The sequence below is a fragment of the Acinetobacter sp. CWB-G5 genome (assembly GCF_019209785.1).
Taxonomy (GTDB): Bacteria; Pseudomonadota; Gammaproteobacteria; order Pseudomonadales; family Moraxellaceae; genus Acinetobacter; species Acinetobacter johnsonii.
Genome location: NZ_JAHUTF010000005.1, coordinates 57672 through 115342, shown reverse-complemented (window position 1 = coordinate 115342; position 57671 = coordinate 57672). Strand labels below are relative to the sequence as shown.

Below are 57671 nucleotides of genomic sequence, written 5' to 3'. Positions count from 1 at the left end.
GCTTTTCATCAGGCGCATCCAGAGTTGGCAGAACGCATTGAAAAATTTGCCATGTTTAGGGCCGAATTTGAAAAAATTTGTTTAAACCGAGTGCGTCTATTTACTACCAGTTATAACGATGAAGCAGAACGTCCTGTCCCTGTATTTTTAGATCCAATTGCCAATCCTGTCAGCCCTGAAACCTTAAAACGATGGTCAGAGCAGGTATTCAAGTCAACTGACGATACAACCACAAAGCGTATCGCATCATAAAATACTCAAAAATTAGCAGGCTACCATATGAAAACACTTTCACAGCAACTTCCCGATTTCTACGAATACTATGAGAATGAGACGCAATTTTACTTGCGCCAAGTACAGTATCCGCAGGACTTAGCACTGTTACATAAATGGATGCATGAGCCTCATGTTATTCCACAGTGGCAGCTGAATAAGTCTGAAATTGATCTCGCGGTGTATTTTGAAAAAATGCTGGCCGATGACCATCACCGTTTGTTGATCGTTGGGGTGGATGGACAGGATGTGGGTTATACCGAAATCTATGAAGGTAAGCGTGACCGTCTAGGACGCTATTACGATGGTGATGATTTAGACCTTGGTTGGCACTTACTGTTCGGTGAAAAGTCGGCTTTTGGCAAAGGCTACTTGCGTCCAGTAATGCGGCTATTAGGTTTTTATATTTTTGAAAATGCACCTTCCGACAAAATTGTCGGGGAGCCTGACCATACGGTTAAACCCTATGCAGCAGTGGTCGAAGAAATGTGCTATGAGGCGCAGCGCTTGATCCCGATGCCTGAAAAAACGGCCATTTTGTATTACTGCTTTAAACAAAAATTCTATGAAAAATTTGGAGGGTATTTAACTGATTCAAATGCATTTATGCAAAACCATAACCCACTCAATAGGACTGAGGAACTTACATGAGCTATAGCTCAGAACATATACAAATCATGGACATGCGCTTTTCAGCGCATGTCACTGTTGCCGAATTTGAACAATGGCTCAGTCAAGTTGAACGTTTTTTCTTAAAGAAACAGCACTTTGTTTTGGTCATGCAAACCGATGTTGGTACGGAATTTCCTGAGGAATACCGTCAACTGCAAGCGGTTTGGTACAAAAAATACAAACAACTTTTTTTTCAATACTGCTTGGGTCTGGTTCGAATTGCACAAGACCCAACCGATCAACAACGACTGAATACCCCTTCACTGCATGCTGCATGGCGGGTGCCTTACTACGTCACACTTGATCATTCTGATGCACTGCAATGGGCAGTGCAGAGGTGGATATGCAAAACCTAAATACACAAAGAGCAACAAGCCAAATCTCAGTTTTGAGCTTAGCCGTTGTCATTGTTTTATATCTGGCACATGCCTTGCCTTTGTATTTTTACAATGTGGCATTGCCCGCTATTTTACGACATCAGGGGGTAGATTTACGTTGGATTGGAATGCTGTCGCTGCTTTATATTCCATGGGCGTTTAAGTTCTTATGGGCACCACTCATTGACCGACTCTATATCAAAAAGTTAGGTAAACGAAAAACATGGCTGCTCTTTACACAAGTAGCACTGGTACTTGGGGTATTGGCCTTGGCATTCACCCAGTTCTCTTACGGACTGGTGGTGTTTGTTGTGATTGGCTTGTGGATTTCAAGCTTTGCGGCGACCCAAGACATTGCCATAGATGGTTATACCGTAGAAACCTTTTCAGCGTCTGAATATCGTCTAGGCAGTATGGCTCAGAGTATAGGGGTCGCTTTGGGGAGTATGTTGGGGGGCGCAGCAACATTATGGTTATATCAATATTACGGTTGGGAAAGCGCATTGGTGTGTTTAGCACTCATGACCGCTTTAACGATGTTTGCTGTTTTTTTTATTCAAGAAAATACAAACGAACAGACAAATATTGCCAAACAAGCGCCAAGCTTAATCCGTGCGTTCAAACGCCCTGAAATTTTATCTGCCTTGGCACTGATCCTCTGTTATCGCGTGGTAGAAGCACCGGCAATGGCGATGCTCAATCCAATGCTGATTGACCAAAAATGGACGCTTGCCCAAATTGGGGTGTTGATGTCTGTGATTGGCGCAGGTGTGGGGTTGCTTGCTGCTGTGAGTGCTGCATTTTTATTGAAAAAAATTCAGGCTACACAGTTGCTCATTTGGGCGGGGTGGTGTCGAACAGCATTGTATGGGGTGATTGGCGCAGCCATTATTTTGGGCTGGTTAAACCAGTGGCATCTGCTCTTGGGGGGATTTGTCATTGTCATGCTTGCGATTCGCTATGTTGCGATGACTTCGCTATATGCCTATTTCATGCAAAGCAGTTCTAAAGAACAGGCAGGCACTGACTTCACCATTTTGGTGTGTTTTGAGCTACTGGTTTATTTCATCGGGGGAGCCGTATCGGGCTTTTTAGCCAAATCACTTGGCTATGGCAATTTTTATGTGGTGTTGGCGGCTGCGTCTGTAGTCAGTGTATTACTGAGCCAATACATCATTGCACGTCATCAAAAAACTCAACAAAAACTGTTGAATCAAGAAATTTAATAAAAGGAAAAAGAAATGAACCGTTTTATGTTACCTATGCAGTTGACTTGTTTAACACTGGCTGTATGTACACAGTTATATGCTCAAGATAACGTTCTAACAAATTCAGCAAGTCAGACGAGCAGTGTTGAGGCCCAACAAAAAGCAACCACACAACTTGCACCGATTGTCGTGACAGCAACCCGATCCGCAAAGAGTATTGCGGATATTGCGGGGACAGTTTATAGCATTGATCAAGCTGAAATTGAAAAACAGGCTAATGCTGGCAAGAGCATTGCAGATATTTTGGGAACACTGGTTCCATCTCTTACACCGAGTAGCGGAACAACCTCCAACTATGGCATGACCATGCGTGGTCGTGTGGTGCAATATATGATTGATGGTGTGCCACAAATGGGTTCACGTGATGGTTCACGCCAACTAAATAGCATTCAACCGTCTATGATTGAACGTATTGAGGTGGTTTCAGGGGCGACCAGTATTTATGGCTCTGGAGCAACAGGCGGGATTATTAATATTATTACTAAACGTGGTGGTCAAGACCCAATTAGCTTTGAAACTAAAATTGGGGTGACGGCGGGTAATAACTTTAAATCAGATGCTATGGCTTATGAAGCATCACAAAGTGTCTTATTTAATCAAGGTGCATTGCAAGGAGCTTTCGGTGCAAGTTACACCACTCGCGGTGAAATTCAGGATAGCCATGGCAATCGCATAGGACCTGAGGTTGCACAGACAGACCGCCAAGATACGGACACATTAGACCTCAATGGTCGTTTGACGTGGAATATTTCAGATAGTCAAAGCTTAAGTTTTGGTGCGCAATATTTTAAAGATGAACAAGACAGTGAATATGGGGCAGACTATGGTACATACGGTCCTTATAATTTAGCCAATCTTATTTTTAGAACAGCGCCGTCTTTAAAAGCAGTCAAAGGTCTAGAATTATCTGAGCAGCCACAGACTGAAAGATGGGGTGTTAATACTCAATATCAAAATGAGGACATCTTGGGACATGCTTTAAATGCAGAGGCCTATTACCGTAAAGAAAAAGGCCGTTGGTTTCCAACAGTTTCACCACTTGGTAATAGCTCTTTAAATGGTGCATTAGCACAACTTTATCCGAACTATGCAGACCCAAGGTCACCAGATTTTCTAAATGCAATTCGTTATGGCTATGGTGTAGTGCAATCCTCTAATGAAATTGATGTTGCTGGTACACGTTTGATGTTGAGTAAAGACTTTACACTCAATGACCGTATTTTAAACTTGAATTATGGTGTGGATTATGAAAATGAAAAAAACAAAGCGTATGTAACTCGTTATGACTTTGATGATTTCTATAATAGTAATGGTTTAAAGCATACCGCAGTCAAAGATTATAAATTTGGACCTGATTTTGAAAATAATAAACTCGGTTTCTACTTACAAGGTGATTATAACCTGACGGATCGCTTCAACCTGCAAGCGGGTATTCGCCATGAAAGAATTGATAGTGAAGTCTCTGATTCAACACCATATCGAGAAGCTATTCCTGCCGATATTTTGGCAGAATTAGGTTATGACTATGATGCTAAGGCTCTAAAAGGTGGAAAGATTAAGCACGATGCAACTTTATTTAATATCGGTGGTGTTTTCCATTTAACCGATGCTCAGCAAGTCTTTGCGAATTTTTCACAGGGCTTTAGCTTACCAGATGTACAACGTATGCTTCGCGATGTACCAGCCAGTTTTGTAGTAACGAGCAATAATATTGAGCCGATTAAAGTTAACAACTATGAGTTGGGTTGGCGTTTGCAAGGTGAATCAGGTACGAATTTGGGGCTAACAGCTTTTTATAATGATTCAGACAAGGTGGTTAAGTTCAATGGTATTCCAAACTACAACATTGAAGTAATTGATACGGACGAGCGCGTTTACGGTGTTGAAGGAAATATATCCTATCGACTACAACCGAATTGGACAGTGGGTGGAACCATGGCTTATACCCGCGGACAGTTTAAAAATACCGCAGGAAAGTGGCAAGAGCTAGACGCAATTCGTGTTGCACCACTGAAAGGCACGGCATTCTCTGAGTGGCAGTTTAACAACGATATGAGCCTGCGTGTTCAAGCTCTTGCTATCGGTGGTACAGATAAAGCCAAAAAAGATGCGGTAAAGTATGGTTCAACGCTTCCTGCTGAAATCAAAGGTTTCACAACAATGGACGTTATAGCCAATGCCAAAGCAGGTCCAGGTACGGTGGGCTTTGGTGTGTATAACGTATGGAATGCAGACTATAAAACTGTATTTAGTCAGGCTGTCGCACCAACCTATGGTGCCATTTCAAGCTTAGCAGCTCAAGGTCGAACCTATGGTTTGAGCTACACATTAAAATACTAATTGCACAACCAGAGGAGGTAGCTTTCAGCTACCTCTTTGCTTTGTAATCTCGCCTTAAGAAATGGTTTAAATAATAAAATGAATAGCAATAACAAAATCTTTATTGCAGGCAGCCTTGCCAATGGCGCTTGTTTTTCGATGATTTTACCTTTACTGGCACCGTTTATTCGGCAACTGGGGCTGACGGAACTGCAAGGTGGAGCGTTGGTTTCGGCTGGTGCTTTGGTGATGGCCATCTCAGCTATTTATATTTCTAAACAAACTCAAAAATTCAGCATTTATCAATTGTTAAGTATTGGTTTTATCGGTATGGCGATCACTTGGGGCTTATTTGCAGCGGTACTCAGTTATGGGCTGAGTTATGCCATTTCATTTGCTGCTTTGTTTAGTTTACTGATATTGACCCGTGCCAGTACTGGCTTTTTTATGGCGATGCCACAAATTGCGCTGCAAAGTTATGTCATGACGGCTTTTCACAGTGAACAGGAACGTAGCCAGAATATGGCGAAGTTTGGCGCGCTGAACAGTTTAGGCGTGGTGATAGGTCCTTTAGCGACGACATTATTGCTGACATGGAGTATGTTGACACCGTTATGGGGCGCAGTGGCTATTCTAACGAGTATGGCTGCTTGGATTGTACTAGGCTTTCAAGGGAAGCAAGCATCACAGACACAAGAACGGGACGAAACCACGGCTAAATTACAAGACGTGTCTACAGAAAAGCTGCAATGGTCAAAGTTAGGGATTTGGTTATTGTTGGGCTTTAGCTTATATGTCGCTATTGTTACCCTGAATTTAACTGCTGGTTTTTATATCCAAGATCGATTCCATTTCGACACGTATCAGAGTGCAGTGTATTTTTCTCAGTGTTCATTGATTGTGGGGATAGCACTGGTTTTAATGCAATTGGCGATTTCAAAATGGTTTAAGTGGTCGATTAAACAATTGCTTTGGGTCGGTCTTGTGACGATGGTTTTAGGTTTATTACTTTCACTGAGTGCCAGTCAGATTTGGACTTTCCAAGCAGCTTATATTTTTTATGGTATCGCCGTGGCCTGTTTAATTCCAGCTTTTACCACGGGGGCAGCCCAAACCGCACCAGCCACGCTACAAACTAAAATTGCCAGTTTATGCACAGCTACGCAAGCACTGAGTTTCGTTTTTGCACCGTTGTTAAGTACAGGCTTATATCAGTGGAATCAGCATTTACCCTATTATTTTTTATTGGCATTGATGATGGGGCTAATACTGTACTTTAGCTTTAAACACATACAAGCCAACAAGGATCTCAGTAGTGTGGCATGAGATCCTTATCGAGGATGTTTAACCAAGAAGATAAACGACAGCGTGAATTAAAATTGGGCCAAACAGCACCATGAAAATACCAGCTAAAACCATACTGAGACAGGCCGCGACACCTTCTTCTTTATGACGTCTGAAAGCGGTACTGGTACCAAAACCATGTGCGGCACTACCCAATGACGCACCTTGAGCAAATTTAGAATCCAATTTTAGAACAAGCAATACTGTGTTGGCCAAGAGTCCACCAACGATACCCGTAATCACAGTAAATAAAATCACCAGCTCGACTGAGCCTCCGACGGCTTGTGTGACTTCCATGGCAAAAGGGGTAGAGATAGAGCGGCTCATCAAACTATAACTGGTTGCAGCATCGAAATGGAATAAACGTGCCAAGTAAAAAGAGCTGACTACGCCAACCAACATACCCACGATAATGCCCAAAGCAATCGAAAAAGCATGCTGTTGAATGACTTTGCGATATTCATAGATCGGGATGGCAAATGCGACCGTTGCAGGGCCTAACATCCAGACTAACCATTTGCTGTAGTACATATAGTTGTCATACTGAATGTTGAAAAACACCAGACACAAAATAATCAGACAGGGAATAAAAACCGCTGGTGAGAGCAATACATACGGGTATTTTTGATAAAACTTTTTACCCCAAAGATAGGCCAGTACCGTTCCGATAAAACAGATCAAGGCAACGAAATGAATATGCATGATCGTTCCTTAAATTTGACTTTTCAGCTGATGTGACTGCTTGGACTTTTTTTGAAACTTGGCTTCAAGCTTAAAGCCCAAGAAAACACAGTAGGCAGTGCAGGTCATCACGCAAATGGTCCCAAGGACAATAGATAAAACCAGTTGCCAACCTTGGGTAAGAAAAAGATGTTTATATTTAATTAACCCAATAATACAAGGAATAAAAAACAACAACAGTTCAGCTAAAAGTAAATCCGAACCCGATTTAACCCAGTCCAGCTTAAATAGACCCGCTAACAGAGAAATAAGTAAAAGCGTTAGACCCACGACCCCACCTGATATCGGTAAAGACAGGGCGACTTGTATCAGCGTTCCGATATACCAAATCCCAATCAGCAAACCTACTTGAAGAGTAGAACGATAAGGCAATTTGAACGAACGCATTGGAAGACCACAGGGTATAAGTTGTTGGTGTTATTTTAAGTTTGACCCGATCTTGTAATTATGAATAATAAAATAATAATTATGCTTAATTGGAATAATTTTGGATTTTAAAGCGCTAAAAATATTTGTGCAGCTGGTGAAAAGTCACAGTTTTAGTCTTGCTGCGGAGGAACTATCGGTGACTCAACCCACTATTAGTAAATCTTTAAAACAATTAGAAGACGAGATAGGACTGCCTCTATTTCATAAAGGTGAAGCAGGGCGCAAGCGAGAAGTCAAACTGACCTATATGGGAGAACAAGTTTATCTACATGCCGTGCAGATTTTGCAGCAGGAGCAACAGATCTTTGAAGCAGCAGATCAAATTCGTGGGCTGAAACAAGGTGTGCTGAGATTGGGTTTACCACCTTTAGGTTCAGTACTGCTGAGTTCCTTAATCGTTAAATTTCACAAATTGTATCCCAACATTGAATTGAACTTTTTAGAAGTCGGTGCAACAGGCATTGAAGAAGCCATTTTGGCCAAAAAAATTGACGTTGGGATTTTATTGGGCGAGTTAAAACCCAGCATTCAAGGCATTCAAATTATCGATTCACCGTTGTGTTTGCTTTCCAACTACGATTCACAGTGGAGAAAGCGCGATGTGGTGCAGTTTGCTGAACTTCAAGAAGAATCCTTTCTACTATATGCAGACACCTTTACTTTAAATCATGTGATTCTAGATGCGGCGATGGTGGCTGGTTTTGAACCCAAAGTGTTATGCAAAAGTAGTCAGTGGGACTTTATTGCCAAAATGGTCGAGTCAGGTGTCGGTATTGCTTTATTGCCGCAAATTTATTGTGAACAGTTAGATCGCGCAAAATTCAGCGTCAGTCTAGTGGAACAACCCAGCTTGCGTTGGAACTTAAATATGGCATGGAATTCCACCGTAGTGATGAATCCTGCAACTCGTGCATGGTTATCGATCATTGATGAATATAAAGATCAAATTCATTTTTAGAAGTTTCATCTTCAGACACGCTTTATTAAAAAATGAGCTCCATGGTTACGCTTTGATTACTTAATATTACCTAGTGGTTACAAAAAAAACGCCTAAATGCCAATTTATTGATTAATAATTAAACAAAAATGTTTCATAAAATCAGATCAAAGTCTCTGTGCCCGATTTTTGTATAGTCTAAGTGCAAACATAAAAACGGAGGCTAAATGTTTAAATTTAAGAATGATATTGTGCATGGTGCGCTTTTTGACATGGATGGAACAATGTTTGATACCGAACGTTTACGGTTTCAAACCTTGAAACAGGCATCCAAAGAGCTAATTGGGGTCGAGTTTTCAGATGCCTACCTTATGGCATGTTTAGGCTTAAGCGCCCAAAGTGCGGAAGCCTTGGCGCAAAAGCAATATGGGCAGGAAGTTCCCTATGCAGAGATTCGTAAACGGGCAGATGAATTAGAATTAGAAACAGTGCGCCAATATGGTGTGCCGATTAAAAAAGGTTTGGTACAAGTTCTAGAACGCTTACGTAAAGCAGGATTACGTATGGCCGTGGCGACTTCTAGCCGAAGAGCGATTGCTGAAGAGTATTTAATCAATGCCAATGTTTATAAATTTTTTGATGTTTTGGTCTGTGGTGATGAGGTTGAAAAGGGAAAACCACATCCTGAAATTTTCTTAAGTGCAGCACAAAAACTAAACCTTGAACCAGCGCAGTGTTTCATGTTTGAAGACTCTGAAAATGGTATCCGCTCGGCACATGATGCTGGGGGCATCTGTGTACTGTTCAAAGATATTAAAGAACCCAATGCAAGCATGTTGGCACATGCCAATTATTATTTTGAAAATATGTATGACTATCTAACGGAATTAGATATCTACAGCTCACATCTGGAAATGCCCAACTTACAAGAAAGCTTTCCTCAAACTTTAAATCAACTAACTGTGGGGATTCATGGATTTGGCGCCATTGGCGGAGGCTATATTGCACAAATCTTGTCGCATTGGGATGGCTATACGCGTCCTAAAAAAATCTATGCGTCTACACGTAACAGTTTATACCGTTCAGCCGTAAATGCTTTTGGCGCATATTGCATACGTTATGGGCAAGTGTCTTATGATGAGCGTATTGAAAATATGCATATTATCGATGCTGAAGACTTACAGCAGATGCATGCCATGTACGTCGAGTCGAGTTTAATTGCAATTTGTTTAGCTGAAAATGCATTAGCCAGTGAAGCTGCAACCATTGCACAGGGCCTCTATGCACGCTATCTGGCGCAAGATGAGCAAGTTCAAACGCCACTGACGCTGTTAATTATCTTAAATAAAATTGGTGCCAAGCAGTTGGTTCTAGAGCAGGTACGTAAAGCATTGGTAGAGTTAACAGACCATGCTGTTGCTGATTTTATTTTAGAGCAGCACTATTTCTGCGATACGGTCGTGAACCGTATGGTATCTAAGTTGAGCGATAAAAATCTTTATCGTCAACTGTGCATTAAATACAACATTTTTAAGCAATATCAACTTGATGACGAGAGTAATCAAATTGAAGTTGAAGATGTCAGTAAACTGAGTGCAGAACAAGAGCGCCGTGCCAGTGAATATGTAGAAGATTTAAGACAAAATTTCCAACCGAGTCATATTTTACAGCATATGGATTTAATCCTTTTCAATGCTGAAATGGATATGCCGATCTATGTGGAAAACAAAAGTCCCTTACTCAGTAAAATGCGTCAAATGATCTTGGTCGATCAAATTTCAGATATTCAGCTTATTAAAAACCGTTTATGGAATGGTGTACATGCCATGACTGCGTGGTATGCGAGCCTACTCGGGCATCAGACTATTGGTGTAGCGATGGGCGACCCGCGAGTGCAGTATTATGTTGAAAAACTGCTTGCAGAAGTGACGCAAGGTCTGGCGCATTATCTGCCAAAACGCAAAAATGATTTAACGCGTTTAGCCCGAAGTTTTGATCAATCTTGCCAGTATGCCTATAAAGACCCATGTCGTCGGGTTGGGCGTGATCCACTGCGTAAGTTGAGTGCATTTGAACGTGTATTTTCATCGGTCGCATATAATGTCTCGCATGGATTTTCTTTTGAAGCGCTATTAAGTGGTGCGATCTTTGGCTATTTGTATTTGATGGAAGAAGAGGAACAGCCCATAGATCTGTTGTTAGGGCATTTGAAGCAACAACTTCAACAGATGAACCTGTCAAAAGCGCACAAAAAAGCGCTGTATTATGTCATTCAAAAACGTCTCAATGAATATCAAAAAGGTGAGCTGGGAATGGAAGATTTTATGATCCCTGACCAACCTCAAAATATTGAAATGAGCTGTGCTTAGGTCTTCATGACATTCAGATATCTTTGAGCCGACTAAAATGTGAAAACAACATAAGAAAAGCTAGGTAAAAAGAGCTTTTCTTATGGTCTTAAATCTTTTAACGTTAGACCTAAGAGAGACTTGGTTTTTTACAATGAAATGGGATGAGATCGGGGAACAACCGTGTTCAATTGCACGAACGCTGTCGGTGATTGGCGATCGGTGGACGATGTTGATTTTACGAAATGCATTCTTGGGTGCACGCCGTTTTGAAAGTTTTCAACAAAACTTGGGTGTCACTCGTCATGTGCTTTCTGAGCGTTTAAAGCGTTTGGTTGAACATGATATTTTGGAGAAAAGACCCTATACAGATCGTCAAGAGCGCTTTGAATATTGTCTGACTGAAAAAGGTCTGGCTTTATACCCAGTGCTGATGTCCATGGCAACATGGGCCGATCAATGGATGGACGAGGGCTTAGGTCGTCCCGTGCAATTTGTTCATAAAACCTGCGGGCATAGCATTCAGCCACATTTGGTTTGTAACGAATGTGGTGATGCCATACATGCCAAAGACATCAAAGCGATACCGACACAGGTTTATGTCGATGCTTTAGCTGCTCAATCAGACATTAAACAAGCTTAAGTTTATAAACAGTTTGCAGGTTTTGGCACACCAGCCAAACGACTCAGATGGCGCGCTACAAGCCCAGTATTAAACTTTTCTTGCAGTATGGCATTATTGATGTCTGCACTGACTGTTTTCATTAAAAACTTAATTAGCGGACGTGTTGCAGGTGAGTGTCCAAACTGTTGGTAAAACTGACGCACTGCCATGAGGATTTCAAAGTGCCAATCGGTCAATTCAAGCTCTAAAGATTTTGCTAACTCTTTCGCAACCTCTTGATTCCAAATGGTGTAATCAACCAAATGACCATCTTGGTCTAATTCTAAATTCATCTAAACACTCAAAATTATTTCAAACTGATACAACGACTATGGATTAAGCATAGCTCAGCAAACCTAGCATAGCTGATGGTTTCTAGGTTGCTTGGATGGGCAACAGCTATATTTTCAGCATCCTGCTCAAGCACAAATATACAAGGCAACTGCTGAATAAAAGTATGCTCTATATAAAGGGCTGCATCTCCCATTAAAACCACATCATCCCCTGATTGATACAGGTTTTGTAATTTACTCAGCACTTGTTCCGTCGCTGAAAATGGAGACTGCACGAGATAAAGTGTTTTGCTCATAATTGTTTCCTTACCAATACAATACATGGTCAAACTGTTGTATTAAATTGGCATTGAGTTCAACACATTCAATTTCTTGCTCTGTTTGTTGAACAAAGGCAGAAGCTTGATTCTTGGTTTCAATCCAAATTGGGCTTAAGTCATAAAACTCAAAGCTATCAACCATGTTTGAAGCCAGTTTAAACGCATGTTTTAAGGGTTCAAATGATTGAGTATTGTTTAATAAGCTGAGTGCAGCATCTTGCAATAAGACTTTGACTTCACAGCCAAAAGTCGCAAGAACCATCGTTGCAGATAGACTTTCATGTACCTGCAAAGAGTTCAAATTGGCTTGGGTTAAAATAACCAGTACAGATTTCACACAATATACCTTTTAAAAGCAACAAATTCTTGAAAACTTAGCACTTAGAATTGAATTAAGCGCTCTGCAGACTGAACGGCATCGGCTAGTTCCCCTAGGCCTACCAAGTCAAAACCTGTAGCAAGATTATGCTGTGCTAACTGATGACGCTGTGCATTTTCGGCATCGGTAATTCCTCGGGCCAAAGCTGCACTTACACAAACAGGTAGGCGAATGGCGAGTTTTTGCCACTCAGAACATAGATTCCGTTGGTCGTCAGGTACCCATTGCAGGGCATTGGCAACTTGAACAGCATCTTGGTAGAAAAACACTCGAAAGGGTTCATTTTTCGTATGCAGCGCTTGTGCTAAACCTAAAGCATGCCATACATGAATCGAACTGGGTGCGGAGGTAATTAGTAATAAAGTACTCATCAAACTTCACTAGAGGAATGTCCAAATCTTGCTTGGTACATTCGGACTTCATAATAAAAAGGTAGTATACAATGATTTTAGTGACTGGTGGTTTAGGCTTTATAGGCTCTCATATTGCTTTGAGCTTTATGGCGCATGGGCAAGAGGTCATTATTGTAGACAATTTATCCAATGCGAACTTACAAACTCTTGAACGATTAGAATTTATTAGTGGCATGTATGTGCCTTTTGTCAAAATTGATATACGAAATACGCCTGCTTTAAACAAAGTTTTTGAGCAGTATTCCATCGATGCAGTGGTGCATGCAGCAAGTTTCAAATCGCTTGAAGAATCTGTACTCAAGCCTTTGGAATACTATAACGATAATGTCAGTTGTATCATGAGTTTACTGCGTGCCATGCAGCGCACAGGTGTCAGAACTTTGGTTCATCTTTCAAGTCTTGCGGTCTATGGTGAATCCAGCCTACATTTAGAAGAAGATTTAGAACTGAATTACGGCTATCCAAACCCGTATATCAAATCGCAGCAAATGGTTGAAGAAATTATTCGAGATACAGCAAAAACGGATAATGAATGGAAAATTGCAATTTTAAGAATGGGCAATGTTGCTGGTGCATTTGAAAATGCGATGCTCGGAGAACTGTTCCCGCCTTTACCGAAAAATATTATTCCCCTGTTGATGCAAGTCGCTGCAAAACAGCGTGATCACATTGAGCTCAGAAAAAGTGCACAAACCACAGATCATACCGTAGAGCGTAGTTTTTTACATATCCTCGATGCCTGTGATGCGATTGCAGCTTCGTTACAATGGTTAAGCACCCAACAGTTTGCTTGCGAAGCCTTTAATATTGCAGGTCAAAGTGTGTCGATACAGCAGTTGCTTGAAAAAGTTGAAAGCGTGACGCAAAGTGATATTGCTACAGTCGATGTGGTGGATTCGCACATCGTGGAATTAGATCAGGTCGCAGCAGAGTGTAGTAAAGCGAAAAACGTTTTACACTGGCAAGCGAAACGCAGTTTAGAACAAACCCTTGAAGATGGATGGCGATTCTACCGACAAAGTCTAGATGGCCGTTAATTAAATTACTGATAACAATTATCATTTACATATTTTTGCTTAATCATTAAGATAAGGAAAACAAGCGCAAAATAATCATTTTGCAATTCACTTAAAAAGGAAGAGGTTAAAATGCAAACACGTATTGAACATGACACGATGGGCGAAGTTGAAGTACCGAGTGAAGCACTTTGGGGTGCTCAAACTCAGCGTAGTTTGCAAAATTTTAAAATTGGCAGTGAACGTCTACCACGTCCAATGATTCGTGCCATGGGCTTAGTGAAAAAAGCAGCAGCACAGACCAATGCTGAGCTCAACCAAATTCCACAAGAACTGGCGCAATACATCGTCGGTGCTGCGGATGAAGTGATTGCAGGACAGTGGGATAGTCAGTTTCCTTTGGTGGTATGGCAAACTGGTTCAGGTACACAAAGCAACATGAACTGTAATGAAGTGATTGCCAATATCGCCAATCAGAAACTCGGCAATCCCTTAGGTGCACAAAAACCTGTACACCCGAACGATCACGTGAACCGTGCTCAGTCGACCAATGACTCGTTCCCAACGGCGATTCATGTCGCAGCAAGTATTCAGATCAATGAATTACTGATTCCTGCGGTTACCCAGCTTCGAGATACTTTAGAGGCAAAGTCTCAAGCATTTTCAGACATCGTCAAAATTGGCCGAACTCATTTACAAGATGCGACACCCTTAACCTTAGGTCAAGAATTTAGCGGTTATGTTTCCCAGCTCGATCATGGTTTAAAGCGTTTACAACAAGCACTTTCAGGCTTGTATGAGCTGCCTTTAGGTGGAACGGCTGTAGGTACAGGGCTGAATGCTCATCCTGATTATGCAGAAAAATCAGCGGAGCAACTGGCACAGTTGACTGGACTGCCTTTTGTGACTGCACCAAATAAATTTGAAGCATTGGCTGGGCGTGATGCAGCAGTGTTTGCCTCAGGTGCATTAAAAACGCTTGCGGTAAGCTTGAACAAAATTGCCAATGACATTCGCTGGTTGGCAAGTGGCCCACGTTGTGGTTTTGGCGAGTTACGTATTCCTGAAAATGAACCAGGCTCAAGTATTATGCCGGGGAAAGTGAATCCGACTCAAAGTGAAGCGATGACCATGGTGGTGGCGCAAGTATTAGGCAATGACACCACGATTAATGTTGCGGGTGCATCGGGTAACTTTGAACTGAATGTATTCATGCCAGTGATTGCGTTTAATTTGTTGCAGTCGATTCAGCTTTTGGGTGACGCATGTAATAGTTTTAATGATCACTGTGCAGTAGGTATTGAACCAAACCGTGAAAAAATTGACCACTTCTTACATGACTCATTGATGTTAGTTACGGCTTTAAACCCAGTGATTGGCTATGAAAATGCAGCGAAAGTTGCCAAAACAGCCTATAAAGAAGGCAAAACCCTAAAACAAGTGGCTGTGGAGTTGAACTTGGTCACTGCTGAGCAGTTTGATGAAGTGGTACGTCCAGAGCAAATGATTTCCCCAAATGTAAAATAGCCCTTGGTCCAGATGCTCAACTAAAGAGCAAATGAACATCAGCGGTTTTTATCTTTGGGCGAAGTCGGTACAATGGTCGACTAAAGATAAACTGCTGATGAGTTACCATGCTTGATATTTATTTGACAGATGTTCAGAAAAACGTGCAATTTAACGATTATCCGGGTGAACATCCTGTTAAATTTGTTTTAAATTTCAAAAAGATTTTCCCAAGTGTTATGGAGTTATTACTTCCTGTTCTACCTGAAAATGAAAATCTTGAAGAAATGACATGGGAATCAACCACGGCTGACTTTGAACTTTTTAAACTGTTGTTGAGTGGTTGGGGCGTGATTGAATTACGCTTAAACGCGATCAAACAGTTTAAAGATAAAGATTTTGCAGATGCTCTAGTGAAACGTGCACAACAAAAGCGCAAAGACTTTGCAAAAGCACAGCAACAGTTGAAAACAGTTGAACTTGATTATTTATTTATGCATGAGATTCATGCATTGATCGATGCAGAATTGGTTGAACTAGGTGAAAAGTTCTATTTACCTATTCTTCGCGACTTATGGAAAAATAAAATTTCCACTCAAGTCTTAGAAGCCAAATTTTAAGTCATTTAAAAATCCTCCAAATGGAGGATTTTTTATATCGATAGCAAAACTATGTATTTGCGAGCACAAGAAAGTATTTAAACTGCATCTAAAGCACTAAATTTTATTATTTGGTCAAATATTGGAATTAATATTGCTTGATACATTGCGTCATCATTCACAGTATAACCGTAAGGATTTTATAATATGTCAAATCAGTTCATCGACTTAATCACAAAGCGTCGTACCATTTATGCCATTGGTAAAAAGGTCGAGCACAGCCCTGAATTTTTAACTGATTTGATTCAAACTGCCATTAAACAAAGCCCATCATCGTTCAATTCACAGTCATCTCGGGCGGTGATTTTGTTTAATACGCAACATGAAAAGTTCTGGACTTTTGTGGCTGAAAAACTGAAGTCTTATGCTAAGGATGAAGAAAGCGCGACTAAAACAACTGCAAAAATGACCAGTTTTGCAGCAGGTGTGGGAACTGTTTTATTTTTTGAAGATTTAGATGTAATTCAGGGTCTACAAGAGCAATTTCCATCTTATGCTGAAAATTTCCCAGTATGGGCAGAGCATTCAACTGCAATAGCGCAGTTTGCAACTTGGACTGCATTACATACCTTAGGTTTAGGTGCATCTTTACAGCATTACAATCCAATTGTAGATGAAGAAGTCCATGCTGAATGGGATGTTCCTGTCAGTTGGAAACTGCGTGCGCAACTGGTCTTCGGTTCAGTTGAAGGCGAAGCTAAAGAAAGAGGCTTTGTGGATGATGCTGTACGTTTTAAGGTCTTCAAATAATTAATGAAAAAGCCGCTTTATATGGAGCGGCTTTTTCGGCTTAGTTTTTACAGATCGGCTACTTCTTCATTTTTCGGTAGTCACTCGGGCGAATAGGGCGGGTGCCGCGCCATAAACCTTTCTTGTGCTTTTTCGCATGACTTTGTAAAGCATTCATATGTTTCAAATGCTTTTTATCCTTAATATAGTCCTCATAGACCCATGCTGCACCACGTTTGACCATCTCTTCATTCATACTTCTCCGAAAACGGTAGATTTCACCTACACAACGACCGTAACGATCAATGTCTGTAATGCGAACACGAACCACTTTCCGATAAACCATTTTTTTGATTAAGCGTTTGGATTCAGGCCCATAGCTTTGAGTCGACTCAGGCGCATCAATATAGGCAAAGCGTAATTTGGTTTCAGAGCGTCGAAAGTTAAAGCGATAACATGTCAGTGTATCACCATCACTTATAGCCGTAATTCGGCACCAATAGGTTTTACCTTTTTTAAAGGGATGGAGAAATTGGCTGAGAGCATTTTGTATTTTATAAAAAGTAAATACCAATATCAGGCAAAAGGCGAAGCCAATACCGATGAGCCAGCTATTGGACAGATGATCAAACATAGAGGAGAGCAATGGAAAATAAAAATATCAAAAAGACATTGTATGGTAGATACACTATTTAAAATGCTTTAAGTGATCTCAAATGTTTATTTTTCATAACAAAATAGATGTTTAATTAAACAAGTAAACTAGAACAAATTTTTAACGAAATAAAAAAGCCAATAGCCAGTCTATTTGCATAAACTTATAGTTCATTAAGAAATAACCCAAGTGAATTTATGAGATATAAAAATAGCCTAAGCAAAAATTTTATAAATTTCGCTCCTTAAAAAATGATGCCTTTTATTCTCCATTAAATTTTTATGCCAATAAATTCCAATATTCATTTGCGGCAGTTGCACAGGAACATCAAAAATATTGAGTAGAGGGGAAACATGTAAATGGCCCAAAATATTTTGAGGAATCGTTAAAATTGCATTTGGATATCGCTCCAAAATTTGTAGCGCAGTGGAATAGTGCTGACAACGTAAAAAAACCTGCCTAGACAGCTGCTTACGATTTAAATGAACATCTTCAACCAAAACACCAGTACGCCGCGAAGATACACCAATATGCGGTGCAGCCAAATACAATTCAGCATTGATTTGCTGGAGCTGAGTACAAGCCACAAACTGGTCTTTGACCAAGCTCTCAAATTGAATTTTATCGCCAAAATTTTGTTCCAAATCAATCACAAAATCAATTTGTTGAGAAACTAAATCGGCATCTACCGTTTTACGGTCCAGCTTACTACTCATGAACTGAATACTTAGTCCAAGTTTCTGAAAGTGAGCAACTAACTTTGGGAAAACAATCGGTTCGATTTCATCATGAATCGCAATTTTTAGGCTTTGAACCATGTTCGGGTCGAAGCTTTGCTGCTGCATGGAAATACTTTGAATTGCAATTAAAGCATTTTTAATAATTAGGTAATTTTGTTCTGCAAAAGGTGTTGGAAGCATTTGGCTGCCAGAGCGAACAAATAAATCATCCTTTAAATGGCTACGTAGACGCTGCAGGGCATGACTGGCAGCAGACTGCGTAATCGACAAGATTTGAGCTGCTTTAGAAATACTTTTTTGCTCATAAATTGCAATAAAAAGCGGGTATAAATTGATATCGATGCGATGAAAAAGCCCCATATCAATGGGTGACTTACTATGAATACTGTTCATGCTGATCTATAAAATAAAATCATTTTGTTCATATTAGTTTTCAGGTTATGTTGATGTAAAGCGAAAATATCAAAATAGATCGAAGGAAGCAGCCATGTTTGAACTTTCAGCACGTGCTCAAGATTATGTAGAACGTACCAAACAATTTATTCAAAACGAAATTGAGCCGATCGAAACTGACTTTTGGCATGAGGTACATGAACTGAACCAAGGTGGCGACTGGACCAAATGGCAGTGGCCTGCACAACTTGAAACGCTCAAAGCCAAAGCAAAAGCTGCGGGTTTATGGAATATGTTTTTGCCATGTCCTGAATTGGGCCAAGGTCTATCGGTTCAAGAGTATGCTCATATTGCAGAACTCACAGGTCGTAGTCTTCTTGCGCCGACCGTATTTAACTGTAATGCACCAGACAGTGGCAACATGGAAGTATTGTGGCGTTATGGTTCTGAAGCTCAAAAGCAAGAGTGGCTTACGCAGCTTTTAGATGGAAAAATTCGCTCTGTTTTCTGCATGACAGAACCAGCTGTTGCTTCATCTGATGCGACCAATATGCAAGCAACAGCCATGATCGAAGGTGATGAAATTGTGCTAAATGGCCGTAAATGGTGGTCTTCAGGCTTAGGTGACCCCAATGCCAAAATTATTATTTTTATGGCGCATACACCAGATGAAACCAAAGATCGCCACCATCAACACTCGATGGTTTTAGTGCCTGTTGAAACGGCTGGAGTCAAAATAGAACGAATGTTACCAGTCTTTGGTGACTACGATGCACCCCATGGTCACGGCGAAATTAGCTTTAGTAATGTTCGTGTTCCTGTTTCCAACTTTATTGGTGGTGCAGGTCAAGGTTTTGAAATCGCCCAAGGTCGTTTAGGGCCGGGTCGTATTCATCACTGTATGCGCTGCATTGGTGCTGCGGAAAAATCTTTAGAGTTGATGATTGATCGCGGCATGAGTCGTACTGCATTTGGCAAAGAGATTTTAAAATTAGGTGGAAACCTAGAGCGCGTGGCTGATGCACGTGTTGCAATTGATCAAGCACGTTTATTAACCTTGTATGCTGCGTATAAAATGGATACTTTAGGGAATATGGCAGCGTTAACTGAAATCTCTGCCATTAAAGTCGTTGCGCCAAGTGTGCTTGAAAAAGTGGTCGATATGGCGATTCAAATTCACGGCGGAGCAGGTGTGTCGCGTGATACACCTTTGACAGGTTTCTTCGCTCAAGCACGTTCACTGCGTTTGGCCGATGGACCAGATGAAGTCCATAAAGGCATGATTGCAAAACTAGAACTGGCAAAACGCGGCTATAGTACGCGTCGTAAAAAATAATAGAGGAGAAGATCATCTCTTTAATTCATCGTGTTGAAATAAGAATAGATGATCTTCTTAGTCATAAAGAAAAGATTGATAGTTTGGGAAAAAAGAATGTCAGCGATTGATGTAGGTGGAACAGTTCGGGCGGGTGAAGAACTGGATGCTGTAGCCGTAGAAAACTGGCTCAAAGCACAAGGTGTCGATCTACAAGGGCGGGTTGAAGTCACGCAATACTCAGGCGGTGCATCTAACTGGACGTATAGATTGAAATACGACAATGTCGATCTAATTCTACGCCGCCCCCCCAAAGGTACCAAAGCTAAATCTGCACATGACATGGCACGTGAATATCATGTGCAAAAGAATTTAACCCCTTTTTATCCTGTACTTCCCGAAATGGTTGCATTGTGTCAGGACGAATCTGTTCTTGGCTGTGACTTCTACGTGATGAAACGCGTAGAAGGCATTATTCCACGGGCCAACTTACCGAGAGAGTTAGATTTTAAAGAAACCCAAGTTCGTGAGTTATGTATCAATGTGATTGATAAACTGATCGAACTTCATCAAGTCCCATACCAAGGCACAGAACTTGAGAACCTTGGTAAAGGTGATGGTTACTGTCGTCGTCAAGTGGAAGGTTGGGACGCTCGTTTTGAAAAAGCCAAAACCATTAACGTCCCTTCATTTAAATATGTGCGAAAGTGGCTGAAGGATAATATTCCAGCAGACTCAAAAACTTGTGTGATTCATAACGATTGGCGTTTTGATAATGTTATTTTAGATCCGAATCATCCGACACAAATTATTGGTGTCTTGGATTGGGAAATGGCAACGCTTGGTGATCCACTGATGGACTTAGGTTCGGCCTTGGCATATTGGGTTGAAGAGTCGGATAGTGCACTTTTTAAAGCGACACGTCGTCAACCGACAAATCTTAAAGGCATGTTCACACGTAAAGAAGTGGTCGGCTATTATTTAGAAAAAACGGGTTTAGACGTCGAGAATTGGACCTTTTATGAAGTCTTTGGCATTTTCCGTTTAGCCGTGATTGCCCAACAAATTTATTATCGCTATCACCATAAACAGACCAATAACCCAGCTTTCAAAGATTTTTGGATTTTAATTCATGCTCTCCATATTCGCGCACTTAAATTGATTGGTTTACAGAAAATTGAAGCCAATGAAGTCGCTCAAAAGTACATTGTTAAAATGAAGGAAATATTAGGCAAATGACCACTATTTATTTCATTCGCCACGGGCAAGCATCTTTTGGTGCAGAAAGTTATGATCAACTTTCTCCCAATGGTGAACTCCAAGCCAAAATTTTGGGTCAATATTTTGATCAGATCTTAAAAGAAGCGCCTGTGGTGGTGTCAGGCTCCATGCAGCGACATCAGCAAACGGCATGTATTTCTTTGGCTGAATGCTTTCCTGAAGTAGATGTCTTAACAGATTCTGCATGGAATGAGTTCAATCATCAGCAAGTCTTTGCTCATTACGAACCGCGTTTTAATGAGCCACATTTACTAAAAGCCGATGTGGCTAAAGAGTCGAACCCACGTGCATATTTGGCCAAGATATTTGAAGGGGCAATTGAACGATGGACAGGTGGCGACTATCACCATGAGTACGATGAATCATGGCCTGAGTTTAAAAGTCGAATTGAAGTCGCTTTACAAGATTTGTGTGATGAACTGGCTCAAAGCAAACCGCGCTATGCTGTGGTGTTTACTTCAGGCGGTGTAATTTCAGTGGTTGCAGGTAAGCTGTTGGGTTTAAGTCCAAATAAAACCTTTGCGCTTAATTGGGCTATTGCCAACAGCAGCATGACCACATTACGACTGGTGGGCAATGAACCGCAGCTTTTAAGTCTGAATGAACATCATTTTATTAAAGCCGAAAACTCAAACTTACTGACATGGATCTAAGGACAGGATTAAGACATGGCTAAAACAATTTTAATTACAGGGGCAAGTTCTGGCATTGGTGCAGGTATGGCACGCGAATTTGCACAAAAAGGCTATAACTTGGCAATTTGTGCACGACGCTTAGATCGCCTTGAAAGCCTAAAAGAGGAACTTGAGAGCAAGTACGGAATAAAAGTCATCCCTAAAGTTTTAGATGTGACCAATTACGATCAAGTGTTTGAAGTTTTTCGTGCATTTAAACAAGAATTTGGCCATTTAGACCGTGTGATTGTGAATGCTGGAATTGGAGATGGGCGTCGAATTGGCAAAGGCAGTTTTGCGATTAATAAAGCCACGGTTGAAACCAACTTTATTTCAGCTCTAGCGCAGTGTGAAGCTGCAGTCGAAATTTTCCGTGAGCAAAATGCAGGACATTTGGTTGTTATCTCTTCTATGAGTGCAGTCCGCGGTATGCCAAAACATTTGACCGCGTACGGTGCTAGTAAAGCCGGTGTTGCACACTTGGCCGAAGGTATTCGTGCAGAACTGCTCAATACCCCAATCAAAGTCACGACTATTTTTCCTGGCTATATTCGTACAGAAATCAATGAGGGTGCCAAACCACTACCTTTTGAAGTCGATGAAAAAACAGGTTCACGACTGTTGGCCGCAGAAATTGAAAAAGCTCCTGTAAAAGCCTATGTTCCTAAATGGCCATGGCTACCACTAGGTTTAGCAATGAAAATTTTACCGCTGAAATTGGTCAATAAACTGGGTTAATGTTTGAAATAAAAAGGTTGTAAATCAGCCTTTTTTTAACTATGCGAGTGCCTTCTAAACATATGTTGCTATTTCCAGATGATCATTTGAGTGTATTCATGAGTTGGTCATAAAACCGAGGTAGCATTGAAGAAAAAAGGTGATCAAGATGTCCACACAATTCGACTTTGTTTCAGTTAGAAAAAAGCCCAATGTTCATTTTGGTGGGCGCTCAATTAGTCATGTTATTCAATGTGAAGATGGTTCACAAAAGACCCTTGGGGTTATTTTGCCTACAGATCAACCACTGACTTTTGAAACGCATGTCGCGGAGCATATTGAAATTGTTTCAGGTCAATGCCAAGTTAAAATTGGGCTACAGACTGAAATGAGTCTGTATCATGCAGGTGAAAGTTTTGATGTTCCTGCCAACAGTCGCTTTAGTATGATGGCAAGTGAAGTCGTAGATTATATTTGTCACTTAGAAAAATAGCCGAAGACAAAGACTTAAAATGGCTACAACAACATTAATTCTTGATTTCTGAAGAATATTTAAGTCTGTGTATCGGTGCAATTCAACGTATACTATTTTCATCTCTCAGCTAGCTTAGACCCAGTCACTGAATATGCGATTAAAAATTTATACGCTGGCTTTGATTCCAGTCATTCTATTTCAAGGTTATGCCGTCAAAAAAAAATACACCAAGATTGGCTGAACCCGAAGGAGAGCGCATTGGACAAAAAGGCATGGGTAAGTCGCTTTCCTTGCTCATTTTGGGGGATTCAGCTGCGGCTGGTGTTGGTGTAAATGTTCAAGATGATGCTTTGTTGGGGGCAATTTTAAAAGAACTGTCATCTGAGTTTAGTATTCAATTTTATTTACACGCAACGACGGGATTCACCACAGATCAGGTCATTCAGTCCATCCAAACGCTTGAGACACAGCATTTTGATGTCATCATTACTTCTGTGGGCGTAAATGACATTACAAAATTCACTTCGCCGCAGGCTTGGATCGCAAAACAGAAGCAGCTTTATCACATACTCAAACATAAGTTTAGTCCACAACTAACACTTGCATCGGGTGTACCGCCGATGGATCAGTTTCCAGCACTTCCAAACCCACTTGCATGGTTGTTCGGTCAATATGCCAAAGCGATGAATTTAGAATTAGGCCAATTTGTCGCACAGCAAAAACAGATGGAGTGGATAAAGTACGATCTAAAGAAGTTTTTGGCTTTAAACTTAGCTATGGCCAAAGACGGTTTCAACCCCAGCAAAGAAATTTATCAGTATTGGGGTAAACAAGTGGCTGAAAAAATACGCCAATCTTTTTAAAATGCAATAAAGACAAATTTTTTATAGCTTATGACACATTCAGTTGAAATTGAAAAACATCCACTTAAACCTTTCCTGCCAGCTAATGCCAAATTATTGATGCTGGGCAGCTTTCCGCCGCCCAAGACCCGCTGGAAAATGGACTTTTACTATCCAAATTTTCAAAATGATATGTGGAAAATATTTGGCCTGTGTTTTTTCCAAGATAAAAATTATTTTCTCAATATCGAGCAGAAGACATTTAAAGAACAACAGATCCGTACATTTTTAAATGAACGGGGCATTGCGATTTTTGATACGGCCTATGAAGTGATTCGCCAAAAAGGCAATGCTTCAGATAAGTTTTTGCATATTGTTACCCCAACCAATGTACAACATTTACTTGAAAAAATGCCCGAATGTCATAGTATGATGACCACTGGCGATAAAGCCACTGATACGCTCATGCTGTCTATGCCTACAGGTACGTTAAAACCACAAATTGGCATGAAGTCCGAGACACATTTTGCTGGGCGAGACCTGAGGCTTTATCGGATGCCATCTTCTTCTCGTGCCTATCCTTTGGCTTTAGAGAAAAAAGCCGAGGCTTATTACAACTTATTTTCTGAAATAGGTTTACTTTAGGTAACTATTTGGATTATCCACATGACTGAATGTTCCAGCCATTCGTAGATGGTTGGTCTGCTTTAGTCTTCGTACTCAACATAGTCCCAGAGATTAAGCCGCGCTTTAATCTGTTTACGGAGTTGTGGCAGCATAGGAAATAATGTTCCATCAATCCATAGGCTGAGTGCACCTGCCGAAAGTGGCTGTTGCGATTCATCGATCAATTGAGCACCTTTCACCAAAACAAAAGTCTCTTCGCTTGCAGCTGTTTCGATCCCTTTAAACTGAACCAAAAGTTCATGGCCTGTATCTTGGATTAGCCACTCCAATTCAATTTGGATATTTTGATTGGATTTTAAAACGACTTGCCCTTCAACCATGTCATTGTCACTCAAGCAGTCATGCTCAACACGCACTTTACTTAGAAACCATTCTTGTCGAGCAAGATCTTCTAGTGTTTTGTAAGGGGTTAAAATATTACTGAGATTAAACTGACGACTTAAATCAAAAAATTGCATTACTAAACTTTGTAAAGGGGAAATAAAAAAGGAGGGCTGCATGTTAAATCAAAGTGTGTACTGAGTAAAACCTTTCAAGCCCTTGAATGAATTTAGGTATGAGATCCAATTATTTTGTTCGAGTCTTATATTCAACGCTGTTGTATTAAGAATAGTAATAGATAGAAAATTTTTAAGCTGATCCTAAAAACAAAGCAACTCAGCCTAAACAGAAAGTTATCGTACATTAGAGAACATGGATAATGTCATTCACTTGTAATTACATCATCCATTCAATGGGCAGGTATGATACAGCTTTCATCATAAAACGCTGAAATTTTGTGGTTTCGGGTTCTGTTTGATGTTCAATGACACTTCCATCTTTTTGATGTTCAAGCCAAATGATATCGCCTTGAGAGTTGAGCTTTAACTCATATGCAATATGCGGGAGAAATTCATCTAACTTGTGTGAGATTGTATTTTGCAATTGATCTGACTCTACCACTAAGCCCACTTCTGTATTTAAATGGGCTGAGCGTGGGTCAAAGTTAAACGAACCGACAAAGACTTTTCCATCTATATCAAAAAATTTGGCATGGAGCCGTGAGGAACTTCGACCTTTAGCCGGAATCACATGCCCAGTTGCCACTTCATACCATGTGTATTTCTCTCGTTCGATATAGGGTTTAAACTCATACAGTTTGACACCATTTTCGAGCAAGCCACGGCGATATTTTTTATAAAATGCATGCACAATGGCAACATCATTAGCCAATAACGAATTGGTTAAGACTCGAACTCGAGTTCCTTTTTTTGCCAAATTGGAGAGATAGTCGGCACCTGCTGTGGTTGGAACAAAATATGCGGAGACCAACTCCATATGCTTTTCAGGCTTGCCCATCAAATCGAACATTTGTTTGACAATGATTTCATCAGACTTTGCTTCACCACGAATTTTATTGGGGGAATCGGCGATGAAATGAGCCTTTGCCCAGTTAACAGGATGTTTGGTTAGCTCTGAATCGACTTGTATACGAGCCAAATCAATTTTCTGTTCAATCACATTTTTATCTAAGGCATCTGCCTCATAGTGCTGTTTTAATTGAGCCAGTTCTTCTTTTGTTCCACGGCCCACTAATTGAGGAATAGCATAACTGAGATCATCATTCCAGAAATTTAGAAATACACTGTTTGCATGCTCTACAGCTTGCCCATAAAACAAAATGTCCAAATCAGTAAATTGGAAATTTTCACTGGCATCAAAGTATTCACTGCTGATGTTACGACCGCCAGTTACTGCAATTGCGCCATCAGCAATGATCAGTTTGTTATGCATACGATGGTTAATGTGATTGAAGCGAAAAGCATAATCAATCACACGTAAATGGCGGTATTTGTAAGGGTTAAATAATTTGATTTCAAAGTTGGGATGAGCGGCCAGCTTTTTGAGAGTTTCATCAAGTGCAGTACCGTTTTGGTCATCAATCAATAAGCGCACTTTCACACCACGATCCGCAGCATTTAACAGTTCATGCAACATCATATGGCCTATAAAGTCATCTCCCCAAATATAGTATTGGACATCTAGACTGTGCCTGGCCTCTCGTATCAAGTGCAGGCGCGAGGCAATGCTCATAAACGCTTCGTCTAGAGCTAAATAGGCTGTAAGCCCTTGTTTTTGCTGTGTAGATGCATCTTGACCATTAAGCCAATGCTGTGCATATATCTCTACAGGGTCTGAAGGCTTAGCTTGATTGGGGGCGAGCTGGCATCCCGCGAGTGTTAAAACGGTGCTCAGCAAAATCAGCGGTCGACAATGAGTTGGTATCGGCATATTTATTTTAAAGACCTAATTTTTATACGTTATATATTTCACATGTTATAGGTTGAAACAGAGAATAAAAAGCGGTTACTGTAGCGCATCTGTTAAAGACCTGTTAAGGATAGCGAAAATGAAATCACGTGCAGCTGTTGCCTTTGGACCTGGACAACCTCTAGAAATTGTAGAAATTGATGTTGCTCCACCGCAAAAAGGTGAAGTTTTAGTCAAGATTACTCATACAGGTGTATGCCATACCGACGCATTTACTTTATCTGGTGATGATCCTGAAGGTGTTTTTCCAGCAGTTTTAGGCCATGAAGGTGCGGGTATCGTAGTTCAGGTCGGTGAAGGTGTAACCAGCGTTCAGCCGGGTGATCATGTTATTCCACTGTATACGGCTGAGTGTGGCGAGTGTTTATTCTGTCAGTCAGGCAAGACCAATCTATGTGTTGCAGTCCGTGCGACGCAGGGCAAAGGTCTGATGCCAGATGGTACAACGCGTTTTTCTTATAATGGTCAACCGATTTATCACTATATGGGCTGTTCAACCTTTTCTGAATATACCGTTGTCGCAGAAGTGTCTTTGGCTAAAATCAATCCAGATGCTAACCCTGAACACGTCTGCCTATTGGGTTGCGGCGTGACCACTGGTTTAGGTGCAGTCAAAAATACAGCCAAAGTACAAGAGGGTGATACCGTTGCAGTCTTTGGTTTAGGTGGTATTGGTCTAGCAGTTGTACAAGGTGCAAAAAAAGCCAAAGCCAGCCGTATTATTGCGGTTGATACGAACCCTGACAAATATAAATTAGCAGCAGAATTCGGAGCAACTGATTTTGTAAACCCTAAGGATCATGACCGTCCTGTACAAGAAGTCATTGTTGAAATGACTGGTTGGGGAGTTGATCACTCATTTGAATGTATTGGTAATACTAATGTCATGCGCTCAGCACTTGAATGTGCACACCGTGGTTGGGGCCAGTCTGTGATTATTGGCGTGGCGGGTGCAGGCCAAGAGATTTCAACGCGTCCATTCCAACTGGTCACTGGCCGTACCTGGAAAGGGACGGCTTTTGGTGGTGTAAAAGGTCGTTCACAACTGCCAGGTATGGTTGAAGAAGCCATGACTGGCGAAATTCGTTTAGCCCCATTTGTTACACATACCATGGGTCTTGACAAAATCAATGAAGCCTTTGACTTAATGCATGATGGAAAATCAATCCGTACTGTGATTCATTTTGAAGACTAATTCGCTGTAATAAGTTTAAAAAACCAAGCTGCGGCTTGGTTTTTTGTTTTTGATTAGAAGAAAAGCGAATTGGCAAAACTGTTCATGTTGTTAGACAAAAATGATAAAAAATGTCAATTTGTTAGATTTTGTCCTTTTATGACATAGTCGAAAATAGGTTCTCACCTTATCTTGATGTCTCAATAATGCACACTTGTATAAAAATAAACTAAAGCAGAGGGTGACTATGGGAAAGCATGTTGAATACCGTCCTGAATGGGTACGTGAAGATTTCATCGATTTTCTGGCTGAAAAAGTAAATCCGCTATGGGCATGGAAAAAAGCCAAAGCGCGGATTGTTGCAAAGCATCACTTGTCAGATGACTTCGTGTACATGCAGTTACAGCCAAATCATCATTTTAAAGCAACCGACTATCAAGCTGGGCAAAGTATCTTAGTGACAGTACTCATTGCTGGTGTACGTTGGCAGCGCAGCTATTCGATTGTCGAGATTTTAGAAAATGGCAATCTTGTGATTGCTGTCAAACAACAGGGCAAAGTCTCAAATGTACTCACTCAACAGCCTGTAAAAAGTATAGTTGAAATTTCCAAAACGCAAGGCGAATTTGTTTTAAAAAGTCAGCTTCACTCTGCATTGATGATTGCCTCGGGAAGTGGTATTACCGCAATTTACGCATTGATTAAGGCTGCATTAAAACGCCCACAAACAGTTTCCAATATCGATTTAATTTACTTTACGCGGGATGATGCCTTTCACGCAGAACTGCAAAGTCTGGTCGAACATTATCCGCAGTTTAAATATCATCATGTCAATACACGGACCCATAAACAACATCTGAGCCAAGACTTGCTTAGCCAAAAGATTGAAGGTTTTGAACAACGTGAATGCTATGCCTGTGGTGCTGCCAATATGATGCAAAGCCTGACAGAAATTTATCAAGCTTTAGACTTAGTTGACCATCTGCATACCGAATATTTTCAAATTGTTGTCGATCACACCCAGAGCGCTCAAGTGGTCACGTTTAAACGTTCGCAGCAACAGTTTCAAGCTCAAAGCAATTTATTAGACAGTGCAGAACAAGCGGGTTTACGTCCCGCACATGGCTGTCGTATGGGCATTTGTAATACTTGTTCATGTACCAAAGTTCAGGGTGTGGTGCGGAATCTGCTCACAGGCGAGCTTGATCAAAACAATAACACACAAATTAAATTATGCATTTCACAGGCGGTTAGTCCTGTTGTGATCAACCTTTAAGAAGGTATAGATATGAATCTTCCCGTTTATTTTAGTGAAAGCAGTAAATCCAAATATTTAAGTCCTGCACAAGTCGAAGAGTTTGGTGCGAAAGTTGAAGCAATCCGTCGTGAAGTGATGGAAAATCTCAATGAAAAAGATGCTCAGTATATTTACAAAATCCGAAATTTTGTGCGTTATAGCGAAATAAGCGCACGTGCAATGCTCATGTTTGCAGGATGGCTACCTCCAGCGTGGCTTTTGGGCACTGGTTTATTGGGGATATCTAAGATCGTAGAAAATATGGAGCTTGGGCATAATGTCATGCATGGTCAGTTTGACTGGTTAAATGACCCGAGTCTCAATGGGGCAAATTATGACTGGGATACTATGGCCACAGGCCCCGATTGGAAACATACGCATAATTATATCCACCATACCTACACCAATATTGTTGGTATGGACCATGATGTCGGCTATGGCTTAGTCCGTGTGAGCGATGCACAGGTCTGGGAACCTCGCTTTTTGTTGAATCTACCTTTAGCTGCACAATTGATGGTGTTTTTTGAGTGGTATGTGGGTATACAAAATTTGCATATAGAGGATGTGGTGGCCTATAAAACAAAAACTTGGCGTGAAGTTTGGGTAGAGTCATATGATTTTAGACAGAAAATGAAACGCCAAGTGATTAAGGACTATGTCTTTTTCCCAATCATTGCTGGGCCAAATGCACTGCCAGTTTTTGCAGGAAATGCGGTAGCCAATGTTATTCGTAGTTTATGGGCATCCGCGGTGATTTTTAATGGTCACTTCACCGAAGATGCTGAAAACTTTGAAATGGACAATATTGACAATGAAACACGGGCCGAGTGGTATCTGCGCCAAATTCGAGGCTCAAGTAATTTTAGTGGGACACAGGCCTTGCATATCTTAAGCGGGAACTTGAGTCATCAAATCGAACATCATCTTTTCCCGGACATGCCAGCCAATCGCTACGCACAAGTCGCACCCAAAATTAAAGCACTGTGTGCAGAGTATGGAATTCATTACAATGAAGCGAGCTTTATCAAACAGTTTTCATCTGTTTGGGTGAAGTTGGCTAAATACTCGCTGCCAAATGAATGTTATGAAAAAAGTGACCCTACACAGTCTTTTCTGAAACACAATTTGAGTTTATTGAAGAAAAAAATCGTTAAATCATAGCTTGCAACTATCTACTAAATCAGAAGCCTGATTGGATAATATTTACCAATCAGGCTTCTGATTTTTTTGCACAAAAGTAGGGCGTAAAGCTCCTATGAATAACGTCTTTATGTAAATAGAATAAACTTAATCATTATGTGAATTATCGGTCTTTACTTAAAATAATGTATTGTTATTATTAGTTTTTCACTGAAATTTGTTTGGCTTAGTTATGTTGCTTAAATGCATGCTCATGTGCTATTGAAAGCCGCGCTCAGTTATTTGTCTGAATTGTGTAATAGTTGCAAATTTTCATTGGTATACGCTTATATAAGTTGTATATGATGCATACTGTGATGGTAATCACGCACTGTCGTTATATTTATATTTATTTTTTTGTTTTCACTGTTTTTTCATGACTTTGCTTGATTTCTTTTTTAAACAATATGTCTGGTTATGGACTAAACCAGCGAGTTTAAGTTGCAGATAATTATTATGTCTCGAACCCATTCACAGCCTAAAATTAAATCTAAAAATATTGCCTATGATCAACAGGCAGGAAAGCGTTCTACTTTAAAAAAAGACCACAATCTGATTGATATTATTCCTCAGCTTTTTTGGATACATAATGATGTCTGCAAATATTTAAATTTACCCTTACGCCAGTATGTGGGGGGGATGGATTTATCCGCAGATAGCTTCAATTTAGTTGAATATATTCATCCTGAAGATGTGCCAGCATTAGATGAATTTTTGCATCAACCGATAATTGTTGAGCTTACATTTGAAAAAACCTGCCGGATTCGTAATCATCAGGGCCAGTATCATTGGTTCTTAGTCCAAGGTGAAATGGATCGCTCTACCGCTGGATTTCAACTGAGTTGCACTGATATTCATCAGGGCATGAAAATTTATATCGAGTCTTTAGCGCTATTACGTGCTCATTCGGATATGTTAAATGCCAGTGTAGACTGCATTATTGTAGTTGAACCAGATAGTACGGTCACCCATATGAATAAGTCGGCATGTGTCATGTTGTTGGGAAGTGAGGATGTTAAAGACTTTGGTATGTCTTGGGTCGAACTTTTGCCTCTTGCGGTGCGTAAAAAAGCCAAAAAGGCATTGCATAGTGCAAGCCAAGGCCAAATTTCTCATTTTAATGGCATGAGTTTATCAGACGGAAAAGTTTATTATTGGGATAATGTTCTAACCCCTGTACTTGATATTAATGGAAAGACCCAGAGCATTTTATGTGTATCACGTGATATCACACTGCAATATTTGGCCGAACAAAAATTAAAACAGGGCAGTGAACGTGATGAGTTAACGGGTTTAAATAACCGACGTGCGTTTAAAGAAAAAATCAGAAAACTGTATAACAATGCACGTGACAAAAAGCAGAAGTTAGCCGTCATGCTGATGGACTTAGATCACTTTAAAACCATCAATGACACACTGGGTTATGCCGCAGGCGATCACTTGTTAAGGATTTTATCGAAACGTTTAAAACAAATTCTAGAAGGGCGAGCTTTCTTGGCACGCCTTGGTGGGGATGAATTTGGGGTGATTATTCCACATGTGCAGGATATAGGCGAACTCAATCAGATTGCCCAGCAGATTTTGCAACAACTTGAGTTTCCCATTACTTTTTCGGGTAATTACATCAATGGTGGCATGAGCATTGGATGTGGTCTATATCCAGATGATGCGAATGACCTCAGTGAGTTACTCAAATGTGCCGACACAGCACTTAATGATGTTAAAGCACAAGGCCGTGGCGGTATGCGCATGTTTGATCAGGATATGTTTAATGCAGTACGGGAACAATCAGAACAACTGAATTGTGCGCACCAAATTATTCGTAATGTTGCAATAGAGGCGTTCTTCCAACCGAAAGTGTGTTTAGATTCAGAACGAATTATTGGTTATGAAGCGCTATTACGCTGGCGTGATGATCAAAATAACATTCAAAGCCCTGCACGAATTGCAGCAGCTTTTAATGATTATGAGTTATCCAGCCGTATTGGTGAGATTATGCAGCATCAGGTTTTCAAGCAGATTACTGAATGGCGCGCAAAAGGCTTACAGATTGTACCTATTTCGATAAATGCAGCACCTGTTGAATTTATGCGTGATAATTTTGCTGAGATCTTTTTAAAACGTCTCAAAGCCTACCGTATACCCTCGAAATTTGTTGAAATTGAGGTTACTGAATATCATTTGGCTGAACGCGGCTATGAATATGTGGTTCGCGCCCTTAAAAAACTCAAAGCAAATGGTGTCCGAATAGCGCTGGATGATTTTGGTACGGGGCATTCTTCTCTTACTCATTTGCGCGACTATCCTGTTGATATTATTAAAGTTGACTGCTCTTTTGTACAACGCTTAAGTGATGATAAATCGATTTATGCCATTGTCGAAGGGTTAGCCAAACTCGGCCCGATTTTATCAATGGATATCGTTGCCGAAGGCATTGAAACCGAAACACAATTGCAGCTGTTAAGAGATATGGGCTGTCATATTGGGCAAGGTTATCTGTTTAGTCCACCTGTTTGTGCTCAGCAGGCAGAAATGCAGTTGCTAAAACTACACTAGGCTTCATAGCGACTGTTCTCATGAACTCAAACATGATTAGGCCATTGAATTAAAGGCTAAGGCAGTGGCTTAAATGTGATAGAACAGAATTTTTGCATAAAAAAGTGTTGTCAAAGCAAAAAAATCAGCGTATTTTAAATTTCAGATAACATATTTTTTGAAGATATAAAAATGTTAAAGCAACCTGTAATCTCTAACGCAAATTATTACTTTTGGCAATTTAGATAATTGCCTGAATGCGTTCGGGCATCAAAAGGTTGCCCACCTAGTTAATACCTGATCGGCAACCCTGGTCAGGTTTTTTTATATCTGCTGTTTTAATAAATTTTGGAGTACTTCATGAAAACAACTAATTATTCATACTTTAGCAACTTTTATTGGTTTTACTTTAGTCAATTTATGACTTTAGCCCAGCAATCCATTAGACCCATAACGCTCAAATAAAAGATCGGACTGAAGAACACAGTCCAAAGGATACAAACCAATGAATGCTCTAAATACTGCACTACAAAGTACTCAAACGACAGTTCAAGAAACACTTTTAAGTTTGCCGCAGCAACTCAAAATGCAGTTACCACTTTCAGCGCCATTAAAACTACAAATTGCTGAACAGCGTCAAACCATTCGAAATATATTAGAAGGCAAAGACCATCGTTTAATGGTCATTACTGGCCCATGTTCCATTCATGACCCTATTGCGGTTTTAGAATACGCTGAAAAGTTAAAACAATTACAAACCAAAGTTTCAGATCAGATTTTCTTTGTAATGCGTGCTTATATTGAAAAACCACGGACTACAGTGGGTTGGAAAGGTTTTTTATACGACCCTCTACTCGATGGATCTTCCAATATGCAGTTGGGATTAGAGCAGTCTCGAGCATTGTATTTAGCGATTATTGAAATGGGTCTGCCGATTGCTACAGAAATTTTAAGTCCAATGGCGACTGCTTATTTCGACGATCTGTTGGCATGGGGAGCTATTGGTGCGCGTACCAGCGAGTCGCAGATTCATCGTGAAATTTCGAGTCATATGCCATTCAGCATTGGTTTCAAAAATGGCACAGATGGTTCAATTCAAATTGCCCTGGATGCGATTCAGTCTGCATCAAACCCTCACCAGTTCATGGGAATTGGGCAGCAAGGCATGGCATGTATGCTTCAGTCCCAAGGAAATCCGAAGCCGCACTTGATTTTACGTGGTGCAAACTCAGGGCCTAACTATGCTTTAGCAGATATTCGTCATATGCAAGATAAAGTCAAAGGTGAATTGCCCGCGTTGGTGATTGACTGTAGTCATGGGAACAGTAGTAAAAATCCACTCAATCAACCTGATGTATTACGTAGCATTGTTGCGGAACGCACGCAAAGCAATGTGTGTGGTGTCATGCTTGAGAGTCACTTGGTTGATGGTAACCAGAAAATTTCAGATGACATGGTCTATGGTCAGTCTGTTACCGATGGCTGTTTAGGCTGGGAAAAAACTGAGCAAGTACTCTTAGAGGTTGCCGACACATTATGCAGCCATGCCGTTCAACGGAGTGCTTAATCAACGCAACCAAAAAGACCTTCCAATGAAAGGTCTTTTTTTGTGATCCAGTTCAATAAATGAAGATAATAAATTGAAAAATAAGCTAAAAGTTATTTATCAAACGATAAATTAGGTTGAGCTAGAGCATAAACTTATGCAAAATCAGAAGCCTGAAAGAACACGATAAAAAATTGTATTTTGAATAAAAGAAATGCTTTTTAAAGTCAGCTATTTGCACTAATTTTTAGAGAACACTATGTATTCTGCAGAACTTTTAGAAGAAGCCCGTCGGATGATGTTTCACATGCTCAGCAAAGTGGTTGAGTATGGTGGTTCAGACTTATTTATATCTGCAGACTTTCCCCCAAGTATTAAGCATCAGGGCCTCATGAAGCCACTGGGTCAACAAAACTTGCCATCTGATCAGACCAAACTCTTTGCTTATAGTTTAATGAATGAGAAGCAACGATTAGAGTTCGAAACCGAGCTTGAGTGTAATTTTGCAATTAGCGTTCCCAATGTTTCGCGTTTTCGCGTCAATGTTTTTCAGCAGCAACTGCATGTAGGTATGGTGATTCGTACGATTACTGCGGAAATTCCTAACTTCACTAAGTTACAACTTCCAACGTCTTTAAAAGACGTAATTATGGAAAAACGTGGTTTGGTCCTCGTTGTCGGTGGTACAGGGTCGGGTAAATCGACGTCTTTGGCAGCCATGATTGATCATCGAAATGAAAACTCGGCAGGGCACATTATTACGGTTGAAGATCCTGTGGAGTATGTACATAAACATAAGAAATCGATGATTACTCATCGAGAAGTGGGTGTGGACTGTCACTCTTGGCACAATGCTTTGAAAAATACTTTGCGCCAAGCGCCCGATGTCATTTTAATTGGTGAGATTCGTGACACGGAGACTATGGAGCATGCCATAGCTTTTGCAGAAACAGGTCATTTATGTCTAGGGACACTGCATGCCAATAATGCAAATCAGGCTTTAGATCGAATTATTAACTTTTTCCCAGACGAACGTCGCAATCAACTTTTGATGGACTTATCTTCTAATATGAAGGCGATTATTTCCCAGCGTCTAGTGCGGACTGAAGATGGGCGTGGCCGCCGAGCAGCAGTGGAAATCATGCTCAACACGCCGTTGATGTCAGATTTGATACTTAAAGGGAATTTCCACGAACTCAAGGAAGTGATGTCGAAGTCACGAGAGTTAGGCATGCAGACTTTTGATCAGGCTTTGTTTGATTTATACAATCAAGGTGCAATCGCTTATGAAGAGGCGCTACGAAATGCAGACTCGGTCAATGAATTGCGTCTACAGATTAAGTTAAAGAGTAGTCGTGCCAACCCGCAGTTAAGCTCAAATAGTGCTTTGTCTTTTGATCAAGCGATTACTGAAAAAGCCAAAGACGCTGAAGAAGAGAAGGCCGACGCCTAATTTTCTGAGTCCGTATGTTCATTGCTATGCGCATACGGACTGATGTTTTAAACGGTTTTCTTTCTATTCGCGATAACGGCATAGAACAATAAACTTAAAAGGGTTGTCAGTGCACAGAATAAATAGGTAAAGCTATAACCTTGCTTAGAAATGAGTATGCCCAACAATATAGAGCCAAGTGCAATACCTAAGTCATACATGGTAAAGAACGTGGAGGTCGCATGGCCAATCCGATGCTTTTCCGCACCTTGAATAGCTAAAGTTTGTAGACAAGGCTGTGCAGAACCAAAGCCCATGCCAACGCATACTGCCGCAACCAATAAACCCGTCAAAGATTGAATCTGACTGAGAATCACAAGCCCTAAGCTAAATAATATAATCGCTGGGTAAATCACATAGCTCGCTCCGCGACGATCATAAATTTTGCCTGTAATTGGGCGTAGACTCATCATAGAAATTGCAAAGACGATAAAAAATAGGCTCGCATAGTTCAGCAGATGTTTAGACTCTGCATAAGTTGAAATGAACGACATGATACTTGCATAGGAAAAAGAAACGATCATGCCCATAATTGAAATATTCAAGGCTTTGGTTTCAATAAAGTCATGGATACTGAGCTTGCGTTTTACGGCTGGTGTCAATTTTTGAGTGGTCTGCTGAATTGGGATAAAGAAGCAAAACAAGAAACCGAGACAGACACTAAACGCCAAAATCCCTGCGACCATTGGATAGGATACAGACTGGATCAAGGTTAAACCGAGGAATGGCCCAAGTACAATCCCCAGATTAATGGACATGACAAAATAGCCCATACCTTCGCCTTTACGTTTTTCTGGAATAAACTCATTGACAATAGGTACGGCAACTGTTGTGACTATACTGAACCAAATGCCATGTAGAAAACGAATCAGTAACAACAGGTGTAAATTATCAGCAAACAAATAAGCCAAGGAAAACAAACAAAATAGGGCTTCCGCGATAAAAAGCGTTTTCTTACTGCCAAATTTTTCAATAATGAGTCCGCTAAAAGGGCGAACTGCGATAGACGATGCCATGAACAAGGTCATAGCCAAGCCTGCTTGTGCAAGGTTTCCACCCAAATCATTCAAAATATAGATTGGGAGGATTGAGGTCTGTGCAAAATAAAAGATGAACAAAAACAGATTGTTCGCTAAGCAAAGAATAAAAGACTTATTCCATAGTGATGATGTATTGAGAGCAGACATGCAGAACCCTTGGCTCGAAGATGAGGCTATAGGACGTAAACTGTTGTTATTATTTTATGCAGAAGCTAGGTTACGGCTATGAAATTGAAACAATCAAATTATAAGATAATGCACGTGAAAAGTATGATTATAGTGATAAATGCAGGTATTTAATCGAAATTAATATATGAATATAGAGTTAATTTATTAAAATAAGAGAATTGTTGTAAAAAATCAGTCCGCAGACTGATTTTTTGAGTCGTAAATATGAATACTAAACTTATAGACCCGCTTCATAGGCTGTGCTTGAAAGGAGTTGTTCTACATCTGCGATATTGTCTGGTTTGATTTTATAAATCCAACCTTTGCCGTAGGGGTCATCATTGACGAAGTCAGGATCATCTTCCAGATTGGCATTGATTTCTACCACGGTGCCAGAAACTGGTGCATGAATATCAGAAGCTGTTTTTACAGATTCAACCACACCCGCTTGTTCACCAGCAGTGATTTGTTGACCAACTTCTGGTGTTTCAACATAGACTAAATCACCTAAAGCATCCTGTGCATGGTCTGAAATACCAGTTACAACAAGATCACCTTCAATACGCACCCATTCATGTGTACTCGCATACTTCAATTCTGAAGGATGATTCATGAATAACTCCTTAAAATACAAAAATCATTTTTCGCATGATTTATACATGCTTTTCTATCAAAACAAAAGATCTATAAATACGGATCTTTACGCCAATTACTCGGGCTACGTCCACTCCAACGCTTAAATGCTCGGCTGAAATTTGCCACATCACTATATCCCAGTTCATCCGCGATTTGCTCTAAGCTATAGTCTGTACGTGACAAAAGTGACGTGGCATGACGGTAACGCACTTCATCCACAATGGTTGAAAAAGACGTGCTTTCAGCAGCCAATTGGCGCTTCAGTGTGCGATCAGACATGTGTAAGAGGTCAGCCACATGCTCGATGCTTAAATAGTGTTGTTCTGAGCGCGTTAAAATGTCACGAACACGCATCGATAATCTTCGGCGTTCGCCCATGGCTGAGAGTTCAGCTTCACATTGATTAATGGCTATTTGGCTTGCAAGTGGGTCAGCATTGACCATTTTAAAGCCGAGATAATGCTTATCAAAACTCAAAAGTAAATGTGGTTGATCAAAGCGAACACTATGGTTAGGCAGCTTTGCACGATAGCGATCAAAGCCTTCGGGTTCTGGAAAATCGAAATCAATTTCCCCAGCCAGATTTTCAATGCCAGTGAGCGCCTTACTCATAGAAACAATGCCAAAAATAATACTGATCGCAATATCGGTACGCAACGGTTCTATATCGACATCACAGCGTAATTGTAAAGTCGCTTTTTCGCCAAAGGTGGAAAAGAAAAGCTGCAAAAAAGGCATGCGCAGTTGAATAAAACGGTTAGCAAGTACCAAGGCTTCGCCAATATCATGAGTTGTCATAATGGCATAGCCAATGAAACCATGAATTGAAATACGCATTTGCGTACCTAGATGGTAGCCAAGCGTGGGCTCACCAGTGAGACGGCTAGCCAACTTCACAAGTTCATTGGCAGTATGAACGGGTATGCGAAAGTCAGGCTCTGAGAGTTGTTCACTCGTGAGTTGAAAAGGGGAAAATAGGGTCTCTGCGTTATAACCCCAACGAGACACAACATCTAACAACAATAAGCCATAAACACCAGGAATTCCTTGATCTTGGCGAAGTGAAACTGTTTTCATGCGCGATCCATTGCATTTTTCTTTCTTTTCTGACTGAAGTTATATTGGCATGAATATTTCAAATTCATGGAGCATATTGTTGGACAATATGCTCCGAGCCTATAGCAATTCAGTATCCTTTTCATTTCTGATTTAGTGGAACGATATTATAAATATCATAAATTTCTGAGCAAAAATATAAGACTCTCGATAAAAATAAAGGCTCAGCAAATGATGCTAAAAATTATGTAAAATCTTTTTAAAATCAGCACACCAAAATCATTGATGATAATGATCTAAGCGTGCTGAAAATGGAAAGTAAAATTAGGCTTCTTTCTTTTTAATCGGATGTTGTTCCGTTAAAAATCCACCTGTTTGACGCTGCCAAAGGTGGGCATAGATACCATTTTTTTGAATCAGTTCTTCATGTGTCCCTTGTTCTGCAATACGACCTTCATCAAGTACGATCAAACGATCCATTTGAGCAATGGTTGAAAGACGATGAGCAATCGCAATCACCGTTTTATCTTGCATTAAGTCATCAAGGCTAGATTGAATTGCAGCTTCAACTTCTGAGTCTAGGGCACTGGTGGCTTCATCTAAAATTAGGATTGGCGCATCTTTCAAGAACACACGAGCAATAGCAATACGCTGGCGTTGGCCACCTGAAAGTTTCACTCCACGTTCACCAACATAAGCCTCATAACCTGATTTACCACGTAAGTCAGTCAGCTGAGGAATAAACTCTTCGGCTTTGGCTTTACGTACCGCTGCATACATTTCTTCATCACTGGCATTTGGACGGCCATATTTAATATTTTCTGCAACACTACGGTGTAGCAGGGAAGTGTCTTGAGTCACTAAGGCAATATTACGACGTAAACTGTCTTGGGTGACATCTTCGATATTTTGTCCATCAATTAAAATTTCACCCTGTTTCAATTGATAAAAATGCAGCAATAGTTGAATCAGTGTCGATTTCCCCGCACCAGAGCGACCCACGATCCCAATTTTTTCACCAGCTTGGATGCGTAGGTTTAAATTGTCGATGACATTTTTACTGTTATACGCAAAAGTTACGTCTTTAAATTCAATCACGCCTTGTTTAACCTCAAGGTCTTTGGCATCAGGTTTGTCTTGAATCGTGATCGAACGACCTAAAGTTTTCATGCCGTCTTGAATGGTGCCGACACTTTCAAAAAGTGCTGAGGTTTGCCACATGATAAATTCAGCAATACTGCTCAGTTTTAAAATCATAGCCGTTGCAGCAGCAATAACACCGAGTTCAACTCGCCCATTCATCCATAGCCAAACTGCAGTGCCCAATACACCTGCATAAAGCACTATGTTTAAAAACAGGATGCTGATTTCATACTTAGCACCTAAACGCATTTGTTTATAAACGGTGACCATGAACTCTTGCATCGAGGCTTTGGCATATAAGCTTTCACGTCCTGCATGGGCAAAAAGCTTCACTGTTTGAATATTGGTATAGGCATCGGTAACACGGCCAGTCATCACAGCTCGGGCATCGGCCTGTTCATTTGAAACTTTGCTCAAACGTGGGATGAAGTAATACGCTGCGCAGATAAACAAAGCTAACCAGACCAGTAAAGGTAATATTAGGAGCGGGGAGATAGCGGCAAGTACCAGATTGACCGTGACAAAATAAATCAACACATAAGCCAACATGTCACCCAAAATAACCCAGAACTCACGTATCGCCAGTGCGGTTTGCATGACTTTTGCGGAGAGGCGTCCTGCAAAATCATTATGAAAAAAGTCGAGACTTTGCTTCAACAGTAAATTATGAAAGCGCCAGCGCAGACGCATGGGAAAAGTGCTAAATAATATTTGATGTTTAATAATCGACTGTAAACTGGCAAATAAAATATTGGCCAATAAAATACAGAATAACAGGACTAAATTTGAACCATGTTCTGCTAAAAATGTTTCTGGCTGGCTTTTACTGAGCCAGTTTACTAAGTCACCAATTTTGGCATAAAACAAGGCTTCAAAGCTGGCAGCACCAGCCGTGAATAAAATCAAAATCAGTAAATAGCCACGTACACCTTTAGCGGCCTGCCATACAAACGGAAAGAACGTGGTCGGTAAAGGTTGGTTTAAACCTTCTTCTGGATAGGGATCAACACGTTTTTCAAACCATTTGAACATGAATAAAACCTTCTAAAAATAAGTCATTTATGAGGTAATGACTTGTTTTATAAATAAGCAGAGTTTGAAAATTTTAGCATGAAAAGACCTCAGTGGTCTGTGTAAATTGCGAGAGACTAAACGATGTTGTAGCAGTATTGATGGCAAGAAATGTAGATGAATAGATATAAAAGTCTGATATAGAGAAGAGTGATAAAAGGGAATCCAACCAAATGAATCCCCCAAGATGCTTAAAGCATTAGTTTGCTTGAGCTTCTGATGTCGCAACCGCATCAGATGCAGCAGCTTCTGAAGCAGGTGCTGCATTTTCAGTTGCAACAGCAGCTTGAGTGGTTTCTACAACTTGAGTTTCTGCCGCAAAAGAAGATGTCGCTGCTACAGCTAAAAGGGCAGCACATAAAGATTTATTTAAAGTATTCATTTTAGAAAGTCTTACAAAGTGAAAAGGAGTGGCTAATTTAATGAAGAGAAAAGGTTGATATTGTGATATTGCGGTATATTTCATGTAAATAATCACATAATCAACTTACATAATACACAACGTAAATAACACAGTTGTTGAAAAACTAATGTTATGTATTTTTATAATTTTTATTCTAGAGTTGGTAATTTAGAACGTATATTAAAACGCTTATTCTGCGTTTTTAAGACCTTGGTATGCCAAAACTGGAGCAGTTTTAGCATACCAAAGTGAAAAAAATTACGGGTTTGATAGTGCGATTTGCATGTCATATCCCGATGGAGCTTGGTAAATTTTGAGACCAAATTCGGGAAGAATGGCAATTAAATGATCGAAAATATCCGACTGAATCGCTTCATAATCTTTCCATGCAATTTGATTGCTAAATGCATAAATTTCCAGTGGCAAGCCTTTTTCAGTCGGTTGTAACTGACGTACGATTAAAGATTGGTGTTTTGAAATGTTTGGATGCTGATTGAGGTATAACTCAACATACGCACGGAAGGTCCCGATATTGGTTAAACGTCGCTGATTACAAGGAGATGTATTGCTCAGTTTTTGATTAAACTCAACCAGCTCTGTGCTTTTGTGATCCAAATATTGGTCTAATAATAAAAACTCTTTAAGTTTACTTTGCTCTGCTTCAGACATAAAGTGAACGCTACTTTGGTCAATATAAAGTGAGCGTTTGATACGACGTACGCCTGCCTGTGACATACCCCGCCAGTTTTTAAAAGTATCTGTGACCAATTTGTTGGTTGGGATCGTGGTAAAGGTTTTATCAAAGTTCTGTACAGTGATGGTATGTAATGACATATCAATGACATCACCGTCTGCATTCAGAGATGGCATTTCAATCCAATCTCCAATGCGAACCATGTCGTAGGATGAAATCTGAACAGAAGCCACCAAAGACAAAATGGTGTTTTGGAAGACCAACATCAGCACTGCCGCCATAGCACCGAAGCCCGCCAGCAAGGTGAAGACATCTTTTTTCAGGAAAGTCCCTAAGATCATCAAGCCACAAACGATGAAAATAATGAGTTTGATCAGCTGTAGATAGCCTTTGATAGGCTTATTTCTAGACTTTGGATTACGTTGATAAACCAAATTGAATATATTCAGTAATTCACCAATCGCGAGCGCAATGGTTAAGAAAATAAAGGCCTGTGCCGCCATTTGGACAAAGGTGACCATTTTCGCAGATAGGTGAGGAACGGTAACGATACCATTCATAATGACGATTGCTGGGACAATGTTCGCAATTCGACGAATCACACTATGCTGTGACATGATGTCGTGATTGGCAAATTTTAGCTTAGTGATGAGATGCCGAATACCACGAACGACAACATGCTTGGCAATAATATACGCCAGTATAGCCACTAGAATGAGTATGCAGAATCCTGTCAGCATTTCGATCCAAGGATACTGGTCTGACCAGTCTTTTAAACTCTGTATAAAATGAAAATTATCCAAAATGCGATCTTCTTTTGATTAAAACACTGCAAATAGTGTAATCAGCTATACGAATTAAGCAAATTGTGTCACTAAGTTTATACATGTTATCAACGACTTGTTTATTTACTCTCTTAGATTCGACTTTCAGTCATTATTTGGATGTCGTGAAATATAGCTAGTTGATGGTTGGGATATGTCAGGTTAGTAGAATGGTAAATTAGTTTTATAATGAATTAGGAAAAAAGAAGCTTCCAATATGGAAGCTTCTGATGGCTCAATAATTACCACATGAGATCATCAGGGATCACGTACGCAGCGTATGGATCTTCCTCATCGGTGACTGCTTCATTTTTCTCTGAGGTATTTACGATAATAAAGCCTTCAAGTTTGGCATTAATACGATCAGCTAAAGCTTTAGGTAAGAAGGCATAACTTTCATGATCACGTGCAATCACGAGGCTACCAGCAACCAAGGCATTATAAATTTGTTGATTGATATATTGTTTTTTGATTTTGCCATCGTCAATAAACTGATAGGCCACGTCACCATCGGTATCCCGAATTTTATGCTGCGTGATCATTTGAATGATCGTCGCTTTGAGCTCTTTTTCTTGCAATATCGCTTTCTTCTCAAGTTCAATAGCCTGATCTTTGGCCTGTTTCTGCTGTTTGTCTTGTGCAATTTTTGCCTTGATCTCAGCTTCACTGCTTTGACCTGTTTTTTGCTCATGCACTGCTTGTTTAGAAAGTTTTTTGGCCTTTTTGTTGTCAACTAAACCGGCTTTGAGTAACTGAGCCTGTAATGCATTTTTTACCATAGCGAATTCCACAACTGCGTTTAAAAACGACGATAACGAAAGTAAATGATCCAATATACAACACTAAGGATCAAGCTTAATGCTGTTGGAACTAAAAAAGAATTGAGTTTTAAATAGGGATACATCCAACTTGCACAGAGTCCACCGATCAAAAAGCCACTTAAAATCAAAAGATGTAAAACTACGCGCCGACGCTCAACCACGAGTCCGCGCACTCGATAACCAAGCGCTAAACCGAGGTCGGTAAGAACACCCGATAAATGTGTAGTGCGAATGATGGTGCCTTTATAATGGCTCACCATGGCATTTTGCACACCCATTGCGACGCAGGCCCAGAGTAAAGCATAGCGTGGAAAATAAGGCAGAAAGAACCAACACAGAAAAATAAAAAAAGCCACTAACGTGAGTGGCACGCCATAGCGGCGTCCCAATCGAAAGTGACTATTTCCCAGAATTACACCGCTATAAAATGAACCGATGACATAGCAGACAGTTACTAATAGCAAATATAAAATGCTTTCGGGTTGCCAATGTACAAGTGACATCGCCAAAACACTTACATTACCAGTCATATGGGAAACAGACTGGTGTAAAACAGTCACCAGTCCTAAGACATTAATCATTCCTGCATTGACTGCAAGAAAGAATGCCCCCAGTTGAATCCAAAGTGGTAAGTGTTGAAATGGCATAACTTCAAAAAAGAAATAATATACTGATTGTACAATATATTATTTTGAAGCGCGGTCAACTGCTGCAGTAAATAATACGTCAGTTGATGAGTTCAACGCGGTTTCAGTAGAGTCTTGTAGTACGCTAATCACCATACCAATTGCAACCACTTGCATTGAAATATCAGATGAAATACCAAACAGTCCACACGCAACAGGGATCAACAGCAAAGAACCACCTGCGACACCAGAAGCACCACAAGCTGAAACTGTTGCAAGCACAGATAAAATCATCATGGTGGTAAAGTCAACATTAAGACCTAGTGTATTGACTGCTGCCAGTGTAAGCACGGTAATAGTCACTGAGGCGCCGGCCATGTTAATGGTCGCACCGAGTGGAATGGCTACACTCGCTGTAGATTCAGCAACACCCAAACGTTTTGCAAGATCTAAGTTCACAGGAATGTTCGCAGCAGAACTTCGCGTGAAGAAAGCAGTGATACCACTTTCACGTAAACACTGAAATACCAAAGGATATGGATTGCTACGTGTTACCACAGCAACCATAAGCGGGTTGATGACTAAGGCAACGAAAGCCATTGTGCCGAGTAAGACCGCCAATAAGTGTGCATAGCTTGCTAATGTGCTTAAACCTGTTTCTGCAAAGGTTACCGCCACTAGACCGAAAATACCGATAGGCGCAAAGTTAATCACCAAACGAATCACGCTATTTACTGCGTGTGCAGTATCATTGAGTAAGTCTTTGGTTGAGTCTTTGGCATGACGGAATGCAGCACCCAAGGCCACAGCCCACGCTAAAATACCAATGAAGTTTGCTTCACTAATGGCAGTTACAGGGTTAGCAATAAAGCTCAGCAGTAGGTTCTTAAAGATTTCAATCAAGCTACTTGGGGGTTGTAAGTCAGTATTCGCAGGTAAGTTTAAGAACAAAGTACTTGGGAAAGCGATGCTGACAGCAACTGCTGAAAAAGCAGCCAGTAGCATACCCACGGCATACATGATGATGATAGGACGTAAATTCGCACTATGACCTACTTTAAAATTTGCAATAGAAGCAAGAACCAAGACAAATACAAGTACAGGCGCGACAGATTTTAACGCTTTAATAAATAAGTCGCCTAGCAGGCTCAAATAAGGTGCAACGCCTGGGAAAACAAGGGCTACACCAATACCCAAAATAATGGCAATAATAATTCGAGTAACTAGACTCATTCGCGCTAAAACAGAAAACATAGAGGCGCCTTGTTGAAATTACGAGGACAAAATACGGATTTTAAGTGCGCCATTTTATACCTAATTTGCTAACTGACTGAAAAATATTTAGATATAAAAATTAAGTTATTGTAATTCCAGTTTTTATTATTCATTTTAATTCATTAAAATGACATATTTAACGGATTTTTATCATAAATGCCTGCTTGATATTTCTCACTAAATAGAAAAAGTGCAAGCAGACATTCGGTCTCTTATGAAGTTTTAAGCAGCTGAGGTGAAAGGGTCTGAATGGCTTGATAGTGAGTTAAAAAGACATTCCCACTCAAATTTTTCAATAGTTTTGAGCTTTGCAGTCGATCCATCACAGGGCCTTTAACTTCGGACAAATGCAGTTGAATGTTTTGCTTGGCCAATTCTAGATTAATATCTTCCAGCATTTCTAGAGCACTCAAGTCGATACTACTCACACTGGAACAATTAATCACGACATGAGCTAACTCAGGTTGTTGGCTCACAGCATTGATCAGCTCGCCTTTCAATATATTGGCATTTAAGAAGGTTAGGCTTTCATCTATACGCATCGATAGCACTTGTGCCGTTGTTTGGACTTGATGTCGTTCAACATTGCGAAAATGTTGCGTCCCCTCGACCAAGCCAATCACAGCAATATGTGGCCGGCTAATCCGCCAAAGCAACAAAATAAAGGTTGAGATCATGCCAATGATCAGGCCGGTTGAAATATCGATACAGACAACACCAAAAAAGGTAATCCACATCGCGATACCATCTGCTTTGGAATACTTCCATGCTTCGATGAAGGGTTTAAAGTCCACAAGTTTCCATATGGAGACGATAATCGTTGCAGCCAAAATGGCTAAAGGAAGGTCCTGAAAGAAACCTGTAAAGTATAAGCTCACTACAATAATCAGCAGCGAAGAGAGCACACCCGCCATAGGGGTCTGAGCGCCTGCATCTGCATTAACGACAGTACGAGAAAGGCTGCCTGTTACAGGAAAGGCCGAACTGAAACCTGCACTGATATTGGCTAGCCCCAAAGCGATAAGTTCTTGGTTGCTGTTGAGTTGGCTTCGGTTTTGTAAAGCAGTGGCTTGAGCAATGGAAAGTGATTCAACAAAACTGATCATCGCGATCATGGTTGCACCTGGCAAAAGTTGCAGAACTAAAGTCCAGTTCCAATACGGCATATCGAGTGGAGGCATACCAGATGGAATGATTCCGACCGTTTTAATTCCAAGCGTTTGCAGTTGGAAAAAATAGACCAAGGCAATTGAGGCAACCACTAAAAATAAAGGAATAGTACGCGAAAGTAATACGGTCGATCCGAACCAACCTTTCAAGGCATTAGTATTCAGCAGCTTTGGTACATAAATTAAAAATGCGATTGCACACAGTCCAAACAGCAGCGTACCTATGTGAGTTAAACTGATGTATTGCCAAACACTTACCACAAACTCGGGGATATTATTGGCTTTTAAAGGCAGATCGACAATAAACTTCAACTGACCTAACGCAATCAGCAAAGCAGACGCAATGATGAAACTTTGGATGACGGGGTGGCTAATCAGTTGGATGAGGAAACCAAAGCGAAATAAACCCAACAGCAGGGAAATGATACCGACCATCATGGCTAATAAACATGCCGCTTGTATATAAACAGGTGAACCAACTTCAAACATCGAGTTCAAAGTCGCAAAGGTCATCATCGAAATGATGGCAACAGGGCCAATAGAAAGCGTCGGACTGCCACCAACGATGGCATAAAGAATCATTGGGATAATGCTGGCATATAGCCCAGTGATTGGTGGTAAACCTGCCAACATGGCATAGGCCATGCCTTGAGGAACCAACATGGCAATGACGATAAAAGATGCAAGTAAATCTGACTTAAACGTAGGCGTGTCATAGTGCTTGAGCCATTGCCATGCAGGTAGATAATGGCTTAGACGACGATTCCAATCAGACATAAAAAAATCTAAATCACAAATTTAGATATATTATGCATAAAAAATGCTAAGAAGTCTTAGCATTCGTTTTCATAGCACAGAAAATATAGCAGTGATTGGTTTAGAGACGTGGTTTTGGGCAGTACAAGCTATACAAAGTATTTAAAACTTCAATCATGCGTTCATCTTTAATGGAGTAATAAATTTGTTTACCATCACGGCGCGTATTTACCACATCACTTTTACGTAGCATCATTAATTGTTGAGAAAGAGTCGGTTGTTTGATGTCGGTAATTTCTTCAATTTGAGAAACATTAAGTTCTTGTTGCGACAAATGACACAAAATTAATAAACGATCAGTATTGGCTAGAGATTTTAAAATACTCACAACAACTTCAGCAGAGTCACGCATAGACGTTATTTCAAGTCCTGTGTTCATTTAAAACCTACTCATAAAACAAAACAACTGTACGCTTAGTATAAAACCAAGCCGTTCATAATGCTGTCTTTTCAAGTCCAATATGCATGGCTTTTAGTGAAATAAAATATTAGCTAAAGTTATATATACTGAATATTTACATCAAAATTAGTTATTCAAAATGTCACTTAAGTTCTCGATATTTATATAATTTAAGTCAATTTTTTAAATCAAAAACTCATTCTTTATGATTATTTATAATAAGCTTTGAATATTTTATCATATAGATACTATTAAAATCTTAATTACAGAGTTTTTTAAAAATATCATTATAAATTTAAAAAATACAAACATTTATTAAAAGGCATAATTATTGCTAGATAATATTTTTGACCAAAAAGTAAACTTTGAGATGAATGTACAAATTTTTCCATCCCATATAGAAGATGCTGATTATGTGGTTTTGTCGTCGGGTTTAGGTGGACATGCGCAGTTTTGGCAGCCACAAATTCAAGACCTACAAACCCAATTTCATGTCCTAACTTACGATCAAGAAGGTTGCCATGAAAACAGTAAATTATTAAAACCAGATTATTGCATACGCGATTTGGGGCAGCAGCTTTTGCTGATTTTAAAGCAACAACATATTCAACGCTTTCATTTTATCGGTCATGCACTAGGTGGTTTTATTGGTGCGGAGTTGGCATCCTTATGCCAATCGACCGAGTATCAGATGTTGTCAATCACGATCTTAAATGGTTGGGACACGTTAGATGCACATACCTATAAATGCTTTGAAACCCGAATTAACCTTTTAACATGTGCAGGCACTGAGGCTTATGTCAAAGCACAGGCCTTGTTTTTATATCCACCAGCTTGGATTTCAGCAAATATAGAAAGTATTCAAAAACAAGAACAGTTGCAAATTCAAAACTTTCCACCGCATGAAAATGTATTGCGACGGCTAAGTGCTTTAATGAACTTTGAACTGAGCGAGGAGATACGAGCCGCTTTGCAGAATATACCGATGCATTTGATTGCGAACCAAGATGATTTCCTTGTGCCTTACCAACGCTCACAGAGCTTAAAACAGCTATTCTCCCATGCACAGTTAACTCTTTTAAAGCAGGGTGCTCATGCAGCGACTGTAACCGAAACAGTAATGATGAATAAGGAAATGTTGGCTTTTTTAACTGTGCAGGAATGTTTAGTTTAGATTATCGATTGTTTAATTTGGCTTTATAAAGTGAAGGTGTATAGGTTTTTAAATCTATACACCTTTTTTTTATTTGGGCTAAAAATATAAAAACTCTAGTTTGGATCATTTGCCGCACAATCATTGATCACTCCTCACAGAGATAGTGCATAAAATAAAAACTAATTTTACTTTTTGGTAAAAAATAAAATTAATTAAAAGTATTTAATATGCTGAAAAATAATAATAAATAATAGTTGGCATGGCTTGTGCAAATATATTTTTATCAAACTAAAGGTTAAAAGTCTTGCTGTATTAAGCCTTTGATGTTCTGCAAATAATGAAATAAGTGTAGAGGATGAACGAGATGAAAATAGGTGTATTTTGCCCGATTGGAAATAATGGCTGGCTGCTTTCGGAAACCGCGCCACAGTACATGCCTTCATTTGAACTAAATAAAAAAATTGTTCAACGTGCTGAGCATTATGGTTTTGATTTTGCTTTGTCGATGATCAAACTGCGTGGCTTTGGCGGGAAAACAGAGTTTTGGGATCATAACCTAGAAACATTTACCTTGATGGCTGGGCTCGCTGCGGTGACCAGTAAAATCCAAATCTATGCAACAGCAGCGACGTTGGTGATGCCGCCTGCAATTGTGGCACGAATGGCGTCAACCATTGATTCCATTTCAAATGGTCGTTTTGGTTTAAATGTCGTGACAGGCTGGCAAGCACCCGAATATACGCAAATGGGGATGTGGCCAGGAGATGAATATTTTGCACAGCGCTATGAATATCTTTCTGAATATGTAGAAATTTTGCGTGAACTCTGGGCGACAGGTCGTACAGATTTTAAAGGAGAGCATTTTACCATGCAGGACTGCCGTGTGAGTCCACGCCCACAAGCGGATATGAAAATTATTTGTGCGGGTCAGTCTGATACAGGGCTTGAGTTTTCTGCCAAATATGCCGATTACAACTTTGTTTTCGGTAAAGGGCTGAATACACCGACAGCCTATGCAGAGATCAATGAGCGTTTAAAACAGCAAACCGATAAAACAGGGCGTGACGTGCAAACCTATGTGTTGTTTATGGTGATTGCTGCGGAAACAGATGAAGAGGCGCATGCGAAATGGCAAACATATAACGCTGGTGCGGATATGGAGGCGATTAATTGGCTGATGAACCAAGGTGGTAAAGATACCAAATCTGGAACAGATACCAATATTCGCCAAATGGCCTCTTCGGTTTCGCCTGTGAATATCAATATGGGAACGTTAGTCGGTTCTTTTGAACATGTTGCACACATGTTAGATGAAATTGGTGAAATTCAGGGGACTGAAGGTATTTTGCTTACCTTTGATGATTTTGTTCAAGGGGTCGAAGACTTTGGTCAGCGTATACAACCTTTGATGAAATGCCGTGAACATATTGTGGTTGAAGTGGATGTGCCACGCGTTGTTTTGGAGAAAAGCGCATGAATGAATCTATAGTCTGTGCAGAATTTACTAAACAAAGTCTGCACGCAAAAACATTAAAAGCAGAACCTGAACATATTGCCTTAGCACCTGAACACACGGCATTGATTGTGATTGATATGCAAAATGCCTATACCTCAGAAGGTGGTTATTTGGACTTGGCTGGGTTTGATGTATCTAAAACCAAACCTGTGGTTGAAAACATTCAAAAAGCCATTATTGCTGCACATGCAGCTGGCATTCAGGTGATTTACTTTAAAAATGGTTGGGATGATCAGTACCGTGAAGCAGGAGGGAGTGATTCACCAAACTTCCATAAGTCGAATGCTTTAAAAACCATGCGCAAAAATCCAGAGCTGCAGGGAAAGCTACTGGCAAAAGGTGGTTGGGATTTTGAGTTGATTGATGCACTCAAGCCTGAACCACAAGATTTAGTCATAGAAAAGCCTCGCTATAGTGGATTCTTTAATACTGCGCTGGACAGTATGTTGCGGGTGCGAGGAATCCGAAATTTAGTCTTTGTTGGTATTGCGACCAATGTCTGTGTCGAGTCGACTTTAAGGGATGGTTTTTTCTTGGAGTATTTTGGGGTCGCTCTTAAGGATGCGTGCTATCAAGCTGGGCCTATCGAGGTGCAAGAAGCAAGTCTCTATAACATCAAAACCTTTTTTGGTTGGGTGTCTGATACACAAAGTTTTGTGAACACCTTTCAAACTTCAAGCAGTCAAACACTGGCAAAAACAGCATAAGTCATACATACGAAAAATAGAGGAAATCTCATGCCTAAAGAAATTATTGTGCCTGAAGGCACAGCGAAACCACTTGCACCATTTGTACCTGCAACTAAGGCTGACAATATCGTTTATGTATCAGGCACCTTGGCCTTTGATGAACACAACAACGTTGTTCACGTTGGTGATGCTGCAGCACAGACTCGACATATTTTAGAAACCATTAAGCGAGTCCTTGCAACCGCAGGTGGCACAATGGATGACGTCACTTTTAATCATGTCTTTGTGAAAGATTGGGCTGATTATGGCGTGATTAATGCTGTATATGCCGAGTATTTTCCAGGCGATAAACCTGCGCGCTATTGTGTACAGACTGGACTGGTCAAGCCAGATGCTTTGGTTGAAATCGCTTCGGTTGCACATGTGGCTTAAATGGAATAATCAAATTTTAATGCCCTGATATACGGTTTTAGGGCATGGAGAATACGATGAATGCAAAACTGATGAATCAAGATCAAGTTGAAACCATGCTGAATCACAAAGCAGCAGAGGCAATGGGTGAGGCGATGCTGGATCAACACACGTTTCGTCAAGGTATGGCGAATCTAGGGGCTGCTGTCAATGTGATTACAACAGATGGGGGGGCTGGTCAGGCAGGCTTTACTGCATCGGCAGTATGTAGTGTGACCGATACACCGCCAACGTTGTTGGTGTGTTTAAACCGTTCAGCCTCTGTGTTTGAGACATTTAAAACCAATCAAGTGTTATGTGTAAACACGTTGTCGAGTCAGCAACAACATTTATCTAACCTGTTTGGGGGTAAAACCCCAATGCCTGAACGTTTTGCTCAGGGTACATGGTCCACACTTTTGACCAATGCACCTGTATTGGAGAATGCCTTGGTGAGCTTTGATTGTGAAGTGGTACAGACCATGTCTGTAGGCAGTCACGATGTATTGTTTTGTCAAGTCAAAGCCATGAAGCAAAGTTATGGACTAAATGCACTGATATATTTTAACCGTGGTTATTGTGAGCCATTACCAATGTGCTAATTCAAAAATTCCTACTTTTACAAGGAGGGGAAACCCATGCAAACAAAAGAATCGTGGTTTCCAAAATTTAAGCCTTATCAAGGCGATTTAGATACAACGCCTGTGCAAACAGATGAATACTTACCCGCAGGAAAAAGCATTATTTTGGGGTTGCAACATGCTTTTGCCATGTTCGGTGCAACCGTACTTGCCCCATTGCTGATGGGCTTTGATCCGAATCTAACGATCTTCATTACAGGCATTGGTACGATACTCTTCTTCCTCATGACTGGTGGACGTATGCCAAGTTATTTGGGGTCCAGCTTTGCCTTCATTGGAGCAGTGGTCGCAGTTACGGGTTATACAGGTGTTGGAGCAAACCCAAATCTTTCTTTAGCACTGGGTGGAACCATTGCGTGTGGGGTGCTGTACGCGTTAATCGGTTTAGTTGTGATACGTACTGGTACGGCATGGATTGAAAAGTTGATGCCACCTATTGTGACAGGCGCCATTGTGATGATTATTGGGCTACACCTCGCACCAGTTGCGATCAAAAGTGTGTCAGCCAATCAGTTTGACTCTTGGATGGCGTTAATCACGATTATTTGTATTAGTGTCATTGCGGTATTTACCAAAGGTATGGTGCGCCGTTTACTGCTACTTTTAGGCTTGGTTGCATCGTATTTTATTTATTTCTTACTCACCAATGTCATGGGTTTTGGCACTGCAATTGACTTTGCAAAAGTCGGTCAAGCAGCATGGTTTGGTTTACCAACTTTCCACAGCCCAACCTTTGATGTAAACGCTATGATGTTGATTGCACCCGTTGCGATTATTTTGGTGGCTGAAAACTTAGGACATTTCAAAGCTGTGTCGGCGATGACGGGGAAAAATTTGTCTCCTTATATGGGACGCGGTTTCTTTGCAGATGGGGTATGTACTACACTGTCTGCTTCAGTTGGTGGCACAGGGATGACCACCTATGCTGAAAACATTGGGGTGATGGCAGTTACTAAAGTTTATTCAACCGCAATCTTTGTTTTTGCAGGTGTATTTGCGATTTTACTGGGGCTTTCACCTAAGTTTGGCGCAGTGATTAGCACAATTCCTGTTGCACTCTTGGGTGGTGCATCTATTGTAGTTTTTGGTTTGATTACCGTTGCTGGGGCAAAAATTTGGGTCGATAACAAAATAGATTTTACCAAGAACAGTACTTTAATGATTGGTGCAGTGTGTCTGATTATGGGAACAGGCAATTACAGCTTACAAATTGGTAGTTTTGACCTAGGTGGTATTGGCACTGCAACACTAGCAGCCATTTTGCTTAATCTTTTCTTGAACCGAGGCAGTGAAAAAGAGCAAGTCGTAGAAAAATCAGAAGATCAAATCAATAGCACTATTGCACATAGTTAGGAGTACATTTTGAGTCTGAATATTGCATTTATAGGACTTGGGGCAATGGGTTGGCACATGGCCTCCCATTTGCCAAAATTGGGTCATACTGTTTGGGTGTGGAATCGCACAGCGGAAAAAGCGTCTTCACATGCTGAAACTTTTGGTACTTTGCAGGTTGAACTTCAACAAGCGATGCAAGCCGATGTTATATTTTCATGCTTACCGACCAGTGCAGATGTTGAAGCGTTAATTGCGTTACATCCACCCAAATCTGGAAGTTTATGGGTGGATTGTACCAGTGGCGTGCCTGAATCTGCGCAGTGCATTTCCACTGATTTGGCAGCACGTGGAGTGACTTACTTAGATGCACCTGTTTCGGGTCAAACCGTTGGTGCTGAACGCGGTACTTTGACGGTTATGGTGGGTGGTAATATCGCTGGATTTGAAAGGGCAAAACCTATTATTCAGGCATTTGCAGGGCTGATTGAATACGTCGGGGAAAGTGGTGCTGGTTTTGCAGTTAAGGCGGTGAACAATACACTCATGGCAACACACTTATGGGCACTATCTGAAGGTTTGTCGATTTTGAAGCATCGAGGCGTTGACTTGGCTGGAGCGTTGAGTTGTATCAATCACTCCAGTGGTAAAAGTACCATGTCTGAAACGGTGATGGCGCAAAAAGTTTTGAGCCGCACTTTTCAAAAAACCTTTGCTTTAAACCTGTTGCAAAAAGACATTGGTATTGCGATGGATCTGGTCAAAGAAGGACAGATGAAAACACCTGTTTTTCAAGTGACACAAGAACTGTTCTTAAAAACAGATCGAGAACAGGCTGCACAAGTAGATTTTAGCGCGGCCGTTACACGGTTAGAAAAGTGGAATAGTGTAAGGCTCGTTTAAGCTGGTCGCGCGGGAGAAAAGCATGGGAAAATTCATGCTTTTTCTGTTTAAGTGATTTATTTATCAAATAAAAACATAAGCCCGACCAAATGTCAGTTTGCATTTAAAAATCAGGGTATGATAATGAGTGGATCATTAAAAACAACATAGGAAACATTGGTATGAGTACTGACTCAGCTTTTCCAACGCCTAATAATTTAGGGATAGCAGTTTATAGTAATAATGCAGAAGCGATTGGTAACACACCATTGGTTCGTATTAACCGAATTATACAAAGTCCAGCCACCGTTTTAGCCAAAGTTGAAAGCCGTAACCCTGCATTTTCAGTAAAATGTCGTATTGGGGCTGCGCTGATTGCGGATGCGGAAGCACGCGGTGTGCTGAAAGCGGGAATGCACATTGTCGAACCAACCAGTGGTAATACAGGCATTGCTTTGGCATTCGTTGCTGCTGCAAAAGGTTATGCGTTAACTCTAACTATGCCATCAAGTATGAGTATCGAACGTCGTAAAGTGATGAAAGCTTTGGGTGCGAACTTGGTTCTTACTGATCCTGCAAAAGGGATGCGTGGTGCGGTAGAAGAAGCACAGCGTTTGTTGGATGAAAATCCAGAAACTTATTTTTTGCCACAACAGTTTGAAAACCCTGCAAACCCAGCTATTCATGAAGCAACGACTGGCCCAGAAATTTGGGACGCAACAGGTGGTAAAGTTGATATTTTAGTTGCAGGTGTCGGGACGGGCGGTACGATCTCAGGGATTTCAAGTTATTTTGAAAAAGTAAAAAAACAAGCCCTATACTCAGTTGCGGTAGAACCTGCTGAATCGCCGATTATTGGTCAAACCAAACGTGGTGAAACTTTGACGCCTGGACCACATAAGATTCAGGGCATTGGCGCTAATTTTATTCCTAAAAACTTAGACCTCGACTTGGTTGATGAAGTGATGCCAATTGATGCTGCAACAGCAATTGATTGGGCGCGTAAAACAGCAAGCCAAGAGGGTATTTTGGTGGGTATTTCAAGTGGTGCCGCGATGGCAGCAGCAGCTGAACTTGCAGCACGCCCTGAAAATGCAGGTAAAACTATTGTAGTGATTTTACCTGACGGTGGTGAACGTTATTTATCTTCAGTTTTGTTTGAAGATATTTCCGTAGACTAATTAAATATATGAAAAAAAGCTAAACATAAAATGTTTAGCTTTTTTATACCGTTTAGAAGCTTAAAGGGCTGCGTGTGAAATTTTATCGGGTGTCATGAGGGCTTGGTTGACATACAGTTTAATCAGACGCTCACGTGAACCGATTGATTTTTGATAATGCGTTGAATTGAGTAACAATGACGCACCGTAGGTCACAGTCCATACATAAGATAAATAGTCACGAATGGACATTGCACTGTCTAAAGACTTTAAGTAGTCAGAGGTCATGTCTTTAATTTCGATAATACGTTGTTCACGTATTTGGTAGAGCTTCTCAAAAAGTTCTTTGAGTTTACGTTCGTTATTGGTTAAACGTTCTTCAATAACATGCAGTAAAATCGTACGGTTTGAGTTCAACATATTATAAAGCATGTATTCGGAAACATACGTTTTAATATCATTGTTATGCTTTTGGGAAATTTCTAGCAGGCGAGTTTCATTCAAGATAATCAGCTCTAAATAAAGTTGATTTTTACTTTTGAAATGCTTGTAGATCGTACCCTTCGCAATATCGAGTTCCGTTGCTAATTCGCTTAAGGTGATGTCTTGATTATTGTCTAATAATAAAGTCTCAGCCATGGCTAAAATTTTCTCTTTGCGTAATAGAAAATTTTGTTGGCGTACTGAAGTCATTGGCTTATTCCAGTGTATTCCATGAGAACTATAGAGAGGCTATTGAACTTGGTTGAAAATGAAAATGCAACTAAGGTCTTGGATATTACTACAATCGTTTTAAAAATATCCACTTGTTCAACAATAGAAATAAATACAAGTGCATTTTCGCATTTCGTTGTCAACAAATTTGATCTCTAGAGATCAAATTTGGGCCATTGCATTCCTTTTTCGTGATTTTTACACTATTGTCAGTATAGCCACTTTGTTCTTAGAGACGAGAACCTTTAGTGCTCAAGCCTCGAATGCAGTGCGGGTTAATAAATAGATCATCTGTCGTATGGATCGATGTCTTATTCACGTGTGTTTGTTTTAATGTCTTTATAGATGACTCGCTTTGAGATGGTAGCGCTATAAAAAACATTAAAATAAGATCTGAAACGATTAACCCCTTTGCAATATGAAAAAATAGATAGGGAATGTCTTTAAGCCTTTTAATTGGGCTTAAAGTAAGTAAACCGCGAAAAAGGATGAAATAGAAAATGATTGTTATTGTAGACGGTGTACGTACAGCAATGGGTGGTTTTCAAGGTTCACTGGCGAGCTGTACCGCACCTGAACTTGGTGCGGTGACAATTAAAGAAGTGTTAAACCGTTCTGGCTTACAGCCGACCGATGTGGATGAAGTGATCTTTGGTTGTGTACTTCCAGCAGGTTTAAGACAAGGCCCTGCACGTCAAGCAATGCGTATCGCTGGTCTACCTGACTCAACGGGTGCAACAACCATCAATAAAATTTGTGGCTCAGGTATGAAAGCCGTCATGCAAGCGGCTGATGCGATTAAAGCAGGTTCAGCTGAAATTGTGGTGGCCGGTGGTATGGAGTCAATGTCAAATGCGCCGTACTTACTTGAAAAAGCACGCGCGGGTTACCGTATGGGACATGGTAAAACCACCGATCACATGTTCCAAGAAGGTTTAGAAGATGCTGAAACAGGTCTGTCGATGGGTGTACTTGCTCAAGAAATGGCAG

At 40.5% G+C, this 57671-nt stretch carries 56 protein-coding genes and 1 pseudogene (2 of these 57 cut by a window edge); 35 read left to right on the top strand and 22 right to left on the bottom strand.

The window, feature by feature from the left end:
* The 6 genes from KVY11_RS10535 to KVY11_RS10510 form a co-directional block, all read left to right on the top strand.
* Positions 1-252: the final stretch of an IucA/IucC family siderophore biosynthesis protein gene (locus tag KVY11_RS10535; protein WP_218288889.1), read on the top strand. It extends 1584 nt beyond the left edge of the window; 252 of the gene's 1836 nt are visible here — the last part of the coding sequence; its start codon lies off the left edge, out of view; it ends in the stop codon at positions 250-252.
* A gap of 27 nt (positions 253-279) precedes the next feature.
* Positions 280-924 (top strand): GNAT family N-acetyltransferase, encoded by a 645-nt coding sequence (locus KVY11_RS10530; protein WP_218288888.1) that lies wholly within the window; start codon positions 280-282, stop codon positions 922-924.
* Positions 921-1301 (top strand): hypothetical protein, encoded by a 381-nt coding sequence (locus tag KVY11_RS10525; RefSeq protein ID WP_148826158.1) that lies wholly within the window; start codon positions 921-923, stop codon positions 1299-1301. Before KVY11_RS10530 ends, KVY11_RS10525 begins: the two co-directional genes overlap by 4 nt.
* Positions 1289-2548, top strand: coding sequence for an MFS transporter (locus KVY11_RS10520; RefSeq protein ID WP_256350736.1), 1260 nt, complete (start codon positions 1289-1291; stop codon positions 2546-2548). Before KVY11_RS10525 ends, KVY11_RS10520 begins: the two co-directional genes overlap by 13 nt.
* 15 nt (positions 2549-2563) lie before the next feature.
* A complete protein-coding gene (locus KVY11_RS10515) occupies positions 2564-4930 on the top strand; it encodes a TonB-dependent receptor (protein ID WP_218288887.1) in 2367 nt (788 codons plus the stop codon).
* A 78-nt stretch (positions 4931-5008) separates the two neighbouring features.
* Positions 5009-6235 carry an MFS transporter gene (locus tag KVY11_RS10510; protein WP_218288886.1) on the top strand — a complete coding sequence of 409 codons (1227 nt, stop codon included), beginning with the start codon at positions 5009-5011 and terminating at the stop codon, positions 6233-6235.
* Between the two features lie 18 nt (positions 6236-6253).
* Here the strand turns inward: KVY11_RS10510 and KVY11_RS10505 are convergent, their stop codons facing one another.
* Together KVY11_RS10505 and KVY11_RS10500 are read right to left on the bottom strand one after the other, a co-directional pair.
* Positions 6254-6955 carry an LrgB family protein gene (locus KVY11_RS10505; protein WP_218288885.1) on the bottom strand — a complete coding sequence of 234 codons (702 nt, stop codon included), beginning with the start codon at positions 6953-6955 and terminating at the stop codon, positions 6254-6256.
* 9 nt (positions 6956-6964) lie between these two features.
* Entirely contained in the window at positions 6965-7381 is a 417-nt protein-coding gene (locus KVY11_RS10500) for a CidA/LrgA family protein (protein ID WP_218288884.1), read from the bottom strand.
* A gap of 100 nt (positions 7382-7481) precedes the next feature.
* Between KVY11_RS10500 and KVY11_RS10495 the strand changes: the two genes are divergently transcribed.
* The 3 genes from KVY11_RS10495 to KVY11_RS10485 all read left to right on the top strand — a co-directional run bounded on the left by KVY11_RS10495 (position 7482) and on the right by KVY11_RS10485 (position 11351).
* Positions 7482-8381 (top strand): LysR substrate-binding domain-containing protein, encoded by a 900-nt coding sequence (locus KVY11_RS10495; protein ID WP_148826153.1) that lies wholly within the window; start codon positions 7482-7484, stop codon positions 8379-8381.
* 206 nt (positions 8382-8587) lie between these two features.
* Positions 8588-10729 carry a bifunctional mannitol-1-phosphate dehydrogenase/phosphatase gene (gene mtlD / locus KVY11_RS10490; RefSeq protein WP_218288883.1) on the top strand — a complete coding sequence of 714 codons (2142 nt, stop codon included), beginning with the start codon at positions 8588-8590 and terminating at the stop codon, positions 10727-10729.
* 133 nt (positions 10730-10862) lie between these two features.
* Positions 10863-11351 (top strand): helix-turn-helix domain-containing protein, encoded by a 489-nt coding sequence (locus KVY11_RS10485; RefSeq protein ID WP_218288882.1) that lies wholly within the window; start codon positions 10863-10865, stop codon positions 11349-11351.
* A 2-nt stretch (positions 11352-11353) separates the two neighbouring features.
* Here KVY11_RS10485 and KVY11_RS10480 read toward each other — a convergent pair whose 3' ends face one another.
* From KVY11_RS10480 to tusD, 4 genes are read right to left on the bottom strand one after another with little or no spacing between them, the layout of a single operon-like run.
* Positions 11354-11665 (bottom strand): TusE/DsrC/DsvC family sulfur relay protein, encoded by a 312-nt coding sequence (locus KVY11_RS10480; protein WP_004979945.1) that lies wholly within the window; start codon positions 11663-11665, stop codon positions 11354-11356.
* Positions 11666-11679: 14 nt separating this feature from the next.
* Positions 11680-11961: a DsrH/TusB family sulfur relay protein gene (locus KVY11_RS10475; RefSeq protein ID WP_218288881.1), complete on the bottom strand. Its 282-nt coding sequence runs from the start codon at positions 11959-11961 to the stop codon at positions 11680-11682.
* A gap of 10 nt (positions 11962-11971) precedes the next feature.
* Positions 11972-12322 (bottom strand): hypothetical protein, encoded by a 351-nt coding sequence (locus KVY11_RS10470; protein ID WP_195728931.1) that lies wholly within the window; start codon positions 12320-12322, stop codon positions 11972-11974.
* Positions 12323-12366: 44 nt separating this feature from the next.
* On the bottom strand, positions 12367-12735 hold the full coding sequence (gene tusD, locus KVY11_RS10465) for a sulfurtransferase complex subunit TusD (protein ID WP_218288880.1): 369 nt from the start codon (positions 12733-12735) through the stop codon (positions 12367-12369).
* A gap of 71 nt (positions 12736-12806) precedes the next feature.
* Between tusD and KVY11_RS10460 the strand changes: the two genes are divergently transcribed.
* The 4 genes from KVY11_RS10460 to KVY11_RS10445 all read left to right on the top strand — a co-directional run bounded on the left by KVY11_RS10460 (position 12807) and on the right by KVY11_RS10445 (position 16708).
* Positions 12807-13814 (top strand): NAD-dependent epimerase/dehydratase family protein, encoded by a 1008-nt coding sequence (locus KVY11_RS10460; RefSeq protein WP_184118522.1) that lies wholly within the window; start codon positions 12807-12809, stop codon positions 13812-13814.
* 111 nt (positions 13815-13925) lie between these two features.
* Positions 13926-15320, top strand: coding sequence for a class II fumarate hydratase (gene fumC / locus KVY11_RS10455; protein ID WP_218288879.1), 1395 nt, complete (start codon positions 13926-13928; stop codon positions 15318-15320).
* Between the two features lie 107 nt (positions 15321-15427).
* Positions 15428-15919 (top strand): hypothetical protein, encoded by a 492-nt coding sequence (locus KVY11_RS10450; protein WP_218288878.1) that lies wholly within the window; start codon positions 15428-15430, stop codon positions 15917-15919.
* Between the two features lie 186 nt (positions 15920-16105).
* Positions 16106-16708 (top strand): nitroreductase family protein, encoded by a 603-nt coding sequence (locus tag KVY11_RS10445; protein WP_218288877.1) that lies wholly within the window; start codon positions 16106-16108, stop codon positions 16706-16708.
* Between the two features lie 58 nt (positions 16709-16766).
* On the opposite strand, the gene KVY11_RS10440 is transcribed toward KVY11_RS10445, so the two are convergent.
* Both KVY11_RS10440 and KVY11_RS10435 read right to left on the bottom strand, forming a co-directional pair.
* Entirely contained in the window at positions 16767-17321 is a 555-nt protein-coding gene (locus KVY11_RS10440) for a thermonuclease family protein (RefSeq protein ID WP_218288876.1), read from the bottom strand.
* 236 nt (positions 17322-17557) lie between these two features.
* Positions 17558-18475, bottom strand: coding sequence for a LysR family transcriptional regulator (locus tag KVY11_RS10435; RefSeq protein WP_218288875.1), 918 nt, complete (start codon positions 18473-18475; stop codon positions 17558-17560).
* A gap of 94 nt (positions 18476-18569) precedes the next feature.
* Between KVY11_RS10435 and KVY11_RS10430 the strand changes: the two genes are divergently transcribed.
* The 7 genes and pseudogenes from KVY11_RS10430 to KVY11_RS10400 all read left to right on the top strand — a co-directional run bounded on the left by KVY11_RS10430 (position 18570) and on the right by KVY11_RS10400 (position 24424).
* The gene (locus KVY11_RS10430) at positions 18570-19811 is read left to right on the top strand and encodes an acyl-CoA dehydrogenase family protein (protein WP_218288874.1); all 1242 of its coding nucleotides are present in this window, start codon (positions 18570-18572) and stop codon (positions 19809-19811) included.
* A 96-nt stretch (positions 19812-19907) separates the two neighbouring features.
* The gene (locus KVY11_RS10425) at positions 19908-21029 is read left to right on the top strand and encodes a phosphotransferase family protein (RefSeq protein WP_218288873.1); all 1122 of its coding nucleotides are present in this window, start codon (positions 19908-19910) and stop codon (positions 21027-21029) included.
* A complete protein-coding gene (locus tag KVY11_RS10420; RefSeq protein WP_010326632.1) occupies positions 21026-21724 on the top strand; it encodes a histidine phosphatase family protein in 699 nt (232 codons plus the stop codon). Before KVY11_RS10425 ends, KVY11_RS10420 begins: the two co-directional genes overlap by 4 nt.
* A 15-nt stretch (positions 21725-21739) precedes the next feature.
* Positions 21740-22483, top strand: a complete 744-nt coding sequence (locus tag KVY11_RS10415; RefSeq protein WP_087013063.1) for an SDR family oxidoreductase — start codon at positions 21740-21742, stop codon at positions 22481-22483.
* A 148-nt stretch (positions 22484-22631) separates the two neighbouring features.
* Positions 22632-22955, top strand: a complete 324-nt coding sequence (locus KVY11_RS10410; protein ID WP_218288872.1) for a pyrimidine/purine nucleoside phosphorylase — start codon at positions 22632-22634, stop codon at positions 22953-22955.
* A gap of 133 nt (positions 22956-23088) precedes the next feature.
* Positions 23089-23800: pseudogene (locus KVY11_RS10405) on the top strand (SGNH/GDSL hydrolase family protein).
* 30 nt (positions 23801-23830) lie between these two features.
* Positions 23831-24424 carry a uracil-DNA glycosylase family protein gene (locus tag KVY11_RS10400; RefSeq protein WP_218288871.1) on the top strand — a complete coding sequence of 198 codons (594 nt, stop codon included), beginning with the start codon at positions 23831-23833 and terminating at the stop codon, positions 24422-24424.
* Between the two features lie 62 nt (positions 24425-24486).
* Here the strand turns inward: KVY11_RS10400 and KVY11_RS10395 are convergent, their stop codons facing one another.
* Both KVY11_RS10395 and KVY11_RS10390 read right to left on the bottom strand, forming a co-directional pair.
* Complete coding sequence (locus tag KVY11_RS10395; protein ID WP_035326816.1) at positions 24487-24924, bottom strand: hypothetical protein; 438 nt, start codon at positions 24922-24924, stop codon at positions 24487-24489.
* A gap of 259 nt (positions 24925-25183) precedes the next feature.
* Positions 25184-26737, bottom strand: coding sequence for a phospholipase D family protein (locus KVY11_RS10390; protein WP_218288870.1), 1554 nt, complete (start codon positions 26735-26737; stop codon positions 25184-25186).
* A gap of 118 nt (positions 26738-26855) precedes the next feature.
* On the opposite strand from KVY11_RS10390, the gene KVY11_RS10385 reads away from it, so the two are divergent.
* From KVY11_RS10385 to KVY11_RS10360, 6 genes are all read left to right on the top strand, one after another.
* Positions 26856-27971, top strand: coding sequence for an S-(hydroxymethyl)glutathione dehydrogenase/class III alcohol dehydrogenase (locus KVY11_RS10385; RefSeq protein ID WP_218288869.1), 1116 nt, complete (start codon positions 26856-26858; stop codon positions 27969-27971).
* 226 nt (positions 27972-28197) lie between these two features.
* Positions 28198-29226, top strand: a complete 1029-nt coding sequence (locus KVY11_RS10380; RefSeq protein WP_218288868.1) for a flavin reductase family protein — start codon at positions 28198-28200, stop codon at positions 29224-29226.
* A 12-nt stretch (positions 29227-29238) separates the two neighbouring features.
* Entirely contained in the window at positions 29239-30408 is a 1170-nt protein-coding gene (locus KVY11_RS10375; protein ID WP_218288867.1) for an acyl-CoA desaturase, read from the top strand.
* A gap of 474 nt (positions 30409-30882) precedes the next feature.
* The gene (locus KVY11_RS10370; protein WP_218288866.1) at positions 30883-32982 is read left to right on the top strand and encodes an EAL domain-containing protein; all 2100 of its coding nucleotides are present in this window, start codon (positions 30883-30885) and stop codon (positions 32980-32982) included.
* 484 nt (positions 32983-33466) lie between these two features.
* Positions 33467-34528 carry a 3-deoxy-7-phosphoheptulonate synthase gene (locus KVY11_RS10365; RefSeq protein WP_218288865.1) on the top strand — a complete coding sequence of 354 codons (1062 nt, stop codon included), beginning with the start codon at positions 33467-33469 and terminating at the stop codon, positions 34526-34528.
* A gap of 238 nt (positions 34529-34766) precedes the next feature.
* Positions 34767-35960, top strand: coding sequence for a PilT/PilU family type 4a pilus ATPase (locus tag KVY11_RS10360; protein WP_218288864.1), 1194 nt, complete (start codon positions 34767-34769; stop codon positions 35958-35960).
* A gap of 47 nt (positions 35961-36007) precedes the next feature.
* Here the strand turns inward: KVY11_RS10360 and KVY11_RS10355 are convergent, their stop codons facing one another.
* The 11 genes from KVY11_RS10355 to KVY11_RS10305 form a co-directional block, all read right to left on the bottom strand.
* Positions 36008-37186, bottom strand: coding sequence for an MFS transporter (locus tag KVY11_RS10355; protein ID WP_218288863.1), 1179 nt, complete (start codon positions 37184-37186; stop codon positions 36008-36010).
* Positions 37187-37445: 259 nt separating this feature from the next.
* Positions 37446-37820, bottom strand: a complete 375-nt coding sequence (gene gcvH / locus KVY11_RS10350) for a glycine cleavage system protein GcvH (RefSeq protein ID WP_004693240.1) — start codon at positions 37818-37820, stop codon at positions 37446-37448.
* A 71-nt stretch (positions 37821-37891) separates the two neighbouring features.
* Positions 37892-38920: an AraC family transcriptional regulator gene (locus KVY11_RS10345; RefSeq protein ID WP_218288862.1), complete on the bottom strand. Its 1029-nt coding sequence runs from the start codon at positions 38918-38920 to the stop codon at positions 37892-37894.
* Positions 38921-39223: 303 nt separating this feature from the next.
* Positions 39224-41074 (bottom strand): ABC transporter ATP-binding protein, encoded by a 1851-nt coding sequence (locus tag KVY11_RS10340; protein ID WP_168159609.1) that lies wholly within the window; start codon positions 41072-41074, stop codon positions 39224-39226.
* Positions 41075-41312: 238 nt separating this feature from the next.
* On the bottom strand, positions 41313-41579 hold the full coding sequence (locus KVY11_RS10335) for a hypothetical protein (RefSeq protein WP_039889627.1): 267 nt from the start codon (positions 41577-41579) through the stop codon (positions 41313-41315).
* Between the two features lie 195 nt (positions 41580-41774).
* The gene (locus KVY11_RS10330) at positions 41775-43013 is read right to left on the bottom strand and encodes a mechanosensitive ion channel family protein (protein ID WP_078389085.1); all 1239 of its coding nucleotides are present in this window, start codon (positions 43011-43013) and stop codon (positions 41775-41777) included.
* A gap of 263 nt (positions 43014-43276) precedes the next feature.
* On the bottom strand, positions 43277-43813 hold the full coding sequence (locus tag KVY11_RS10325) for a DUF2058 domain-containing protein (protein ID WP_004693234.1): 537 nt from the start codon (positions 43811-43813) through the stop codon (positions 43277-43279).
* 20 nt (positions 43814-43833) lie between these two features.
* Positions 43834-44502 (bottom strand): YoaK family protein, encoded by a 669-nt coding sequence (locus tag KVY11_RS10320; protein WP_004693233.1) that lies wholly within the window; start codon positions 44500-44502, stop codon positions 43834-43836.
* A 39-nt stretch (positions 44503-44541) separates the two neighbouring features.
* Positions 44542-45735: a serine/threonine transporter SstT gene (gene sstT / locus KVY11_RS10315; protein ID WP_004979798.1), complete on the bottom strand. Its 1194-nt coding sequence runs from the start codon at positions 45733-45735 to the stop codon at positions 44542-44544.
* Between the two features lie 233 nt (positions 45736-45968).
* A complete protein-coding gene (locus KVY11_RS10310; protein ID WP_218288861.1) occupies positions 45969-47702 on the bottom strand; it encodes a SulP family inorganic anion transporter in 1734 nt (577 codons plus the stop codon).
* A 100-nt stretch (positions 47703-47802) separates the two neighbouring features.
* A complete protein-coding gene (locus KVY11_RS10305; protein WP_004693230.1) occupies positions 47803-48120 on the bottom strand; it encodes a helix-turn-helix transcriptional regulator in 318 nt (105 codons plus the stop codon).
* 391 nt (positions 48121-48511) lie between these two features.
* On the opposite strand from KVY11_RS10305, the gene rutD reads away from it, so the two are divergent.
* The 8 genes from rutD to cysK all read left to right on the top strand — a co-directional run bounded on the left by rutD (position 48512) and on the right by cysK (position 55988).
* Positions 48512-49315, top strand: a complete 804-nt coding sequence (gene rutD, locus KVY11_RS10300; protein WP_218288860.1) for a pyrimidine utilization protein D — start codon at positions 48512-48514, stop codon at positions 49313-49315.
* Positions 49316-49661: 346 nt separating this feature from the next.
* Positions 49662-50774: a pyrimidine utilization protein A gene (gene rutA, locus KVY11_RS10295; protein WP_218288859.1), complete on the top strand. Its 1113-nt coding sequence runs from the start codon at positions 49662-49664 to the stop codon at positions 50772-50774.
* Positions 50771-51520, top strand: a complete 750-nt coding sequence (gene rutB, locus KVY11_RS10290; protein ID WP_218288858.1) for a pyrimidine utilization protein B — start codon at positions 50771-50773, stop codon at positions 51518-51520. The genes rutA and rutB overlap by 4 nt, the downstream gene beginning before the upstream one ends.
* Positions 51521-51550: 30 nt before the next feature.
* The gene (rutC, locus tag KVY11_RS10285) at positions 51551-51934 is read left to right on the top strand and encodes a pyrimidine utilization protein C (protein ID WP_218288857.1); all 384 of its coding nucleotides are present in this window, start codon (positions 51551-51553) and stop codon (positions 51932-51934) included.
* 95 nt (positions 51935-52029) lie between these two features.
* The gene (gene rutF / locus KVY11_RS10280) at positions 52030-52554 is read left to right on the top strand and encodes an NADH-dependent FMN reductase RutF (protein WP_256350744.1); all 525 of its coding nucleotides are present in this window, start codon (positions 52030-52032) and stop codon (positions 52552-52554) included.
* A 36-nt stretch (positions 52555-52590) separates the two neighbouring features.
* Positions 52591-53946 (top strand): pyrimidine utilization transport protein G, encoded by a 1356-nt coding sequence (gene rutG, locus KVY11_RS10275; protein ID WP_218288855.1) that lies wholly within the window; start codon positions 52591-52593, stop codon positions 53944-53946.
* Between the two features lie 45 nt (positions 53947-53991).
* Positions 53992-54828 carry an NAD(P)-dependent oxidoreductase gene (locus KVY11_RS10270; protein ID WP_371315989.1) on the top strand — a complete coding sequence of 279 codons (837 nt, stop codon included), beginning with the start codon at positions 53992-53994 and terminating at the stop codon, positions 54826-54828.
* 161 nt (positions 54829-54989) lie between these two features.
* Positions 54990-55988, top strand: a complete 999-nt coding sequence (gene cysK / locus KVY11_RS10265; protein WP_218288853.1) for a cysteine synthase A — start codon at positions 54990-54992, stop codon at positions 55986-55988.
* Positions 55989-56048: 60 nt separating this feature from the next.
* On the opposite strand, the gene KVY11_RS10260 is transcribed toward cysK, so the two are convergent.
* On the bottom strand, positions 56049-56660 hold the full coding sequence (locus KVY11_RS10260) for a TetR/AcrR family transcriptional regulator (protein ID WP_004693224.1): 612 nt from the start codon (positions 56658-56660) through the stop codon (positions 56049-56051).
* 521 nt (positions 56661-57181) lie between these two features.
* Between KVY11_RS10260 and KVY11_RS10255 the strand changes: the two genes are divergently transcribed.
* On the top strand, positions 57182-57671 hold the 5' end (the start) of the coding sequence (locus KVY11_RS10255) for a thiolase family protein (protein WP_218288852.1). The gene runs 683 nt beyond the window's last position; 490 of the gene's 1173 nt are visible here — the first part of the coding sequence; its start codon is at positions 57182-57184; the stop codon falls past the right edge of the window.

Excerpts from the sequence above, each read along its gene's own strand:
- KVY11_RS10530 (WP_218288888.1), top strand. The coding sequence starts at position 280 with ATGAAAACACTTTCACAGCAACTTCCCGATTTCTACGAATACTATGAG.
- KVY11_RS10525 (WP_148826158.1), top strand. The coding sequence starts at position 921 with ATGAGCTATAGCTCAGAACATATACAAATCATGGACATGCGCTTTTCA.
- KVY11_RS10520 (WP_256350736.1), top strand. The coding sequence starts at position 1,289 with ATGCAAAACCTAAATACACAAAGAGCAACAAGCCAAATCTCAGTTTTG.
- KVY11_RS10515 (WP_218288887.1), top strand. The coding sequence starts at position 2,564 with ATGAACCGTTTTATGTTACCTATGCAGTTGACTTGTTTAACACTGGCT.
- KVY11_RS10510 (WP_218288886.1), top strand. The coding sequence starts at position 5,009 with ATGAATAGCAATAACAAAATCTTTATTGCAGGCAGCCTTGCCAATGGC.
- KVY11_RS10505 (WP_218288885.1), bottom strand. The coding sequence starts at position 6,955 with ATGCATATTCATTTCGTTGCCTTGATCTGTTTTATCGGAACGGTACTG.
- KVY11_RS10500 (WP_218288884.1), bottom strand. The coding sequence starts at position 7,381 with ATGCGTTCGTTCAAATTGCCTTATCGTTCTACTCTTCAAGTAGGTTTG.
- mtlD (WP_218288883.1), top strand. The coding sequence starts at position 8,588 with ATGTTTAAATTTAAGAATGATATTGTGCATGGTGCGCTTTTTGACATG.
- KVY11_RS10485 (WP_218288882.1), top strand. The coding sequence starts at position 10,863 with ATGAAATGGGATGAGATCGGGGAACAACCGTGTTCAATTGCACGAACG.
- KVY11_RS10480 (WP_004979945.1), bottom strand. The coding sequence starts at position 11,665 with ATGAATTTAGAATTAGACCAAGATGGTCATTTGGTTGATTACACCATT.
- KVY11_RS10475 (WP_218288881.1), bottom strand. The coding sequence starts at position 11,961 with ATGAGCAAAACACTTTATCTCGTGCAGTCTCCATTTTCAGCGACGGAA.
- tusD (WP_218288880.1), bottom strand. The coding sequence starts at position 12,735 with ATGAGTACTTTATTACTAATTACCTCCGCACCCAGTTCGATTCATGTA.
- KVY11_RS10460 (WP_184118522.1), top strand. The coding sequence starts at position 12,807 with ATGATTTTAGTGACTGGTGGTTTAGGCTTTATAGGCTCTCATATTGCT.
- fumC (WP_218288879.1), top strand. The coding sequence starts at position 13,926 with ATGCAAACACGTATTGAACATGACACGATGGGCGAAGTTGAAGTACCG.
- KVY11_RS10450 (WP_218288878.1), top strand. The coding sequence starts at position 15,428 with ATGCTTGATATTTATTTGACAGATGTTCAGAAAAACGTGCAATTTAAC.
- KVY11_RS10445 (WP_218288877.1), top strand. The coding sequence starts at position 16,106 with ATGTCAAATCAGTTCATCGACTTAATCACAAAGCGTCGTACCATTTAT.
- KVY11_RS10440 (WP_218288876.1), bottom strand. The coding sequence starts at position 17,321 with ATGTTTGATCATCTGTCCAATAGCTGGCTCATCGGTATTGGCTTCGCC.
- KVY11_RS10435 (WP_218288875.1), bottom strand. The coding sequence starts at position 18,475 with ATGAACAGTATTCATAGTAAGTCACCCATTGATATGGGGCTTTTTCAT.
- KVY11_RS10430 (WP_218288874.1), top strand. The coding sequence starts at position 18,570 with ATGTTTGAACTTTCAGCACGTGCTCAAGATTATGTAGAACGTACCAAA.
- KVY11_RS10425 (WP_218288873.1), top strand. The coding sequence starts at position 19,908 with ATGTCAGCGATTGATGTAGGTGGAACAGTTCGGGCGGGTGAAGAACTG.
- KVY11_RS10420 (WP_010326632.1), top strand. The coding sequence starts at position 21,026 with ATGACCACTATTTATTTCATTCGCCACGGGCAAGCATCTTTTGGTGCA.
- KVY11_RS10415 (WP_087013063.1), top strand. The coding sequence starts at position 21,740 with ATGGCTAAAACAATTTTAATTACAGGGGCAAGTTCTGGCATTGGTGCA.
- KVY11_RS10410 (WP_218288872.1), top strand. The coding sequence starts at position 22,632 with ATGTCCACACAATTCGACTTTGTTTCAGTTAGAAAAAAGCCCAATGTT.
- KVY11_RS10400 (WP_218288871.1), top strand. The coding sequence starts at position 23,831 with ATGACACATTCAGTTGAAATTGAAAAACATCCACTTAAACCTTTCCTG.
- KVY11_RS10395 (WP_035326816.1), bottom strand. The coding sequence starts at position 24,924 with ATGCAATTTTTTGATTTAAGTCGTCAGTTTAATCTCAGTAATATTTTA.
- KVY11_RS10390 (WP_218288870.1), bottom strand. The coding sequence starts at position 26,737 with ATGCCGATACCAACTCATTGTCGACCGCTGATTTTGCTGAGCACCGTT.
- KVY11_RS10385 (WP_218288869.1), top strand. The coding sequence starts at position 26,856 with ATGAAATCACGTGCAGCTGTTGCCTTTGGACCTGGACAACCTCTAGAA.
- KVY11_RS10380 (WP_218288868.1), top strand. The coding sequence starts at position 28,198 with ATGGGAAAGCATGTTGAATACCGTCCTGAATGGGTACGTGAAGATTTC.
- KVY11_RS10375 (WP_218288867.1), top strand. The coding sequence starts at position 29,239 with ATGAATCTTCCCGTTTATTTTAGTGAAAGCAGTAAATCCAAATATTTA.
- KVY11_RS10370 (WP_218288866.1), top strand. The coding sequence starts at position 30,883 with ATGTCTCGAACCCATTCACAGCCTAAAATTAAATCTAAAAATATTGCC.
- KVY11_RS10365 (WP_218288865.1), top strand. The coding sequence starts at position 33,467 with ATGAATGCTCTAAATACTGCACTACAAAGTACTCAAACGACAGTTCAA.
- KVY11_RS10360 (WP_218288864.1), top strand. The coding sequence starts at position 34,767 with ATGTATTCTGCAGAACTTTTAGAAGAAGCCCGTCGGATGATGTTTCAC.
- KVY11_RS10355 (WP_218288863.1), bottom strand. The coding sequence starts at position 37,186 with ATGTCTGCTCTCAATACATCATCACTATGGAATAAGTCTTTTATTCTT.
- gcvH (WP_004693240.1), bottom strand. The coding sequence starts at position 37,820 with ATGAATCATCCTTCAGAATTGAAGTATGCGAGTACACATGAATGGGTG.
- KVY11_RS10345 (WP_218288862.1), bottom strand. The coding sequence starts at position 38,920 with ATGAAAACAGTTTCACTTCGCCAAGATCAAGGAATTCCTGGTGTTTAT.
- KVY11_RS10340 (WP_168159609.1), bottom strand. The coding sequence starts at position 41,074 with ATGTTCAAATGGTTTGAAAAACGTGTTGATCCCTATCCAGAAGAAGGT.
- KVY11_RS10335 (WP_039889627.1), bottom strand. The coding sequence starts at position 41,579 with ATGAAATATACCGCAATATCACAATATCAACCTTTTCTCTTCATTAAA.
- KVY11_RS10325 (WP_004693234.1), bottom strand. The coding sequence starts at position 43,813 with ATGGTAAAAAATGCATTACAGGCTCAGTTACTCAAAGCCGGTTTAGTT.
- KVY11_RS10320 (WP_004693233.1), bottom strand. The coding sequence starts at position 44,502 with ATGCCATTTCAACACTTACCACTTTGGATTCAACTGGGGGCATTCTTT.
- sstT (WP_004979798.1), bottom strand. The coding sequence starts at position 45,735 with ATGTTTTCTGTTTTAGCGCGAATGAGTCTAGTTACTCGAATTATTATT.
- KVY11_RS10310 (WP_218288861.1), bottom strand. The coding sequence starts at position 47,702 with ATGTCTGATTGGAATCGTCGTCTAAGCCATTATCTACCTGCATGGCAA.
- KVY11_RS10305 (WP_004693230.1), bottom strand. The coding sequence starts at position 48,120 with ATGAACACAGGACTTGAAATAACGTCTATGCGTGACTCTGCTGAAGTT.
- rutD (WP_218288860.1), top strand. The coding sequence starts at position 48,512 with ATGAATGTACAAATTTTTCCATCCCATATAGAAGATGCTGATTATGTG.
- rutA (WP_218288859.1), top strand. The coding sequence starts at position 49,662 with ATGAAAATAGGTGTATTTTGCCCGATTGGAAATAATGGCTGGCTGCTT.
- rutB (WP_218288858.1), top strand. The coding sequence starts at position 50,771 with ATGAATGAATCTATAGTCTGTGCAGAATTTACTAAACAAAGTCTGCAC.
- rutC (WP_218288857.1), top strand. The coding sequence starts at position 51,551 with ATGCCTAAAGAAATTATTGTGCCTGAAGGCACAGCGAAACCACTTGCA.
- rutF (WP_256350744.1), top strand. The coding sequence starts at position 52,030 with ATGCTGAATCACAAAGCAGCAGAGGCAATGGGTGAGGCGATGCTGGAT.
- rutG (WP_218288855.1), top strand. The coding sequence starts at position 52,591 with ATGCAAACAAAAGAATCGTGGTTTCCAAAATTTAAGCCTTATCAAGGC.
- KVY11_RS10270 (WP_371315989.1), top strand. The coding sequence starts at position 53,992 with ATGGGTTGGCACATGGCCTCCCATTTGCCAAAATTGGGTCATACTGTT.
- cysK (WP_218288853.1), top strand. The coding sequence starts at position 54,990 with ATGAGTACTGACTCAGCTTTTCCAACGCCTAATAATTTAGGGATAGCA.
- KVY11_RS10260 (WP_004693224.1), bottom strand. The coding sequence starts at position 56,660 with ATGACTTCAGTACGCCAACAAAATTTTCTATTACGCAAAGAGAAAATT.